Genomic DNA, 56,906 nt, shown 5'->3' with positions numbered 1-56,906 from the left:
CGCTCTCCTCGGTGACCCAGACCGTGCCGTCAGGATCCATGGCCACACTGGCGTGGCGACGGGACACAGTGCTCTGGGTCCTGAAGGCACCGGCCGAAGCAGGCGCCCAGTCGCTGTCCCTGCCGAGCCTCAACGGGGCACCGGGCAGGACGGGCAACGACAGGGCCAGCGTGTCGAAACCCAGGACCGCCCGGGCTCCGGACGGCGCTGTCCGGCCGCTTCGGACCTTGGCCAGGCAGCGCGGACAGTGCGAGGTCCCCGACGGCACGAGGGCCGCGCAGCCGGGGCAACGCACGCCGGGGTCGCCGGCGAGATCCGGGAGCGGCGGAAGCGGCCCGTTCGAGCCGTGGGCCGGGACGGACTCCCACTCACTGTCCGGAGCGGACTCCTGCTCCCCGTCCGGAACGGATTCCCACTCGCCGCCGGGAACGGGTTCCCACTCACTGTCCGGAACGGATTCCCACTCGCCGCCAGGAACGGGATCCCACTCGCTGCGAAAGCCCTCGTGTCCGCCGTCCCGGTCTTCGCCGTCCTCACCTGAGCCCCGGGCCGGCGTGGTCACCGCCGGCCCGGCACGAAGCCGGGGGACTGATCGGTACTGATCTCCACCCGGCCGTCGTCCCGCTCGTGGACCTCCCGCACCGTCACGGTGCAGCCCTCGCCGATCGCCGGATCGGCGAACAGGGCGCGGGCCAGCGGGTTGATCAGGTGCGTCTCCAGCGTCATCCCGATGCCCCGGCCGCCGGTCCGCGCGTCGTGCGTGCAGAATCCGGTCAGCTGCGCCCTTGCGCTCGACGTGAGTTCGAGGGCGATGCGGTGCTCGGCCAGCAGCTGGCGCCGGATGTTGTCGATCTGCAGTCTCATGATCTGTTCGGCGACGCCGAGGGAGATGAAGTCGAAGACCACCACATTGCCGCCGAGCCGGTTCATCAGTTCGGGCCGGCCGATGACGTGCTCGAAGTGACGCTTCACGTTCAGCCGCACGGTCCGGGCCAGCTCCCGGTACGGGGTTCCCGGCTGGACGATCCACTCCCCTTCCCCGGTCTGCGGGTCGGTGCGCTGCACTCCCAGATTGGAGGTGAAGATCAGCACGCACTCGCTGAAGTACGTGGTGACGCCCTGCCCGTCGGTGAGCCTGCCGTCCTCCAGCACCTGAAGGAACTTGTCGAGCACGCCCTTGTCGGCCTTCTCGATCTCGTCGAACAGGATCACCCGGAACGGATTGCCGCGCACCGCGGTCGTCAGCTCCCCACCCGCCTCGTAGCCCACGTATCCGGGCGGTGCCCCCACCAGGCGGTCCGCCGAGTGCGACGAGGAGAACTCGCTCATGTCGAAACGCAGATAGGCCTGGTCGCTGTCGAACAGCACCGAGGCCACGGCCTTGGCCAGTTCGGTCTTGCCGGTGCCGGTGGGGCCTGCGAAGAACAGCACTCCGCGCGGACTGTGCCCGGGGTTGGTCGCCTGGGAGCCCGAGAGCCCCATCGCGGCGCGCTTGAGGATATCCAGGGTCATGGAGACGGCCGCCTCCTGACCGAGCACCCGGGCCGGCACTGTGCGTTCGCCCGCGATGATCCGCTGCCGGATCTCGTCGCGCCGCCACGGGTTCTTCTCCACCCCGAGCCGGTACATCCTTACCGCGTCGGGCATCGAACCGAACGGTATCCCCCGGGCGAGGGCCAGGTCGAGGGACTGCCGCATGGCCAGCAGCGGCAGCCCGGCCGCGGCCCGCGCGAAGGCATCCACCGGATCCTTCCCCGCCACCTCGGCACCGGGTCGGTGCCCGTCGTCCCCGCCCACCGGATCCGGCCGTCTCCCGGCCGGTCCGGTGTGCCGGTCGCGCAGGAGAGCGGCCATCCGCAGGCGTTCGTCGGCATCCGGGTCGGGCACCGCGATGGTACGGATGCGTTCGCTCCCCGAGACCAGCCAGTTCGGCAGATCACGTTCACCCTCGGTGAGCCAGATGACGGGGTTGAAAAGAGGGGGAGAGCCGCGGCTCCCGGAGGGCGACAGCACGCCCGGTGGCAACGGGAGCGGAGCAGCCTGCTCGGCGAGCTTGAGGCAGGCGACGAAGAAGTCGCGCTCGGACTCGGTGAGCCGGGTGACGTCGGTGGTGAGCCGGGCGGCGTGGTCGACGAGCAGGGCGACCCGCAGGGGCTCGCGGGGCCGGCCGCTGCTGCCGTGACCCGCGCGCCGGTGCTCGGCCCACCCCGTGACGATGCCGTGGAACATCGGTTCCAGTTCCATGAGAACCGGCGGCCGGTGCCGGTCCCGGCCGCCGGACTGCTGGGTGAGGTGAAGCAGTTCCTCCACCATCAGCCGCTCGGGACCCGTGACGACGCGGAAGCCCCGGATCTGGTCGTAGCGGATCAGCGCCTGGTATCCCAGCCTGCGCAGGGCGTTCCACACGACCTCGACCAAGGGGTGATGGGCGTCCCTGGACCGGTGACGCACCAGGTGGAGGTCCTGGATGTTGCCGTGCAGGACATACTGGGAGTGCACGCTCAGTGTGCCCGTCAGCTCCTCGACGAACCGCGGCACCGCGCGTTCCGGCTCTCGCTCCCCCATACCGTCCCGGACTTTGGTCAGCCGGGCTCCGTCGCCCGGGCGCTGCGTACGGTCATCGTGGGACCGGGTGTCCTCGGTACCGATGGTGCTCACACTCTTTCCTCCGCATCCTTCGTCGGGTTCATCGGGTTCATCGGGTTCATCGGGTTCATCGGGTCAGCGGTCGTCGGTGGCGGCGGTGCGGTGCCTGAGTCGTTCCTGGTCCCGGCGCCTCGGTTTTCCGCGCCCGTCTCCGGACGTTCCCGTCCGCTCACCGGCAGCGTGCTCGTCCAGGACGAGCACGTCCTCCTCCCCCCGTATGCCGGGTACGGTGCCGTGTTCCTCGAAGGCGAAGTCCAGGACGACGCCGAGTCGCCGCATGATGTCCCGCAGCCCGTCGAGGTGGTCACCGGCCTGGCGGCACCGTTCGTCGTCGCGGGCGAGCGCGGCGTCGTCGCGCGCACCGGGCCGCGCGTGACGCATGGTGACCACCCGTGCGTGTTCGCCGTCCAGGGCGAACCGCAGCCAGTGTCCGTCGGCCCAGCCGGGCGGCGTCCAGTCGAAGCGGACGGGCCGTCCGTCCGGGCGGGGTGTGGTGGCCCGCCGGCCGTCGGACCGTTCCGTCCCGAGCACGGCCGTCCGCAGCATCCGCTCGACGTACCGGCGCTCCAGCTCCGCCAGCCGCTCCGTCACCCGGTCGTCCACCCGCTGCTGCTCATGAGGTTCCAGCCGGCGGCCCTCATCGAGCATCCGGCGCAACAGCGCGGTCTCGGCCGGGACCGACGGCAGTGGGTCCGCACCCTGCGGGGCCGTGGTCTCCAGGAAGTGAAGCTGCGCGGCGGCCCGTTCCTCGGCGTCGCGGCGAGCCCGGACCGCACGGTTGGTGTCGGCCACGAAGCGGCGGGCCTCGCGCAGGTGCGTACGGGCCTTGGCCGGACGGGTCGTGACGGCGGCGAGCGCGTGCCGCACCGCGGCGGTGGCCGGGGCAGCGTCGTCGGTGGTGGCGGCCACGTCGAGCCGGGCGAGCAGTTCGGCTCCGATCCGCACGGCGTCCTCGTGCCGCAGTTCGCCGGCGGCGGGCGGCCGGGGCAGGGCCTCGTGCCGGCGGCGTGGGAAGGCGGGGTCCGCCTCATGCGCGGCGTCCGGCCAAGACCGGTGATCGTGCAGCACCGCCTCGCGCCGGGAACGCAGTTCGCGCTGCCAGGCGTCGTCGCCGTCGTCGGCGAAGACGTTGCGGCTCCCGCGCAGCGTCCAGACGGCATGCGCTGCCTCGGCATAACGTATCCGCTCGTCCATGACGGCCAGTTGCTCACGCAGGCCGGCCAACGGCGTACCCACCGGGCTGAGGGGGCCGGGGAGGTCCGGCAGGGGCGGCGCGGGAGTGCCGGGCGGAGCCGCCCGTGCGGCCCGCCGCACCCGCGCGAGCAGCGCCGACCGCCGTGCGTTGGCCCGCGTGGCGGCGAACGCGGCGGCCTCCCACTGCTGGGCCGCGGCGGCTGATGTCTCCTGCTGACGTTCGAGGCACTTCTGCTCCTCGGCGGCCCGTACGGCCGCCGCCGCGAGTACCTGGGTGGTGACGAGGACGGCTCGTCCGGCCAGCAGCGCTCCGCTGAGCGCTTCCAGAGCGACAGTCGCCGGGGCGAGGAGTTCATGCAGGCCGTGGGCCGCCGCGTCGACCACAAGTCCCCCGGCCTGCTGGAGCAGGTCCGCTGCTCCTGGCATCTGGGTGACACCGGCATGCGGGACGACGCCGCTGACCGACCGGGCGGTCGGCGCGTAGTCCACCATGGGCATCACCTCGCTGATCGCGGGCAGGGCGATCCCTGAACTCATCGGACTCCCCCTCGGGGCATCGGCGGACGGCGCGTCAGGTACCCGTTCTCCTCATCGGCGGGCGGGGTACCCCGCGGACGGCCGGTTCGGCGCGCTGCCCGTCCGGCGCGCAGCCGGCCCAGCTCCAGGCGCCAGGCGATCATGCGGCGGACCGTCCAGACCACGAGCGCCACCACGACGCCGGCCGGCCAGGCCCACGGTGCGACGGTGACGGCGTAGACCCCCAGGGCCGCCGCCGCGCCCAGCACCGCCGCCGACGGCAGCAGGGTGCGCAGGCCGTGGGACCGGGCGAACCGGGCGGGCCGCTCCGACGTGGCGATCAGCCGGCCGGCGAGCGACCGCCGGGGATGGTAGGCGGGCGGGCCAATGAACGCCGCAGCGGACAGTTCCACCGCGAACACCACGGCGGCGGCGGGCAGGGCCTGTCCCCAAGCGAGCACGACCGCCCGTGGGGAGGCCCACCCGGCCACATCGGCGAGGCCGATCAGGAACCCCCACGGCACGGTGGCCAGCGTGGCGCCCAGCAGCGCCCAGCCGAACGTCGGCGGGCGCTCCAGCCGGCGCAGCCAGAAGGCGGTGGCGTCCTGGTCGTCCGAGAGCAGCCGGGCGGCCTCCGCTTCGGCCAGCTCTCCGTGGCGTGCCGCGGCCTCGTCGATGGCGACGTCGGCCAGCAGCCGCGCGGCGATCAGCCGCAGGGTGTCCTGCGGATCGGCGACGAGCCGGGCGTGCCAGTCGAGGGGCACGGCCAGGGCGGCACGCATCGCAGCGGCCTCCCGCGTCAGTTCCGCGGCGACCCGGCCCGGCTCGCGGGCCAGGCGCAGCAGCGCGGCGTCGACGGCGTCCGTGTGGCGCAGCCGGGCGCGCGCGGCACCACGGTCACGGGGCCCGGCCTGCGACATGATCTCGTGGGTGAGCGGCCGCCAGGCGTCACGGTGGGCGGACCACCGGCGGTGGACCTCGTCGAGTCCCGCACCGCCGGGACGTTCTGCGAGCAGGGGCAGCAGTTCGTACCGGAGAAGATCGCTCAGTACCGCGTCGGCTTCGGCGTCACCGTCGGCGACGGCCTGGGCGAGTCGCCGGATGCCCAGGGGGTCGAGGGGCACTCCGTGGTGGGAGACGTCCAGCCGTGGGCCGAGCCAGTTGATCAGCCGTGTGGTGGTCCGGGCGTCCGGAGGTTCGGCGAGTTCCGTGCGGAGGGCGTCGAGTTGTTCGCTCTCCTCGGAGCTGCGGCTGGGTGATTCGATGAACTGACCCAACCAGCACACCAGTTCGGCCCGCTGGTTTCGGCGGGCCAGCAGTCGTGCGGCGGCAACGCGGTTGACCTCCAGGAGGCGGGCCAGCTCCTCGGGCCCGGTGACCTCCCGGCCCATGAAGGGGAAGGGCCGCAGCGTGCTCCTGGGCGGCAGGTCGTGCGACGGGGCCCCGGACGTACGGGGCGCGACAGGCGGGGATTCGCCGCGTAGCCAGGATGCCACCTGCTCGCCGCCCCAGCGGTTCTCCGGGGCGCGGGTGAGGAGTCCTCGGCAGAGCATCAGCAGACGGGGTTCGGTCACCAGGGGCAGTTCGGGGTCGTGGGTGGCCACCTCGGTCAGCACCTCCTCGTCGCCCCGGAAGTCGATGGGATGACTGCCGCCGGCCAGCTCGGCGACGACCATGCCCAACGACCACCAGTCGACAGCCGGTGTCACGGCCTGCCGGTGCGGGGCGGCCTCAGGCGCGAGGTAGAGCGGTTTACCCACCCAGCCGCGCCTGTGCGGCCGGTCGTGCCAGGGCTCGTACACCGACGCGCCGAAGTCGATCAGCACCAGTTCGGGGCGGTCTTCGTTCTGGATCCGCACCATGATGTTGTCGGGGGTGACGTCGCGGTGCACGATGTCGCGCGCGTGCACGGCGACCAGCGCCTCGTGGAGCTGTTCCACGACAGCCCGGACGAAGGCGGTCGACAGTGGTCCGGGCCGGTCGGCGTGGTAGCGGGCGAGGTCGGTCTCGCCGTAGGAGAGGGCCAGTTCGTAGGGATGACCGTCGGCCGTGCCGCACTCCAGCAGCCCGGCGACGGGCCCGGCCGGACGGTCGGCAAGGACGCGGCGGACGCCGGGGTCGGGGCCGAACCGGTGGTGGTACCACTTCAGCACGAGCGGAACGTCGGGGGACGCGTGCCGGGCTTCGCGATCCTTGACTCTCATCACCACCGCCTGTGACGGCCGGCGGACGCTGCTCAGTACCTGCGTGACATCGAAACGTCCACTCAGTGCGGCCGGCACCCGGTCCAGCCCTCTGCGGGTCTCCGCGTCGCGGGGATCGCGGTAGCCGGTCCCGGTCTCGTCGATGTCCATTTCCGTGGGCGGCGTAGCGCTCATGTGACATTGCCTTCCGATGGCAGGACGAGCATGGCGGCGGCTGCCGCACCCTCGGCCAAGGATGATGTGGATGCCCGCGGTCCGCCGCGGACACGTGCGCGGGCGGACAGGGGCTCATCCCGGCCACACCCGGTGAACGGCCGGTCAGGATTGCCGACAGACCCTCCCACGGCCGAGAGGGCGGGCCTATCCTGTCGGCCATGTACCCGGAGAATCAGCCCTCTTCCTCCGTCCCGGAGCCCTCCGGACCCACGTCCCCGGAGATACCGACCGCCCCCGGGACGGGGCAGCCGGGTGAGCCCTCTCCCGCCGGTGGGCAGCCGGTTCCGCCGTTGCCCGGTGCCGAGCGGCTGGCTGCGGAACTGCGGGCCCTTCGCCGCCCGGGTCTGTCCGGCCTGCGCACCCTGCGGCCCGAGGGCCTGATCAGGGTGGCCGTCGCCTCGGGCCTGTGCAGGGGTTCCGACGACGAGTCCGCCGGAGTGGAAGCGCTGTTGCGGGCCGGAGTGCGGCACCTCGGCGGACACGCCCTGTCCGCCGACGGCACGCGGGGCGATCCTCTCGCCAGGGCGGCAGCCCACACCTTCGGGCTGCTCCCGGACCGCCGGGGTGTTTCGGCCCAGGACCGGCGCAAGGCCGCGGCAGCCGTCTACGGCGTCACCTCCGAACGCTTCCGCAAGAGCCAGGAACCCGCGGTCGTCGCCCAACTGGCCCTCGCGGTGGTCGCGGTGGCCCGTGCGTCCGTGGATGGCCTGCCGCCGCCCCCCGCCGGGCCGGCCGCAGGAGAGGGAGGCACGCTGCCCGCGAGGGCTGGGGACCAGGTGCCCGATCCGCCGACCCGGCTGACCGGGCCGCCCCTGCCCGCGGCCGTCGTCCAACGCGTCATCGTGCATGTCGCGTCCATCGAACTCCTGCGCGACATCGACATCCTGGTGTCCTCGGAGAACATCTACCTGGAGATGTCCAAGACGTTCCGCTCCACCGTGTCCGGTTCGTTGCGCCGGGCCGCCGCGATACGCGACGCGGCGGGCGAGACGGTCGACGACGTCCTCGTCCGGGAACTGGTCGAGTGGATGCGAGCCCACGGCCGGGTCGGGCTCCCGGTGCGTCCGGGCACGGTCGTCCCCACCTCCCCGGGCGCTCTCGCCGAGCGTGGCGTGCGCCGCATCCACCATGCGGCCGTCGCTTCCCCGGCGAGCGACGGCCGCGGCTACAGGGTCGATCCACATGTCCTGGCGGAGGCCATCGCTGCCAGCTTCCGGCTGGCCCGCGCGGAACGCGACACGTACGATCCGCCGCTCTCCTCCATCTGCTTCCCCCTGCTCGGCGCAGGGCACGGACTGCCCCCCGAGAAGGCGGCGCGCTGGCTGTGCTGGGCCGTCCACGAGGAGTTGCGCCGCGACCCGTCCTGGACGGTGCATCTGGTCGCCCAGCGCCCCGAACTGGCGAAGTTGCTCACGGCCGCCAGCTCGGCTCCCTGAGTCGTATCCCACGCTCCCTCAACCACCTTTCGGAGTAGGAGAGCTCTCCGCGCCGCGGCACTCCCAGCAGCCGTACCGCGGGAGGACCGGCCCGTCCGCCGGACACCGGCAGGGCTTCCATGACGACCTGCAGCGCCGGCCCTTGCGCTTCCCGGTCCAGATGCGGTGTGTAACGGGCCCGTCCGAGGCCGGTTCGTGGCGTCAGCCGCTGGTTCGCCGAGCCCCGCCATACCAGCCCGGTCGGTTCGGCGATCCGGAATCGCCCGGTCACCACGGCATCCGCGTGTGCCAGGGCGGCCTGCCGGGCAGCATTCAGCTCGGACTGTTCGTAGCCGGTGTAGACCAGCAGATCGGCGGGGTGCCCGTCGCCGCTCGCGCCCGGGTGTGTCTGTGCGGCACGCAGTCGGGCGGCGCCCCGTAGCAGTTCCGACAGTGCCTCGGGCTGGGCGAGGGGCTCACCACCGCTCACCGTCAGGCCGTCGGCACGGTCGGCGAGCGCGGTCCGCCACAGTTCCAGCAGCGCCTCCACAGACATGGATTCACCGCCCTCCCTTTCCCAGGTGTGCCGCGACATGCAGCCGTGGCATGCCAGCGGGCAGCCCTGCAGCCAGATGCCCAGCCGCCGGCCCGGCCCGAGTGTCTCCAGCGGAAAGTGCGTCCCGCTGACTCTGATCCGCATGCGTCCTCCTCCGCTCCCCGGCCGGCACTCGTCCGGCGCCGTTCGTCGGGGCCGCCGCGAGCTCCGGACACGTCGTCACATGCCGTCGAGAACGAGTATTGAGGAAACAGCCAATAGGCGACACGTTTATTCCGGTGGTTCTTCGGGCGTTCCCGGGCACGGTCCGGCTGCTTTCCGGTTCAATTCCGGATGCATTCCGGGCCATAGCCGCCGCATCGAATATGTGGGCGAAAAGTCAGGAATCTCCCCATGAACAGTCGGCTAGGCTCCGTTTCCTCGATTCGGCTCCGGGCTTGTTCCCGCAACGCACCGTGGTGCGGGATAAACAGCCGGAGCACGCCCGAACAGAAACAGGACGGTCGCCGAAAGGCGACTGCAGGGGGAAGGGGAATTCCGCCATGCGAATCGACACGAACCGGTTCAGCAGTTCGGCCCGGTACGTCTGGCTCAGCCGGATCACGGCATTCCACGACAGACGCCAGGGCCTCAAGGATGCCCCCGACCTGCGGCGCGCGCTCGCATCACTGCCGCACCCGGACGCTCTGCCGCCGGGGACCACTGACCAGTACCCGGAATTGCTGACCCCCTATGTGCAGGGGATACGGGCGAACGTCTCGCGCGGGACCGACCAGCTGCGTGCGCGGCTGCTGCACGACGAACGCGCCCTGTGCGCACGGATACACGGCGAGGCCGTGCGGGTGGTCACCCAATATGACGTGAGGCAGGTCCCCGCTCCGGCGGCCCTGGCCCGCTACGGCGAGCTCATCGGTGTGTGGCGGACCTCAGCAGGGGTGTGCCGGATCCGGGCCACCGTTCTGACTCATGAGGCGAACCAACGCCTCGCCCGTTACTGGGAGGCCGTCCTGACGAACCTACGGCCGATCCCGGAGGAACAGCCGCGCACGGTGAGCCACCCGTGGTGGCTGCCCGGCAGCATCGCGCTGGACGAGACCTGGCAGCACACCGATGACTGGCTCAGGGCGGACGGCGGGCCGTGGTCCGCGCCGGCATCCGGCCGGGCCGACCACCCTGTGACCCGAGCCCTCGCCATCCTCGACGCACAGCCCGTGCGAGGGGCCGATGGCCAGGCCCCGCCCGGAGCGGCGACGGCGGGCACGGGACGGGGACACGGATGACCCTCCCCACACCGAAGGCCTCTTCATCGCGTGCCGTGGAACGGCCGGTGGTCGTCGGCGGCGTCCAGAACACCGTGATCCACCGCACGAACACGGAGAGAGCCATGAACGTGCCCCCATCGCCCGGTCGTCCGCACACCACGAAGCCGCCACACCGGCCGGGCCTTGCCCGGTGGGCCGTCCCCGCCCTGGCAGTCGCCGCGGGCCTGGCGGCCGTCACGGGGTGCTCCTCCGCCGTGGCCGACGATCTCCGTACGCCCTGCGGACTGGTCGTCGACGGTTCCGGCTCCGGGGCGGCCGGGGACCGGGGCTTCGACGCCGAGGCCAAACTGAAGTCCACGCTGGTCCGGTTCCTGACCGAACGGCACTGCGGCACGCTGGCGTTCGCACCGGTCACCCGATCGTCGCAGACCTCGACCTGCCGGGTCGGGGACGTCGATCTCGACCCGCCGGCGGACGAGACCACCGACCGCGACAGCATGCGCAAGTCGTCGCGGATCCTGGCGCTCAAGGGCGCACTCACCATGCTGAAGTGCGCCCGTACCCAAGGGGGTTCCGATGTGCTCGGCGCTCTCGCACGGATCGGTGACGCTGTGCGGCCGGGCAACGGGACGCCAAGTCTGCTGGTGGTGAGCGACTTCGAGCAGGCCGACGTGGAGTTCACGCTCAGGGTGCGCGAGATCGCGACGGAGCAGAGCCGTGAACGGGTCATCGACACCCTGCTCGAAGACAGGGGTGTACCGGGAATTTCCGGGATGAACGTCTACCCCGTCGGCTACGGCATGCGTCACAACGCCAAACCGGGTGAGTACCGGCCGTTCGACGCGTTCTGGTCCGAGATCCTGAGCGAGAGGGCGAAGTCGCATGTCCACGACGACTATCGGAAGTGACCCCGGGGAGCCGCGCCGCAGGCGGGCGAGGATCGGTAGGCCGCTGCGTGCCGGCGCCGGACGCCAGCGCGCGGACCGGCGCGTCACGGATCCGGAAGCGGGCCCCAGGCGCCGTCCGCTGGTCCTGACGGACAGGCAGCAGCGACGCCTTATCGCCCAGGCCCGCAGGCGCGGCGCCCGGGCGAGCGTCGGCAAAGGGCCGTCCGTCGTACGCGGCCGAACCGTCCGGCGCGGAGCGCTCGACCCCTGGGTGCTCAACGGCGAAGGCCGTGTGCCCTACTTCGCCGAGCTCGCCTCCGTACGCGACGTGCTTCAGGAACAGTTGCTGGAGCAGGCCGCCGACGCGGAGGAGGAGGCTCTCCTGCAGGACGCGCGCGCCGGGTCGGATGTGGAGAGGGCCGAGGCGGAGATCCGTTTGCAGGATGCCCTGTTGCGGGAGGCGGACGAACAGGTCCGCGCGTCCTGGAGTCAGCTGAACCGGCTGGCGGTCCGAGCGGTGCGGTGGGAGCGGTTCCGTGACAGCGTCCGGGAGCGCGTCGAACTCCGCTGGATCCAGGCCCGGTTCCCTGACCCGGATCCCGCCGGAAACAGCGCTGGGGTGTCGGGGGCGGACGAGCCATCGCCGGGGCCAGGGGCCGGGGGTAAACCCATCCGTGTGAACGAGCGGGAGCCCGCGACCGGGCCCGCCCCGGTGCCCGAAGACGGTCTCGCCGAGGAGGACTGGCAGTCGCTCGATCCCGACGGGGCTCCGTCCGGTGTCCAGCCGTCCACCGGCCCGGACTTCACCCCGGGAGAGGTACCGGAGCCGCAGCCCCTCGGCGGCTTGGTCCCGCCGCCCGACCCAGGCTGGGAAGGCATGCCCGCACGGCCGGGCATGCGCCCCTGGATGAACTGGGGAATGCTCCTTGCCATCGCGGCGGTCGAGATACCGATCTACTGGATCGCCTTCCAGCCCTTCCACGGCACCGGCAGCACGGGCAGCGACTTCCTGTCCGGCACACTCGCGATCTCCACCGCCGTGCTGATGGTGCTTCTGCCGCACCTGGCCGGACGCACCCTGCGTGGCCGCGCGGCCACCGGCACCGTCAAAGCCGCCGCTCTTCCGGCGCTGGCCCTGCTGGGGATATGGGGATTCTCCGGCTGGGCTCTGGGCGACCTGCGGGCCAAACTGGTGCTCAAGCACCCCGATCCCATCGATGTTCCCCCGGGCCTGGACGGATTCAGCGATGCGGAGGACCTCACCGCGCGGCCAACGCTGCTGGACAGTCTCCATCTGGCCCCGCAGACCATCACCTGGATGTTCGTGGCCCTGCTTCTCCTGTCCGGAGGCATCGGCTTTCTGCTGGGGCTGCTCGGGGAACACCCCTACCTGGACGCGTATCGCGCGGCCCTGGAACGCCGGTCCGGCAGAGTCAGGCAGCGGGAGGAGGTCCGGGCCGCCGCAGACCGCGCCCGTTCGCTCTCCCGGACTGCGCGGGAGCGCTCGGCACAGCGCAGGGAGGCGGTGGACGCCCGGGTCCGAGCCACGGACGAACTGTACGAGGCAGCGGCCAACGCGTTCCTGGAGGGGCTGATGGAGCGGTCGCGCGATCCCGCGGTGACCGAATCGGCGATGAGACTCTCCGCCACCTGGCCCCTGCTTCCGCGCCGGCCACGACCACCGGCCCGCCGGGGCGGGTGATCAGCCGAACGGCACTGCGGGTCGGCGGAGCCGTCCTTGATCCGCGCCCGCTCTTCAGGGCGCTGGAGAACGATTCGGTCATGGCGTTGCCGAAGGGGCCCGACTCCGGAGAGCCGGAGCCCAACTGACCTGCACTTTCACCAGATCAACGGCTACGGTCTGTCCCATAGGCACTAGAAGAGCTGTTTGGCGTTGTCGCCGAAGGTCCAGTTCTTGGAACCGTCCCAGTTCAGCGACCAGTCCATCAGGCCCTTCAGGCTGCCGCCGTAGTGGCTCCAGGCCTGGGAGACGAGCCCCGGCGCCATGTAGCCGCCGCCCGCACCCGGCTGGGCGGGCAGCCCCGGGACCTGCTTGTCGTAGGGCACCTTGACGGTGGTGCCCTGGATGACCAGTCCCTTGTCGAGACAGTCCGTCTGCGCGGTGAAGCCCTGGACGGTGCCCGCCTCGTACGAGTCGCCGGAGCAGCCGTACATGCTGCCGTTGTAGTACTGCATGTTCAGCCACCAGAGCCGGCCGTTGTCCGCGTACTTCTTCACGATGGGCAGGTACGCGCCCCAGATCGACCCGTACGTGACGCTGCCGCCGGTGACGTAGGCCGTCTCCGGGGCCATCGTCAGGCCGAAGTTGGAGGGCATCCGGGCCAGTACGCCGTCGATGATGCGGATCAGGTTGGCCTGCGAGGCCGACAGCTGGTTGATGTTGCCGCTGCCGCTCAGGCCTGTCTCGATGTCGATGTCGATGCCGTCGAAGTTGTACTTCTTGAGGATCGGCACCACCGTCTCGACGAAGCGGTCGGCCACCGCGCTGGAGCTGAGGTCGATTCCGGCCGCCGCGCCGCCGATGGACATCAGGGTGGTGAGTCCGGACGCCTTCGCCTGGCACATCTCGGCCGGGGTCGGGACCTTGACGGTCGAGTCCATCCCGTCCTCCCACAGGACGGTGCCGTCGGAGCGGATCACCGGGAAGGCCGCGTTGATCACGTTGTAGCCGTGCTGTGTGATGCGGCTGTCGGTGACGGGGATCCAGCCCAGTGGCGGGTGCACACCGTTGGACGCGCCGTCCCAGTTCTCCCAGTACCCCTGGAGCACCTTGCCCGCGGGCTTCGACTTGACGGCGCAGGTGTCGTCCTGCGCGGAGCTCGGTGTCGCCGCGACCAGCATCTGTACGACGCATGCCGCCGCGATGCCGACGCCCAGCAGACGTGATGTCCGACCGAACATTTCCGGTTCCCTTCGTGGGGTGGAGACCAGAGAAGCCGAAAGTGCCATGATCCTGACAAGTCAGAGGTCCTCGCACCCCGGCCGCCACAACGCGGCACACGCTAAAGTGGTCCAGACCTTCCGTCAATAGGTCTGGACCATATGCGCGACCGCGCCGGACTCACCCGGTGACGGGCTCCGCTACGTCGCCCGCGCCGTCCGGCCACGGCAGCTGGATCGCCGTCTGCGGCTCCTGCGGCATCGACGGCACCGGATTCCCGGGCGGGTCGTCCGGCTCCGCAGGGGTACCGGTCGGCTCGTCGGGCAGCGGGGCCGGAGGCTCGGTGGCATCGCCCGAGGGCGGGTCGCTCGGACAGCGCGGCGCCGCCCGGCCGTCCTCGGGGACCCCCGAGGGGCTCGCGGTCACGGCGGCCTCCTCGCCGGGCGGGGTCGGGACACCCGGGGTGGGGCAGTCCGTCGGCGCGGGCGTCGGCTCCCCGGGCGGCACCCTGGGCAGCGGCCCGGTGATGTCGGCGTCCGGGCCGTACGGCGGCGGCACCTCGGGCCTACGGTCGCGGGCACCCTCGTCCCCGGTGCGCCGCTCGATCCAGGCGTCGTTCACGACGTCCACGATCACCAGGCCCGAGAGCTCTCGCTCGGCCGGCCCGACCGCGACGATGCGCGCCGGGTCGTAGCCGGTCCACTCCCCCGCCCGGCCGTCCGGCGCGCGGGCACGGTCCGGCGCGGTCAGCGGGTTCCCGCAGGCGCACCTCACCCTCGGCAGCCCGTAGCCGTCGGCCAGCACGGCGGTGCCGGCCTGGAGCACGGTCTGGAACGTGGTCGCGGCGCCTCCGTCGAAGCCGTGGCCGGCGACCCGGGTGTCGGCGCGCAGCAGGACCGGGGTCAGCCCGCGCAGGAAGCCGGCGATCCCGGCCGCGGTGGTACCCGCCGCGTGCGCGAAGGCCGCCCCCTTGGCCCGGTCGGCGGCGAGCAGGCTGATCTGCTTCCCGACATCGCAGGAGGCCACGGACCGGACGGCGCCGTAGAGCCCGGGGGTGTCGCCGGTGAGCTCGCGGACAGCCCCGCCGCCGGAGCCCGGGGACCGCGGCGGAGCGGTCTCCGAAGGCGTCGGCGCCGCGCCGGACTTCCAGGCCGTCGACGCGGTGAACGGGTCGGGACCCCGTGCCCAGGCCGGCTGCAGCAGCACGGCCTGGACGTCGGCGGTCCCCTTGGTGCCGTTGCTGCTGCCGTGGGTGCCCTGCGCACAGCCCGCGGCGAGGAGGATCCCGGCGGACAGCGTGGCGCCCGCGGTGCGGCGCAGGCGTATGGGTGAGCGCACGAAGTGGTCTCCTGCCGGTTCACCGGTCCCGAGTGGTCCCCTCATGTCTGCCGCAGTTGGCCCTGCCCCGCAAGCCGGAGGCGCACGACGGCCGCGTCTGCGACGCAGAGCCGGAACCCTCTCCTTGAACACGTTCAAGAAAGCATCTAGAGTCAGCGGCGACAGCATTTGAACATGTTCAACAGGGGGTGGGTCATGTCTGTTCTGGTCGGCCTGATCGTGATGCTCGGCATGCTGGTGATCGTCCCGGCCGGGCTGCGACTGGCGGACGTACCGGAGCTCGACCGGATCCGCCGGCTGTGGCCGGCCTTCGCCGCGCCCGGAGCGGTCTCCCTCTGGCTGCCGCGCGGCCCGGCGGCCACGGCCCTCGCCCTCGCCTACGCGCTCGGGGCCGTGCTCCTCGCGCTGCACGCCCTGCCCCGGCTGGTCAGCCGCCGCGCGCCGCTTCGGTCCCCGCGCACGGCACCGGCAGAGATCGCGTTGCTCACCGCCCTGGTGACACCCGCGATCGCGGCCTCCGCGCTGGTCGCGGAGCGCTCCGGCAGTGCGCTGTTCGGATTCGGCCCCGGCATTCTGGCGCTGACGGTGCCGCACTTCCACTTCGCCGGGTTCGCCGCCGCGCTGGTCTCCGGACTGCTCTGCCGGCTCGTCGACAGCCCGGCGGGCCGGTTCGCGGCACTGAGCGTGCCGCTGGGCACCCTGCTCGTCCTGATCGGCTACTTCGTCGGCGAGTGGGCCGAACTCGCCGGCGCGGTGGTGCTGACGGCCGGAATGTGGACCGTCGCCCTGCTGACCTGGCGGCGGGTCCGCACGAGCCGCGACCGGGCCACCCGGCTGCTGCTCGGCGCCTCGGCCGGCGTGCTCGCGGTGACCATGGCGCTGGCGCTCAGCTGGGCACTGGGCGAGGCCACCGGACTGCCCCACCCCACCCTGACCTGGATGGCCGCCACCCACGGCGTGGGCAACGCGCTGGGCTTCGCGCTCTGCTCGGTGCTCGCCTGGAAGCGGCTCCGCGACCGCACCGATCACGAAGGACGCACCGCATGAGCACCCTGACCTATCCGGAGGCGGGCGCCACCAGTCTCGGCCCGCTCCCCGACGGCTACCACCACCTGCACCACCGCGAGCGGGTCGGCCGCGGCCGGGCGGACTTCGAGACGGCGGGCGCCGCGGTCACCGGATTCCTGCTGCACCGCGCCTCCGGGGTCCGGGTCACGGCATCGGCGGCGCGCGCCGAACCCGGCGCGTCCGTTCGGGTGGCGCTCGGCCTCGGGCCGGTCCGGCTCTCCGCGCCCTGCCGGGTCATCTGGACCGAATACGGGCCGCAGCGCACCGGATTCGCCTACGGGACGCTGATCCGGCACCCCGAGTGCGGCGAGGAGTCCTTCGTGGTCGACCTGGCCGACGACGGGACGGTGTCGTTCACCGTGATGGCCTTCAGCCGGCCGGCCCGCTGGTACACCCGGCTCGCCGGTCCCCTCGTACCGGTGGCCCAGCGGTGGTACGCGCGCAGGCTCGGCCGCACCCTGCGCCGGATCGTCACGGAGGCGCGCCAGAACCGGAACTGACGCGCCGGGAGGCCCCGCGGGGCCGATACTGGGGGCGATGGAGTGGTTCACCGCAGACGGGTACTGGCTCGGCCGGCTGATCTTTCAGCGCGCGCTCGCCGTCATCTATCTGACCGCGTTCCTCACCGCCGCGCTCCAGTTCCGGGCGCTGATCGGTGAACGCGGCATGCTGCCCGTCCCCGGACTGCTGCGGCGCACCGACTGGCGCACCGCCCCGGGGCTCTTCCGCCTCCATTACTCCGACCGCTTCTTCGCCCTGGTCTCCTGGACCGGCTGCGCGCTCTCCGTCGCCCTGATCGCCGGCGTGGACGGCCTGCTGCCGCTGTGGGCGGCGATGGTGATGTGGGCGCTGCCCTGGGCGCTGTACCTGTCGATCGTCCAGGTCGGGGACACCTGGTACGGCTTCGGCTGGGAGTCCCTGCTGCTGGAGACCGGCTTCCTCGCCGTCTTCCTCGGCAACGCGCGCACCGCCCCGCCGGTCCTCGTCCTGTGGCTGCTGCGGTGGGTGCTGTTCCGGGTGGAGTTCGGCGCCGGAATGATCAAGATTCGTGGCGACGCGTGCTGGCGCAGGCTGACGTGTCTCGACTTCCACCACGAGACCCAGCCGATGCCCGGACCGCTGAGCTGGTTCTTCCACCATCTGCCCCGGCCGCTGCACCGGGCCGAGGCGGCGGCCAACCACGTGACCCAGCTGCTGGTCCCGGTGCTGCTGTTCACCCCGCAGCCGGTGGCGGGCGCGGCGGCGGGCCTGATGGTCCTCACCCAGCTGTGGCTGGTGCTGTCGGGGAACTTCGCGTGGCTCAACTGGCTGACGATCGCGCTCGCCCTGTCGGCCGTCGACTGGTCCCCGGTCGCCGAGCCGCCCGCCCAATCGGCCGCGCCCCTCTGGTACGAGGTGGTGGTCATCGCCGTCACCGCCCTTGTGCTGGCGCTCAGTTACCGCCCGGCCCGCAATCTGGTCTCGCGCCGGCAGGTGATGAACCGCTCCTTCGACCCGCTGCACCTGGTCAACACCTACGGCGCGTTCGGCAGCATCAGCCGGGTCCGGCTGGAGGTGGTGGTCGAGGGGACCAACGAGCGGACCGTGGGCGCGGAGACGGTCTGGCGGGAGTACGGATTCCGCGGGAAGCCCGGCGATCTACGGCGGCTGCCGCGCCAGTTCGCCCCGTACCATCTGCGGCTCGACTGGATGATGTGGTTCGCCGCGCTCTCGCCCGCGTACGCCCGCCCCTGGTTCGGGGCCTTCGTCCAGCGGCTGCTGGAGAACGACCGGGACACGCTGCGGCTGCTGCGGCACAACCCGTTCCCCGGTGCGCCGCCGGAGCACGTCCGCGCCAGGGTGTACCGCTACCGGTACACGACCTGGCGCGAACTGCGGACCACGGGGAACTGGTGGCATCGCACCTATGTGCGGGAGTTCATGCGCCCGGTGCCGCGCCCCGGACCGGTCAGCCCCTCCAGTCGATCTTGAAGACCCAGGCGTGCTCGCCTGTCCTGCGGGCCGCCGCCGGCACGTCGATCACCAGCGAGTCACCGCTGGTGCGCCAGCTCAGCGGCCGGTCGTGGCCGAGCAGCGTGATCCGGTCACCGCCCCGGACCGGCACCGGCGCCCGGACCGTCAGGGTCGCGCCCGGCCGGACCAGCGAGTGGATGTAGAACGCCTTGTCCGGCCGGAGGGTGAACCGCAGCTCCTCGCCCAGCTGCGGCATCCGCGCCCAGTAGGTGGTGTCGTAGATCGCCTCTCCGTTGGTCTTCAGCCACTGCCCCGTCTCGCGCAGCCTGCGCTGCATGATCGCGGGGATCGTGCCGTCGGACTTCGGCCCGATGTCGAGCAGGAAGTTGCCGTTCTTGGAGACGATGTCGACGAGCGAGTGCACGATCTCCTCGGCCGTCATGTACTTCTCGTCCGGGGTCTGCGCGTTGTAGCCGTAGCTGAACGGGTCGAGGCCCCGGCTGGACTCCCATTTGGCGGTGACGATCTGGTCGTACGTCGTGTACTCGGGTGTGGTGAAGTCGTGCGAGCCGATTCCGGAGCGGTCGTTGACCGTGACGTCGACCGGCCGGGCCCGGTTCTTGGCGTGGTTGAAGTACTCGGCGAGCACCCGGTGGCTGTCGTTGTCGCCGCCGATGTCGCACCAGATGATCTCGGGGTCGTACCCCTCGATCAGCTCCAGCATCTGCGGGCCCTGGAACTCGGTGACGTAGTCCTTGCCCGGGGTGTGGCCGGTGTACGGGACGGGCTCCAGGGTGTACGGATTGCGCGGGGCGTGGCCCATCCACGGGTGGTCGGGGTTGAACCACTCGGGCATGGAGAAGTACAGCCCGCGGTGGAGTTCGGGGGCGTAGCGCCGTGAGGCGTCGAAGAGTTCCCTGATCACATCCCGCTTCGGACCCATCTTCACCGAGTTGCGGTCGGAGAGCTTGGTGTCCCAGAGGGCGAAGCCCTCGTGGTGCTTCGAGGTGAGGACGTGGTACTGCGCGCCTGCGTCCCGGAACAGTTCCACCCAGGCGCGGGGGTCGAAGCGCTCGGCGCGGAACTGCGGGATGAAGTCGTCGTAGGCGAAGGACTCGCCGTAGGTGTCGCGGTGGTGGGCGTAGGTGGGGTTGTCCGGGTCCTGCATCTGGTTCCAGTACCACTCGGCGTACTGCGTGCCGACCGGTGCCCAGGCCGGGACCGAGTAGACGCCCCAGTGGATGAAGATGCCGAACTTCGCGTCCTGGTACCAGTAGGGCGCCTGGTGGGTGGAGAGGGAGGCGTCCGTGGGGGTGTAGTCGGGGACGCCGAGGGTGAGCGAGCGCCGGACCGTCGCCGCCTGCTGCCCCCGGCCGCGGGCGACGACGCTGCCGTCCCGGGCGGTGCCTGCGGCGGTGCCCGGTCTGTTGCGGATGCCGATGCGGACGCGGGCCTGCTCGCCGGGGGCGAGCCGGGTGACGCGGGCGGGTGCGACGGTGCGCGCGCCGGGTACGTCGACCGAGAGGCTGAGTCCGTCGGCGGCGAGGATGCCCACGGTGCCCGCGTTGACGACGGTGGCCTCGACGCTCTGGGCGCCGTGGTCCAGGAGCGATGTGGTGGAGTGCGCGTCGCGTACGGCCAGGGCCCGTCCCTCGGCCGCCGGTTGGAGGGAGAGGGCGAAGACGTGCAGGGCGGACTTGTTCTCCTCGGCGGGCCGGGTGGTGGGAAGGGTCAGCGCGACGGCCTGCCTCGCCGGGTCGAGCGGGATCTCGGACACGGCGATGGAGACCGGGTGCGGGTCCTTGGTGCCGTCGGGGGCGTAGCGGTAGGCGGAGGTCAGGTCGCCGCTGCCGGAGTACCAGTCGGGTCCGGCGAGGGCCGGCTGCGATGTGGTGCCGTCGGCGTAGTGCACCGTGGCCTTGCCCGACGTGGCTCCGTAGCTGCATGCGGTGAGCAGCAGGCCGGAGAGGTAGCGGCCTGGCGGGAGGTCGACGCGCTGGCCGAGGGCGACGACGTTGTTCTTCGCCCCGGCCCCGGCGGCCGGGAAGCGGAAGAGGGTTCCGGCTATCTCCCTTTCCCCTGCCGGGAGTTCCTCGCCGGGGAAGGTGTAGCCGGAGCCGTCGAAGCTGCCGCCTGGGTTCTCGGCGGTGTCGATGCCGTCGTTGTCGAACCAGTCGTCGAGGGGGACGGGGACGGCCGGGGGCACGGTCCCCCAGTCACCGCCGTGCGGGGTCTCGGGGGCGGTCCCGGTTCGCGGGGCCGCTTCGGCGGTGGCGGGGGTGAGCAGGGCGGCGCCGACTGCCGCCCCTGCCGTCATTCCGAGTACGTGGCGCCTGGGAAGTTCGGTCATGACGTCCGATGATTGAAGCACGACGTGAACCTGTCAATGCAATCTTCCAGACAGAACGAAACTTCTCTCCCACATCCATCGGATGACTCCCGGGAGAAAGCGGGGTGGACCGGGCATCCGGCACCCGCCCCGCCTCCCGCCGGCTACCGCTCCTGCTCGCGGGCCCTCAGCAGGGTTTTGATCTGCTTGACGAGTTCGTCGTCGCTGGTCAACGGCTTGCTGGAGACCAGACCACCGAGGCGCTCGGCGGTCTGGAAGTCGTACGCCCGCTCCTGCTCCTCGCCGGGCACCTCGCCGTACTCCTCCTTGGCACGGAAACCGACGGTCAGGTCCACGGCCTTGGCGATGATCCAGGTCAGGATGAAGGAGAAGGCGATCACGGCGACGATCGCTACGAGCTGCTTGCCCAGCAGCCCCCAGCCGCCCCCGTAGAAGAGGCCCTTCTTGCCGCTGATGCGTGCGGTGGCGAACAGGCCGACCATGATCAGGCCGATCAGTCCGCCGACACCGTGCACTCCCACCACGTCGAGCGTGTCGTCCACGTTGAAACGGAACTTCAGGGTGATCGCGAACGCGCAGACCGCGCCGACGACGAGGCCGGTGATGACCGCGCCCAGCGTGTCGATCTCACCGCAGGCCGGGGTGATGGCGACCATGCCCGCCACGGCGGACGAGACGACGCCCATCGTGGTGACCCTGCCGGTGCGCCACTTCTCCACCAGCGGCCATGTGACCATCGCGCCCGCGGCACCGAGCTGGGTGTTGATGAAGGCCGCGGCGGCGGTGCCCTGGTCGCTGAGTGCCGAGCCGGAGTTGAAGCCGAACCAGCCGAACCAGAGCAGCCCGACCCCGATGACAACAAGCGGAATGTTGTTGGGGCGCTCCTCGCGGCGCGCGAAGTCGCGCGGCGCACGCAGCACGAGCGCCACGGCCAGGCCCGCCACACCGGAGTTCAGCTCCACCGGCAGGCCGCCGGCGAAGTCGAGGGCGCCGAGGTGCCTGACGATCCAGCCGTCCGAGTCGAACACCCAGTGCGCGATGGGGATGTAGACGATGAGCAGCCACAGCACGACGAAGACGAGCCAGCCCCGCATCGTGGCACGGTCCGCGATCGAACCACTGATCAGCGCCACCGTGATGATGGCGAAGCCCATCTGGAAGGTGCTGTAGACGTAAGTGGGGATCCTCCCGGACAGCGTGGTGAGTTCGATGTCGTGCATGAACACGTGGTCGAGATTGCCGATCACCCCCGCGCCACCCACATCCGGGCCGAACGCCAGCGTGTATCCGATGACCCACCAGAGGAGCGTGCCGAAGGCGAGCGCGGCGAAGCTCATCTTGATCATCACCAGCACGTGCTTGGTGCGCACCATGCCGCCGTAGAAGAACGCGAGACCCGGCGTCATCAGCAGCACCATGGCGGTGGAGGCGAGCAGCCAGGCGGTGTCACCGGAGTCGTACGCGGGTGGCATCGGCGCGGGAGCGGTGTTCATCGGCGGGCACCTCGTGGGTCTCGTGGGGGCGGAGAGGCTACGGCTTGCGCAGGTCGGGGGCCGGATGACCGGTGAGCAGCCGGCGCACGGACTGCCAGAGAGCCTGCTGGGCCGCGGCGACCCGGATCGGGCTGTCGTCCAGCAACCTCACCCAGGCGCCGCAGTCGCGGGGCAGGACGCTCACCCCGTACAGGACGCCGAGCGGGGCCAGCGCACCGTGCAGGGCGTCGGCCACCTCGGCGGCGGGGGCGCGGCCGGTGACGACGAAGAGCGAGGCGACGTGGTCGTGGCCGGCGAACACCCCGGGGCCGAGGACTCCCGCACCGTCCGGCCCGGGGGCCAGGCGCAGGGTGTCCAGGGCGAGCAGGGTGCCGTCCGGCCGGCTGACCCGCAGGTCGGTGGCGAGCACCCGGTAGGCGTGGCGTTCGCCCCGGGCGAGCCGTCCGGCGGTGAGGGTGTCCCCCAGCACGACGGTGGCGCCGCTCGCGACCGTGACCTCGGTGCGCTGGTAGAAGCGCGCGTCCCGGAACGGGATCAGCGGGTCCGGCAGGTACTCGACGTAACTCCCCGCCTCCGCCGTCAGGTGCACCCGCTGGCTCGCGTAGTCGTGCTCCATCCGGAAGATCTTGGTGGCGGCCTGGGTGGTCAGATGGACCTGGGTGTCCGGGCCGCAGCGGAAGTCCGTACGGTAGCGGTCCGCCTGGGCGTAGCCGCCGCCGGTCGCCATCAGGTAGACGTAGCTCATGCCCGGCAGCGCGGGGTCGATCCACAGCGGCCGCATGATCTGCAGCGGTGTCTTCTGGTAGCGCTCGACGAGTTCGGTGCGCCCGCCCCGTACCGCGAAGGCCAGGTCGAGGATGCCGACCTTGGCCGGGGACCCGGGCGCGAGCGTGTCGGGCACGGAGGCCAGGGCCGCTACGTCCGGGGGGACCCGGACCGCGGCGTAGTACTCCTCGGCCAGCCGGTCGGCCGGTGGCCGGTGCGGGGCCGGCCTCATCTCAGATCAGCGCCTTGCGGCGCGATTCGAGGTAGACCGCGATGTCGTCGATGCCGACGCCGGTCAGGCAGTCGGTGAGGACGACGGGGCGGTTGTCCCGGACCCGGTGGGCGTCGGACTCCATGACGTTGATGTCCGTGCGCACGTACTTGGCGATATCGATCTTGTTGATGACGAGCAGGTCGCACTCGGTGATGCCGGGGCCGCGCTTGCGGGGCATCTTCTCGCCCTCGGCGGTGTCCAGCACGAAGAGGAAGAGGTCCACGAGCGCCGGGCTGAAGGTCAGCGTGAGGTTGTCGCCGCCGGACTCGTAGAGCAGCGTGTCGGTGTCCGGGAAGCGCTCCAGCATCTCGGCGCCCGCCGCCAGGTTCATCGTGGGGTCGTCACGTACGGCGGTGTGCGGGCAGGCGCCCGTCTCGACGCCGACGACCCGTTCCGGTTCCAGGACGCCGGCCAGGGTGCGGCGGACGTGCTGGGCGTCCTCCTGGGTGTAGATGTCGTTGGTGATGACGGCGGGGCGGTGGCCGCGCTCGATCAGGACCGGCACCAGCGCCTCGATGAGCGCCGTCTTGCCGGATCCGACGGGTCCGCCGATGCCGACCCGCAGTACGTTGTCGTCCATGGTGCTCCCTGGTGTGTGACGGGGTGGGTGTCAGCTCGCGAAGAGCCGGGCCTCGGCGCGCTCATGACGGCCCGACATGATGTCCGAGGCGAAGACGGTGGCGCCGACGTCGTCGAGTTCGCGCCGCAGCGCCGCCTCCACGGCCGCTTCGATGACGGGCGCCGCCCCCCGCAGGAGGGTCTGCGCCGAGCGGTGGTCGGTCAGCCGCAGCCGCAGGGCCGCGCCCGCGAAGCTGACGCAGAAGGCGAACAGGTCGGCGGCGACGGCGTGGCGGACCGGGACCCCGGTCGCGGCGTGGATGACGCCCGCGGCCACCGCCTGGGTGCCGGGGGCCTCCCGGCGCACCACCCGGCCGAAGTAGTCGGAGATCTCCGGACGGTCGAAGACCTCCTGGCCCAGGTCGAGCAGCTGGCGTCCGGTCCGGGTGGCGGCCTGTCGCATCTCGCGGCCCAGCTTGGCCGCGAAGAGGTGCTCGTCGATCCGGACGACGGCCGCCGGGTCGCCCGCCGCGGTGGCGCGGTGGGCGAGGGCGAGCGCCGTGGCGTCCGCAGGGCCGACGCCGTGCAGCAGCAGGTCGTGGAGGAGCCTCGGCACGGTGGCGGGGTCGACGGCCCCGGCCTGGGCGAAGCCCTCCAGGCTGTGCGACAGCGTGTAGAAGCCGCTCGGGAACGCGGAGTCGGTCAGCTGGAGGCTGACCAGCAGCGGTCCGAGACCGGTGGCGCCCGCGGTCACGGCGGTGGCGGCCGCGGTCATGGCAGGCGGGGGGTCGGCCGCGCTGTCGCCCTCGTTGCGGTACATCTGCCCTAGACCAGGAAGTAGAGATGGTTGAGGGGCAGCGTTTCGGCCGGATCGATGGTGGCGACCTTGCCGTTGAGCGTGACCTTGAACGTCTCCGGGTCGACCTGGATGTCCGGCAGGGCGTCGTTGCGGACCATGTTGTGCTTGCCGATGGTGCGGGTGCGCCGGACCGGCAGGACCTTGCGTTCCAGGCCGAGTTCGGCGGGGACACCGGCGGCGATGCCCGCCTGGGACATGAAGGTGACGTGGGTGGCCTGCAGCGCCTTGCCGTACTGGCCGAACATCGGCCGGTAGATGACCGGTTGCGGGGTGGGCAGCGAGGCGTTGGGGTCGCCCATCTGGGCCCAGGAGACGATGCCGCCCTTGATCACCATCTTGGGCTTGGCCGCGAAGGAGTGGATGGGCCACAGCACGATGTCGGCGATCTTGCCCTTCTCGATCGATCCGACGTGCTCGGCGATGCCGGAGGCGATAGCCGGGTTGATGGTGATCTTGGCGAGGTAGCGCAGCACCCGCTGGTTGTCGTTGCGCGCCGAGTCGCCCTCCATCCTGCCGAGCTTGTCCTTGCAGTGGTGCGCGGTCTGGAAGGCCCGGGTGACGGACTCCCCGACCCGGCCCATGGCCTGGGAGTCGGAGGAGAACATGCTGATCACGCCGAGGTCGTGCAGTACGGACTCGGCGGCGATTGTCTCGGCCCTCACCCGGCTGTCCGCGAAGGACACGTCCTCGGGGATGTCGTGGCTGAGGTGGTGGCAGACCATGACCATGTCCAGGAGCTCGTCCACCGAGTTCTTGGTGTAGGGCAGGGTCGGGTTGGTCGAGGACGGCAGGATGTTCGGCTCGCCTGCGACCCGCATGATGTCGGGGGCGTGGCCGCCGCCCGCGCCCTCGCTGTGGAAGGTGTGGATGGCCCGCCCGTCGATCGCGGAGCGGGTGTCCTCGAAGAAGCCGCTCTCGTTCAGGCTGTCGGTGTGGATGGAGACCTGGACGTCGTGCGCGTCCGCGACGTTCAGGGCGTTGTCGATGACGGCCGGGGTGGCGCCCCAGTCCTCGTGCACCTTGAGGCCGCAGGCACCCGCCACGATCTGCTCGTTGAGCGCTTCCGGCAGGCTGCCGTTGCCCTTGCCCATGATGCCGAGGTTGACCGGGAAGCCCTCGGCGGCCTGGAGGAACCTGGCGATGTTGAACGGGCCGGGGGTGCAGGTGGTGCCGTTGGTGCCGTCCGTCGGTCCGGTGCCGCCGCCGATGAGGGTGGTGATGCCGTTGGTGAGCGCCTGTTCGGCCTGTTGCGGGGCGATCAGGTGGACGTGGGTGTCGATGGCGCCCGCGGTGGCGATGAGGTGCTCCCCCGCGATGGCCTCGGTGCCCGCGCCGATGACCAGGTTCGGATCGACGTTGTTCTGGGTCTGCGGATTGCCGGACTTGCCGATGCCGACGATGAAGCCGTCCTTGATGCCGATGTCGCACTTGACCACACCGACCATCGGGTCGATGACCACGACGTTGGTGATGACGGTGTCGAGCGCGCCCTGGGCGGCGGTGATCTGCGGGTCGGAGGCCATGCCGTCCCGCATCGTCTTGCCGCCGCCGTAGAGGACCTCGTCGCCGTACTGGCCCTCGCTGTAGTCCTTCTCGACCTCGACGACGAGGTTGGTGTCGGCCAGGTGGAAGCGGTCTCCGACCGTCGGGCCGAACATGTCGGTGTACTGCTTGCGTGGCAGGATGGGCATCAGCGCGAACCCTTCTTCTTTTCCTTGGCGGACTTGGCGGACTTGGCGGGCTTGGCGGGCTCGGCGGCGGATTTACCGGCGGGCTTGGCGGCGGGCCTGCCTGCCCCGGTGCTCCTGGCGGCGGTGCCCTGCGCGCCCTGGAAGCCCTGCTCGATGGCCTTGCGGACGGCTTCGACCCGGGCGGGGTGGGAGGCGAGGCTGCCGTTGAGCAGCCCGCTGAAGCCGATCAGCCGGCCGGTCCCCCCGTACGCGCACAGCTCGACCTCGCGCGAGCCGCCGGGCTCGAAGCGCACGGAGGTGCCGGCGGGGATGTTGAGGTGCATGCCGAGCGTCTCCTGGCGGTCGAACGACAGCGCCGAGTTGACCTCGAAGAAGTGGTAGTGCGAGCCGATCTGCACGGCACGGTCACCGGTGTTGCTCACGGTGACCTTCAGCGTGCGGCGGCCCGCGTTGATCTCGATGGGGTCCTTGCCGTAGAGGTACTTCTGACGGAACGTCATGCGATGCTCCTGATGACTTGGCCCGCTCCATCGGCGGACGGGTGCTGATGCGGGTTCGGATGGCCGGGTCCGTGATGGTGGTGACCGTGGCCGTGGTCGTGTCCCGCGCCCGGTGGGTGGGTGTGGGAGTGGCCGTGGTTCTCGGCGGCGGCCAGCCCGGCCGCGATGCCGTCGTCGCCGTGTTCGCGCCGGCGCCGCCGGGCGTCGGCCACCCGCTCGGCCAGCACCCGCCGCAGCGCGGACGCGGACACGAGGGGACCGGCGCCATCCGCCACCGGGCCGGTCGGCTCGGGCACCTCGGGCGGCGCGAACCCGGCCGGAAGCAGCGCCACCCGCTCCGCGCCGAGCAGCCGGCATCGCCGGACGCCCTCGGCCGGGTCCGGGTCCCCGCCGGTGAACGCCACCTCGACCAGGGCGTGCCGCCCGTAGCGGCGTACGAGTGCGGCGATCCGGTACAGCTCCGCGTCCTCGAACGGGTCGCCGGACGGGGCCGTGACCAGCAGGGCGGAGTCCTCCGGTACTCGTCCCGCCGCCGCGCGCAGCCAGCCGACGAGGTGCTGTGCGGTGCCGAACGGCTCGGTGAGCACGATGGGCGTCAGGTCGCCGCCAGCAACGGCTCGCAGGGTCCGGGCGGTGTCCGCGACGAGTTCGGGGTCCCGGCCGAGCGTCATCGGGACGACCGCCGTCTCCTCACCCCGGCGCCGGTGCGCGGAGATGCTCCGGAACAGCTCGCGCCCGCTCGGAACGACGCTCACTTCGGGGTCCACGAGTCCCTCCAGCGCACGCCCGTAGCCGGCTTCGTGGCCGCACACGGCGATGACGGCGCACCGCTCGGCCACCGGGGTCAGCCCCCGATCGGGTCGTGGCAGGACACCAGCTTCGTACCGTCCATGAAGGACGCCTCGACCTGCAGCAGGCCGAGCATCTCCCGTACGCCGGGCATGGTGTCCGGCTCGCCCAGGACATGGCGGCCCAGCTCCATGCAGTCCGCGACGCTCCTTCCGTCGCGCGCGGCTTCGAGGATCGCCTCGGTGATCAGCGCGACCGACTCGCTGTAGTTGAGCTTGAGGCCGCGTCCCTGGCGTTTGCGGGCCAGGTCGGCGACCACGTACACCAGCAGTTTGTCGATCTCGCGAGGGGCGAGGTTCATCGTCGGTACCTTCCTCGGGTTGTACGGGCTGAGGGCTCGGGGGCCGGGACGGTCAACCGCTCCGGCGGAGCCGGGGCAGCAGCGGCACGGCGGCCATCAGCGCCCAGGTCGTGAGAATGAACGGCCAGGTGAAGGTGTGGCCGCCGAAGGTCTTGAAGATGGACGTCAGCGACGCCGTGAGCCCGGTACTGACGGCCGCGCCGAAGAGCGCGTACGCACCGTTCCAGACCGTGTTCGCCATGAACACCGCGCCGAGGGCGATGGCCACGAGCACCGCGTTGTATCCGTAGATGCCGTTGGCGATCAGCGCCGTCGGGGCGCCGAGCACCCACGCGGCGACGATGCCGACCACGCTGCCGCCCGCCGCGTAGAGCACGACGCGCAGGCCGGCCAAGGCGAGGCCGACGAGCATGATCAGCCCGACGTACCAGCTGTCGATCAGGAAGACCTGCGAGATGTTGTTGAAGAACGCGTGCCACAGGGCGGTCCAGGTCCACCCGGTCTCGCCGGTGGTGGTGCTGGCCACGGAGGCGGGGTCGCCGTGCCAGACCCGTGCGAACGAGGGGGCGCCGACCACCATCACTCCGGAGACCAGGCAGAAGGGCGCGGTGAGCGGGGTGAGCCCGTAGGGCGCGAGGAGGGTGCCCAGGGCTGCCATCAGAACGGTGCACATGACGGCGCCGACGACGGTCAGCACATAGGTGGCGAGATGGTTGCCCAGCGAGGAGACGAGGGCGATGCCCGTGAGGCAGCCCGCGTACCCCTGGAGTCCGAGCGCGATCCCCGACCGGTCGACGGCGAGGGCGTAGGCGGTCGCGGTGGCGATCAGGGTGCCGAGCGTGGCGTACAGGCCGTTCTGCCAGCCGGACACCCACAGCGCGACGAGGATCGCCACACCGGTCAGGAGTCCGGCCTGGAGATCGACCTGCCCGAACCCCCGCAGGGAGGCCAGTACGTACGCGGACGGCTGACGGCTCTCCAGCCGCCGGACGATTTCCGGCTCGGCGAGGGGCAAGGCTGACTCCAACGGCTCGACGGCGAGGAGGCCTCCGCCCCGACGGGCCGGGAGCGCATCCCTACATATGCCATCAAGACACAGAGTGTTCGGATAATCGCGCTGCGGGGTCCCCGGTTGACCCACCCGGGTACGGGCCCGGCCTCGCTGGCGCGCTACGCCTCCGACGGCCCCGACCGCTCCATAGATTCGCGGAATGTCATCCAGGATGAGGCTGCACCTGCACAGCCACCCCGACCATCACCCGGGGGTGCAGCTGTCGGTGGTGGCCGCCGTCGCGGCAGGCGGCGCCGCCGGAGCCGTCGCCCGGTACGGTGCCGAGCGCCTCTGGCCCACCGGCGCCTCGGCCTTCCCGTGGACGGTTCTGCTGGTCAACACGGTCGGCTGCTTCCTGATGGGTGTTCTGATGGTCACCCTTAAGCTGCGCTTCCCCGGCGCGCCCCGGCTGATCAGTCCACTGCTCGGCACCGGCGTGCTCGGCGGGTTCACCTCGTTCTCGCACTACACGGACAACGTCCGGCAGCTGTTCGAGAACCATCAGCCCGGGTACGCGGTCGGCTGCCTGGTGCTGACGGTGGTGGCCGCGCTGGCCGCTGTGACGGCGGGCGCGTTCGCCGCCCACTTCGCCGTCGGGCGCTCCTACGCCACGGAGAACGGCGCGTCATGACCGACTGGCTGCTCGTCATCGCCGGCGGAATCATGGGCGCGCCGCTGCGCTACTACCTCGGGGTCGACGCGAAGTTCCGCCTGCACAGCGTCTTCCCGTGGGGCACCTTCGCCGCCAACGCCGGCGCCGCCCTGTTCCTCGGCTTCGTCGCCGAGGCGGTGGCCGGCGGGGAGCTGGGCGCCCGGCTCAATCTGCTGCTCGCCACCGGGTTCTGCGGGGCCCTGTCGACCTGGTCGACGTTCTCCTACGAACTGCTGACCCTGAACTCCGCCCGCCGGCTCACTCTGGCGGCGGGCTATCTGCTGCTCACCGTGGGCGCGGGGGTCGGCCTCTCGTTCGCCGGGGCCGCCGTGGCCCGCGCGATCTTCTGAACGGGGACGCCCGCCACACGACCGAGCTCCGGCCCCGTCCCTTCTCGGGGCGCGGACCGGAGCTCGGCGGTGAAACGGTCAGTCGATGCCGGGCAGGATGTGCGGTTCGGCGAGATCGTCCTCGTAGCCGGCCAGCCGGATCGGTGCGGACCTGGCCCAGACCTCGATGTTGCGGAGCTTCTCGGGCCGGCGGGCCCGCTCTCCGGGCCGGTCGGCCGGTCGCTTCTCGTACTTCGTCAGTTCCGGTGTCGTCACCGCGCACTCCTTTGTGTCGCGTAACCCCGGGCGTCGCCGACGCTCCGGCTCCAATACCGGCACGTCGACCGCCCATGAGGGCAGGGGCAGGATCAGCTTCGGTCGCGGTGGCGCCGGGTACGGGGCGGGACGGCGGCCCGGTTGACAGGCCTGTCCCAGGACGGCCGGGGAATCTTCGTGGATCCCTCGGTGGCGTCCGTTCCCCTCAGAGTAACCAAATGAGCGCCCGTACGCTCGATGGAACGTGTGCCCTGGGTCACTTTCAGCCACCGAGCACGGAAAAGACCCGGCCCGGGAGGGTTCCCGGACCGGGTCCGCATCTGTATGGAGGGGCGCTGCCGCGGGCCGCTACCAGTTCGCCGGTGCGTAGTCCTTGAGGAAGCAGCCGTACAGCGGCTCGCCCCCTTCGCCGCGCACGATCGGGTCGTAGACGCGGGCGGCGCCGTCGACCAGGTCGAGCGGGGCGTGGAACCCCTCCTCGGCCAGGCGCATCTTGTCGGGGTGCGGCCGCTCGTCGGTGATCCAGCCGGTGTCGACGGCGGTCATCAGGATGCCGTCCTTCTCGAACATCTCCTGGGCGCTGGTGCGGGTGAGCATGTTCAGCGCTGCCTTGGCCATGTTGGTGTGCGGGTGCCCCGCCCCCTTGTAACCGCGGCCGAACACGCCCTCCATCGCGGAGACGTTGACCACATAGGAGTGGGCCGACGCCGTCGCCGCCATGGCCGGGCGGAGCCGGCTGATCAGGATGAACGGTGCGGTCGAGTTGCAGAGCTGGACCTCAAGGAGCTCGATCGGCTCGACCTCGTCGACTGTCTGGATCCAGCTGTTGCTGTGGTGCAGGTCCGGGACGAGCCCGCCCGCGTCGATCGCGGTACCGGCGGCGATGCGTTCGAGCGAGGCGGATCCGGTGACCAGCGCGAGCTCGGTGACGTCCTGCGCGCTCAGCCCCTCCTTGCGGGCGGCGGGCAGCGCGGCGACGCGGTCGACGGTGCCGCTGCCAAAGGTGCCGATCACCTCGGCGGCGGGGAGTTCGCCCGCGGGCAGCGGGGCGGACTCGGCACCGAGCAGCTCGCTGTACGCCTGCGGTGAGCGGCGCACCGTCTGGGCGGCGTTGTTGATCAGGATGTCCAGCGGGCCCTCGGCGGCGACGGATTCGGCGAGCGCGACGACCTGGGCGGGGTCACGGAGATCGATGCCGACGATCTTCAGCCGGTGGATCCACTCGTCGCTGTCCTCCATCGCCTTGAAGCGGCGGATGGCGTCGTTGGGGAAACGGGTGGTGATCGTGGTGTGCGCACCGTCACGCAGCAGCCGCAGCGCGATGTACATGCCGATCTTGGCGCGGCCGCCGGTGAGCAGCGCCCGGCGCCCGGTCAGGTCGGTGCGCGCGTCGCGGCGGGCACGGTTCTCCCGGGCGCACGACTGGCAGAGCTGGTGGTAGAAGGCGTCCACCTCGACGTACCGCGTCTTGCAGATGTAGCAGGACCTGGGGCGCTGGAGGACGCCCGCGATCTCCGCGCCGGCGGAGGAGGACGGCAGGACGCCCTGCGTCTCGTCGTCGATGCGGTCGGCCGAGCCGGTCGCGGTGGCCTCGGTGACGGCCTTGTCGTGCGCGGTCTTGGCGGCCCGGCGCTCCTGGCGGCGGCGCTGCTTCACGGTCCGGTAGACGCCGGCGGTGGCGCGGCGCACCGCGATGGCGTCCGGGTGGTCGACCTCGATGGTGTCCAGTTCGTCGAGCACCCCCAGGCAGACGGCCAGCCGCTGCGGGTCGATCCCGGGACCGAACTCCTCGCTGCCGGGCGCGAGATCCTCGGTACCGGGCACGAGCTCGGGGCCGTCCTCTGTCACCGTCATTGCCGTTCCTCTGTTGCTTGTGCCGCCGGATTCTCCCGGCGGACCGTGGCGCGCCGCCGAGCCGGACTCACGAGGACAGGCATCCACGGGACTGAAGGTCCGGCCGCGGGCTTCCGCGCGAAGCCGCCGCACTGCGGGCCGAACGCCCCACCCAAGTTTGCCATGCTCCGGCGGCTGCTCCATTCGAGTGCGTCAGCCGGGTTCGCCCGACGGCGCGGCGGAGGGCTTCGTGCCGCTTCCGCCCGTGTCCTCCCGGGCGCTCAGCGGCGCGGCGATGTCCTCGAGGGACCGGCCCTCCGCCGCTACGGCGAAGAAGCAGGCCACCAGCCCGGCCGCGATCATGAGCACGGCCCCGACGCAGAAGGCCAGCGCGGTGTCGGCCGGCACACCGCTCTCCGTGAGCTCGGCGAAGACCAGGGGTCCGGAGATGCCGCCTGCGGCGGTGCCGATGGCGTAGAAGAAGGCGATCGCCATCGCGCGGGTCTCCATCGGGAAGATCTCGCTGACGGTCAGGTAGGCGGAGCTGGCGCCGGCGGACGCGAAGAACAGCACGACACACCAGCACGCGGTCATGGTGACGGCCGAGAGCCACCCACTGTTGAAGAACCACGCGGTGACCAGGAGCAGGACACCGGACAGGAGGTACGTCCCGGCGATCATGGGTTTGCGGCCGACGGTGTCGAAGAACCTGCTGAGCAGAAGCGGTCCGAGGAAGTTGCAGGCGGCGATGACGGCGAAGTAGTAGCCGGTCGCGCCGCTTGACACGTCGAAGAACGTGACGAGGATCGAGCCGAAGCCGAAGGTGACGGCGTTGTAGAGGAACGCCTGCCCGATGAAGAGCGAGAAGCCCAGCACGGCCCGTTTCGGGTAGGACCGGAAGACGGTCCTGGCGATCAGCCCGAAGCCGATCCCGCCCCGCTGCTCGACGGTGATGCTTGTCCCGGCTTCCGGAAGCCTTCGTCCCGTCTCTGACTCCACCTCGCGTTCCACCTCGGCCACGAGCGTCTCCGCGTCCTCGTCACGGCCGTGGATGAACATCCAGCGGGGGCTCTCCGGCACGTGGCGGCGCACGAGGAGGATGACGAGTCCGAGGACGACGCCCAAGGCGAAGGTGAGACGCCAGCCGACGTCCTTCGGGAAGACGGACGTGTTCAGGGCGAGCACGGAGAGCAGCGATCCGGCCACCGCGCCGAGCCAGAAGCTGCCGTTGATGATGAGGTCGACACGTCCCCGGTACTTGCTCGGAATGAGTTCGTCGATGGCCGAGTTGATCGCCGCGTACTCCCCTCCGATCCCGAAGCCGGTGAGGAACCGGAAGAGGAAGAACCACCAGACCGAGAAGGAGACCGCGGTGAGTGCCGTCGCCAGGAGGTAGACGGCGAGCGTGATCAGGAAGAGCTTCTTCCTGCCGTAGCGGTCGGTGAGCCACCCGAAGACCAGCGCACCCGAGCACGCCCCCGCCACGTACATGGCCGCGGCGATCCCGGTGACCTGGCCGGCACTGATGGGCAGACCGCTGCCGTCCTCGGAGAGCCGGCTCGCGATGTTCCCGACGACCGTGACCTCCAGGCCGTCCAGGATCCAGACGGTCCCGAGCCCGATCACGATCATCCAGTGCCACCTGGACCAGGGGAGCCTGTCCAGTCTCGCCGGAATCCTGGTCGTGACAGTGGCGGTCGCCGGGCCTGTGGGATCGCTGTTCGCCATGGCATCTCCCTGTATCGGATACAAGACAGTGCCCACGAATGCGGGCCGGCAACATCCCGGATCCAACAGGCACCGAGACAAAAATGGGCATACCGGCCACTCGCGATCGCTGCCGCCACGACGGCGAAAAAAGAATCGCACCCATTCGGCATGGCCTCACCGATGCGGGGCACACGAGGTCTGACGCACTTGGCGATCAGGAGGGGCGACAACATGGCGGCCACGACGGAGCAGACCGGCAGAGTTCTCGATGCCGCACGCTCGTTCTCGGAGCAGACCGGCATCCCTACGGAGCCCGGCACTGCGGAGCTGCCGTGGATCGAGGACACCGGAAAGGTGGCTCCGAAGGACGCCCGCGCGCTGTCGAAGCTGTTCCTCGACCGGCTCCAGGTCCTGGAAGAGGGCACCCACGAGTACCAGTACGCCCGCAACACCCTCATCGAGATGAACCTCTCCCTGGTGCGGTACGCCGCCGCGCGGTTCCGCAACCGCGGTGGCGACGACACCGAGGACATCATCCAGGTGGGCACCATCGGGCTGATCAAGGCGATCGACCGGTTCGACCTCTCGCGCGAAGTCGAGTTCGCCACCTTCGCGGTCCCGTACATCGTCGGGGAGATCAAGCGCTTCTTCCGGGACACGACCTGGGCGGTGCACGTGCCGAGGCGGCTCCAGGAACTCCGCGTCGACCTGGCGAAGGCGAAGGAGGAGCTCTCGGCGAAGCTCGACCGCGACCCGACCGTCAAGGAGCTCGCCGACTTCATCGACCTCCCCGAGGAAGAGATCATCGAGGGGCTCGTCGCGGCCAACGGCTATTCGGCGGGGTCCCTGGACTCCCCCTCGGCCGAGACCGATTCCGGGAGCGACCAGCGGTCGTTCGCCGAGATGATCGGCGAGGCCGACCCGGGGATGGCGACCGTCGAGAACCTCCACACACTGGCACCGCTGCTGGAACAGCTCGACGAGCGTGAGCGCAGCATCGTGCGGATGCGCTTCGGCCAGGAGATGACGCAGTCCCAGATCGGTGCCGAGCTCGGCGTCTCGCAGATGCACGTCTCACGGCTGCTCGCCCGCATCGTCAAGCAGTTGCGCGCCGGGATGTCCGTCGAGGCCTGACCCCCGCGGGTGGGAGTGCCGCGTCCCGGCAACGCCCGTTCCGCCGCCTCACAGCAGCACAATGGCGCCTGCCCGCACAAGGGCAGGCGCCATTCACATATGCTGCCTGGCGACGGCGGGCGGCCCGCTCGATCACGACGAGAGGGTGAGGCGTGGCTGAGACGCGTACTGGCTCCCACGCGCGGCATCCGGTCAGCGCGATGCTCCCGGCACAGACCGGAGCGAAGCCGGACGGCCGGGGCTCCGTGTGGGATGTCAACGCTGCCATCCTGCTGGTCGAGGACGACGCGGGTGACGCCCTCCTCGTCGAGGAGATGCTGGCCGACGGCGAGCTGGACTCCGCACTCACCTGGTGCAAGACCCTGACGGAGGCCCTGGCCTTTCTGCGCGGGCACGGGACGCCCGTGTGTGTCCTGCTGGACCTGCACCTTCCCGATGTGACCGGGCTGAGTGCCGTCACCCAGATCGTGGAGACCACTCCGGACGCCGCGATCGTGGTGCTGACCGGTCTTGCCGAGGCCGAGGCCGGACTCGACGCGGTGGCCACCGGTGCGCAGGACTACCTGGTCAAGGGCCGGCTCGACCCGCAGGCTCTGTCCCGCGCCGTCCGCTACGCCCTCCAGCGCAAGCAGGTCGAGCGGGCGGCGGCGGCTCTGCGCGCCAACCAGCAGATGGCTCAGGAGAACGCCCGCCTGGAGCGCGGGCTGCTGCCCGTACCGCTCCTGAACGACGACGGTTTCGAGGCAGTCGCCCGGTACGAGCCCGGCCGCGCCCACGGCCTGCTCAGCGGTGACTTCTACGATGTGGTCCAGACGTCCGACGGCACGGTGCACGCCGTGATCGGCGATGTGTCGGGGCACGGCGCGGCGGAGGCCGCGCTGGGCGTGTGCCTGCGGGTGGCCTGGCGCACGGCGGTGCTGTGCCGCACCGACCAGCTGGAACAGATCGCGCTGCTCGAGGAGATCCTCGTCGCGGAGCGGTCCGACCCGCATGTCTTCGCGACCGTCACCTCACTCGTCTTCCCGCCCGGCGGGGACCACGTCCGGATCGTACGGGCGGGACACCCGGGGCTCCTGCTGCGCGACGGCACGGACATCGAGTGGGTGGAGCCCGAGGGCGGCATCGCACTCGGGCTGCTGCCCGGCCACGGCCAGTGGATCTCCACCGACCTGCCGCTGGCGCCCGGCGCCGGTCTCGTACTCTTCAGCGACGGCCTGTTCGAGGGACGCACCGGACCGGACACCCGGCTGGGCGAGGACGGACTGCTCGCGATGGCCCGGAGCCGGGCCGCACTGCCCGCCCGCCCGTTCGTCGACGCGCTGGTCGACGGCGCCGCCGACGCGGCGGCCCCCCATGGCGGCCTCGCCGACGACGTGGCCGTGCTGCACCTCGCCTGGAACAGGACACCTCATGGCCAGTGACTCACCGACCGACGCCCCGCTGCTGCCGGGACGGCTGGCCCGGCTGTCGGTCCAGAACTGGGTCCATCTGATCCTGGCCTGCTTCGTCGTGGTCGTGTGCGGCTGCCTGGTAGTCGGCGGACTCGTGCTGGCCCGGATATCCGACCGGACCACCGAACTGGTGGACCGCATCCAGCCCGCCCGCTCCGCCTCGTTCCAGCTGCAGAACGCGCTGCTCGACCAGGAGACCGGGGTCCGCGGCTACGCCCTCAGCGGCGACCCCACCTTCCTCGAGCCCTATGCCTCGGGCCAGCGCGACGAACGGCTGCGGCTGGCCCGGGTCCGCTCGGCGATGGGCGACGCCGACCCGTACGCCCGTGATCTGGACCGGATCGCCGCGGCGTCCGAGCAGTGGCGCAGGGACCATGCCGAACCGCTGATCGCCGCCGTCCGCCGCGACGGCCGGGAGAACAGCTCGTCCGCCAGGACCGCCGGGAGCAAGACCGCCTTCGACACGCTGCGCCGGCTCTACACCGTGCAGCAGTCCCATCTCGACACCGCCCGCGACCACGCCCGCGACCAGCTCAACGACGCACGCGTCACCCGCGACCGGACGCTGATCGCGCTCGTGGCCTGCTTCGTGCTGTGCGTGATCGCGCTCAGCCTGCTGCTGCACCGGGTGGTGGGACGGCCGCTCCACTCGCTGGCCGAGGCCTCCAGACGCGTACAGTCCGGCTCCTTCCGCCGCCGGATCGAGGTGCGCGGCCCCTCCGACGTACGCGCGGTCGCCGGCGCCGTCGAGGACATGCGGTGCCGCCTGGTCGAGGAGCTCGACGCCGCCAACGAGAAGGAGGAGCTGCTGGCCCAGCAGACGGAGGAGCTCCGCCGCTCCAACTCCGAGCTGGAGCAGTTCGCGTACGTCGCCTCGCACGACCTCCAGGAGCCGCTGCGGAAGGTCGCGTCCTTCTGCCAGCTCCTGGAGAAGCGCTACGGGACGGAGCTGGACGCACGCGGCAAGCAGTACATCGACTTCGCGGTGGACGGCGCCAAGCGCATGCAGGTGCTCATCAACGACCTGCTGACCTTCTCCCGTGTGGGCCGGGTCCACGACAGCTGGCGCAGCGTCGACCTGGACCGCTCGCTGGACCGGGCGCTCGCCAATCTGACCCTGATCATCGAGGAGTCCGAGGCCACGGTCGTACGCGAGGACACACTGCCCGAGGTGAACGGCGACGGCACGACCCTCGCCATGATCTGGCAGAACCTGATCGGGAACGCGGTGAAATTCCGCCGCCCGGACGAGCCGTGTCTGATCACGGTCGGCTGTGTGCGGGAGGACGACGTCTGGCACTTCACCGTGACGGACAACGGGATCGGGATCGCGCCCGAGTTCGCCGAGAAGGTCTTCGTCATCTTCCAGCGTCTGCACGCCCGTGACGAGTACGACGGCACGGGGATCGGACTCGCCCTCTGCCGCAAGATCATCGAGTTCCACGGCGGCCGGATCTGGCTGGATCCCGAACCCCGCCAAGGGACCCGCATCCACTTCAGCCTGCCCGTCGCGGACGACGGCCCCACCGCCGACGAGACCGCCCCGCCCGCCGAGATCCACGGAGATGCCGCGTGACCCATCCCGCACAGCCCATCGAGGTCCTGCTCGTCGAGGACGACCCCGGTGACGAGCTGATGACACGTGAGGCGTTCGAGGACAACAAGATCCGCAACACCCTCCACGTGGTCCGCGACGGCCAGGAGGCGCTGGACTTCCTCTACCGCAGGGGAGAGCACGGCGAGGCCCCGCGCCCCGACCTGATCCTGCTCGACCTGAACCTGCCCAAGTACGACGGGCGCCAGGTGCTGGAGCAGATCAAGCAGGACCCGGAACTCTCCCTCATTCCAGTGGTCGTGCTGACGACGTCCTCCGCCGAGGAGGACATCCTGCGCAGCTACAAACTGCACGCCAACGCCTACGTCACCAAGCCGGTCGACCTCGATCAGTTCATCGCGGCGGTCCGCCAGATCGACGAGTTCTTCGTGACCGTGGTCCGGCTCCCCGGACGTGCGTAAGATCTGCTGGCATAGGCCGGGAGTGGGATCTCCCGGCGCGGGTACACGAGCAACGAGAAGCGAGGCCCTCACGGCCTCCCCCCGCTGCGCCCTGGCTGGAGCACATGAACGAACAGGCCATCTCCCGGCCGGACGACTCCCCGAGGAGCCGTCCGCCCACGGAGGCACTGCACGCCGCCGAGGTGTTCGACGGCGAGCCGGGGTGCATTTCGCTGGCGCGAGGCCTGGCCGACCGATTTCTCGCGCGGCTCGTCTCCGAGTGGATGGCCGTGCTCGGGCCGCACACCCGCAACGATCTGATGCTGGCCGTGAGCGAGCTGGTCACCAACGCCGACCGCTACAGCCACGGCCCCTATCTGCTGGAGCTGGAGGGCACCGCGGAGCGGATCAGCGTGACGGTGTACGACAGCAGCAGCGCGCTCCCGGTCTTCTACTCCCCGGACCCGAGCCGGCTGGGCGGCCACGGCATGGAGATCGTGGTGGCCCTGTGCGACCGGCTGACGGCCGAGCGGGTGCCCGTCGGCAAGCGCATCCGCGCCGAGTTCACGCTCAGCAGCTGATCAGGGCCGCCCCCGCGGTCTCCGGCCCCCGCCGTCTCCCGCCCAGAGGCGGTCAGCCGTCCGCGTCGTGCCTGCCGAACCAGTCGATGCAGACGACCAGCGCGTCGTCGAGCGGTTCCGACTCGCGGTAGTCCGCGAGTTCACGCAGTACGGCGCCCGGCACCGAGGCGGCGGGCAGCAGCCGGGTCGCGAGGACCGCCCGGGCGAGGCCTCGCTCCACATAGGCCTCCCCGAGGGGCGAGACGGTGTCGTACACCCCGTCGCTGACGAGCAGCAGCCGGTCGCCGGGGCTCAGCTGGACGTGCTGGACGTCGTACCGCGACTCCTCGAACATGCCGAGCGGCAACTGCGCGTCCAGCTCGACGCGGGCGACCTTCCTGCCGCGCAGCCGCCACAGCTGCGGGGAGCCGGCGTCCACCGCGCCGACCGTTCCGGTGGCGAGGTCGAAGCGGAGCAGCAGGGTCGACACGTGGGCGCTGCCGCGGTGCTGGTCGTAGAGCGCCTGGTCCGCGAGTGCCGCCTGGTCCGCGATGCCGATGCCGGCCCTTCGGGCGTTGCGGAGCGCGTTCACGGCGAGGTTGGTGAGCAGGGAGGCCTGGATGCCCTCGCCCATGCCGTTGGTCACGGAGACGGTCAGCTGGTCGCCGTCCGCCGCCCAGTCGAAGTTGTCGCCGTGGATGGCGTACGCCGGCTCCAGCTGGGCACCGATGGCGTACTCGGGCGCGGTGAACGCCCGTGCGGGCAGCAGCTGCCACTGCATCTCGGCGGCCAGGGTGAGCCGCGTGACGCGGCGGGCAGCCTGGTACAGGTCGGTGTCCCGTTCGGCGACGACGATCTCGTGGCCCAGCAGGTCGGCCACCTGGGCCAGCTCGTCCATGGTCCGCGGGGTCGAGGCTCCCGCCGGGAGGCGGACGGTGAGGATGCCGAGGCGCTCGCCGCGTACCGTCACGGGGAAGTGGTGGTCGACGGCGCCGCCGTGGCCGGCCGGCTCCTCGTGCGGGCGCTGGCTGCCGAACGCCCGGCCCTGCGCGCTGTTGTGCATCGACAGGGTGCGTTCGCGCCCCGGTGCGGAGCCGACCGGCTTGAGTACCGTCATGCCGTAGTCCGCCAGCAGCAGCTCCACGGACCGGGCGTCGTACGCCGCGGCGAGTGCCGCGCGCACCGTCTCGACCAGGGCATGCGGTGCGGCCGCGCGTACGGCTCTCTCGATTTCGGTGCGGACGTTCACGGTCTTGCGCTCATTCCTCGTCGGGTCGCGGAGCCTGGGCCGGGCTGACAGAAGCACGTTCCGGATGACAGAGTGGACGGATGCGACACCGTACCGATCCTCCTCAGGGCCTTGAGCGGGTCTCCGAGGACGTGTGTGCCGCATCGGAACTGCTGGAGGTGCTCTGGGGCCGGGGCCAGGAGGCCGCGCCTCCGGGCACGGTCTCGCCCTCGCAGCTGCGGGCCCTGCTCGTCATCGAGAAGCAGGAGGGCAGCAACCTCCGCTCGCTCGGTGAGGCGCTCGGCTCGCGGGCTCCGTCGGTGAGCCGGCTCTGCGACCGGATGGAGGCCATGGGCCTGGTCCAGCGTGACCCGAGCCCGGTCAGCCGCCGCGAGGTCGAGCTGCGGCTGACCGGGCGGGGCCGCGCCCTGCTGGAGGAGTACCGGGCGATCCGTACGCGTGAGCTCTCCGCCGTACTGGAGCGGATGCAGCCCGCCGACGTGGCGGCGCTCGCCGGCGGGCTGGCCGCCTTCCGTTCGGCGGCGGCGCAACGGCTCACCGCCGGCCGGCTCCGGGACGATATCGCGGACAGCGCCTAGCTTCATCGAGCCCCTGCTTCCGCGTTTCTGAGGTACTCCCCGAGGGGAAGCGTTCATTGATCGTTCGGGTACAGATTGTTGCCCCATGAAGAATGTTGTCAAATGGCAACTATTACTTCTATCGTTGGACCTTCACCCGCCGCGAGCAGGGACGGACATGCACCGGACCGTCCGCGTCAACCGGCGTTCTCCCCCGCCGTCCAGTGCGTCATGAGGTGACCGTGCTTCCATCCCCCAGTGCCGGCAGAGCCATGAGAATCGTCCCACGCCAGGACCGGGGAGCGCTGGTCCTCGGCGTGACCGGTGACCTCGACATCGACAACGTCGCCCCGCTGGGCGCAGCGCTGGAGAGCGCGGCAGCGGCCGGGGACGGTCCCGTCGTCGTCGACCTCTCGGACGTGAGTTTCGCGGACTCGACGACGGTGAACGTGCTGCTCCAGGGGCAGACCCTGCTGGGCCCCCGGCTGCGGCTCGCGGAGCCGTCCCCCTTCATGGAGCGGCTCATCGGGGTGCTGGGCCTGGACAGCGCGCTGCCGGTCTTCCCGACCGTCGCCGAGGCGATCGGCCCTCCGCTCCCCCTCTGAACCGCGAAACCCGGGCGCCCGTCCCCCTGTCGTGCAGGGGGAAGGGCGCCCGGGTCGCGTGGGCCGGCCGGGTCAGCCGAGCGCGGGCGGGGCATCCTCGGGGGAGGTGCCCCAGGCCGACGGTTCGGCGCCCACCGTGAAGGAGAGCGAGCGGGCCGAGCGGATGTCGTCCGTGGTCAGGTAGGTGCGCGTCTGCTTCGCGCCGTCGAGCCGGGCCGACTGGATGTAGCGGTCGGTGTCCGAGGCGCCGGGTGCGCTGACGGTGAGCGCGCCGCGGGGGTAGTACTTCCGGTCGAGCTTGATGTCGACGCGCTCGAACGCGGGCGTGGACAGGCCCCAGGTGTCGGTGCCGGGCTGGACCGGGAAGACCCCGATCGAGGACAGCACCATCCAGGCGGACATGGTGCCCAGGTCGTCATTGCCCGTCATGCCGGTCGGGCCGTTGGTGAAGAGCGTCAGGGCCGCGTGGACCACGTCGGTCGTCTTCCACGGCTGACCGGTGGAGAGATAGGTGTACGGGGCGATGAGGTCGGGCTCGTTCTGCGGGTTGTACTTGTCGGCGTTGTAGTACGCGTACGGGCCGTTGACCCAGACCTCACGGGCGGTCTTCGCGGGGTCGGCCAGCAGCTTGTCGTAGGCGAAGAAGGAGTCGAGGCGCTGGTTGGCGGCGTCCTTGCCGCCGATCAGGCCGACCATGCCGGGGATGTCCTGCGGCACCATCCACTGGTACTGCCAGGACGTCCCCTCGTGGAAGCCCTCGCTCTCGGCCGGATCGACGGGACCGGTGAAGGCTCCGGCGGCGTCGCGGGCGCGGAAGAAGCCGGTCGACGGGTCGAAGATCTTCCGGTAGTTCTGCGCGCGGGCCTCGTAGCGGGCGGCGTCGGCCTTGTGGCCGAGGTCCTGGGCCATCTCGGCGAGCATGCCGTCGGACAGCGCGTACTCCAGGGTCGCCGAGGCGCCGTGGTCGTAGTCCGAGTCGCCGGGCTTGGCGTGCGGACGGTCCTTGACGTACGGGGCGAAGCCGTCCTTGAGGTACTCGGCGTTGGCCTCCCGGCCGACCGGCGCGGAGTCCGTGGGCGGCACACCGTCCGCGTTCTTCTTCAGGGCGCGGTACGCCTGCTCCTCGTAGCCCTTCAGCAGGCCCTGCTGGTAGGCGTTGGTGAGGAAGGGGGTGACCGGGTCGCCGGTCATGATGTTCGTCTCGACCGTGCCGTAGCCCCACTTGGGCAGCCAGCCGCTCTCGGCGTCGATCCGCAGGACGGAGATGGCCATGTCGCGGGACTCGCGCGGGGCGAGCAGCGAAAGGAGCTGGGCCTGGGTGCGGTAGGTGTCCCAGAGCGACCAGTTCTGGTAGTACGTGAAGCCCTTGGCCCTGTGCTTCTTCTGGTCCCAGCCCGTGTAGCGGCCGTCGACGTCGCTGCCGATGTTGGGCGCCAGGAAGGACCGGTAGAGGGAGGAGTAGAAGGTGCGGCGCAGCTCGTCGCCGCCGCCCTGGGCCTTCACGCCTTCGAGGCGGTCCTCCCAGTCGCGCTGGGCGGCGCGCTCGACGTGGTCGAAGCTGCGGCCGCCCTCGGCGCGGAGGTTGAGCGCGGCCCCCTTGGCGTCGACGTAGCTCAGCGCGGTGGTGGCCTCGACGGTCCGGTCCTTGCTGGTGTCGAAGCGCAGCCAGGCGCCGTTGCGGGCGTCGGTGGCGGAGGACTTCTTCGAGCCCTCGGTGACGGTGTCGCCGCTCCAGGTGCCGGAGGTGGTGAACGGCCGGTCGAAGTGGGTGACGGTGTAGACCGTGTACGGCTTGGTGTCCTGGCAGAAGCCGCTGCCGGTGATCGCGGTGCGCACGGTCCGGCTGTCCAGGATCTCGACCTCGGAGGACAGCGTCTTGTGCAGCGACTGCCCGGCGTTGAGCAGGACGTTGGCCTTGTCGGTGGCCGGGAAGGTGTAGCGCTGGACCCCGGTCCGCTTGGATGCGGTCAGCTCGGCGTCGATGCCGGTCTTGAGGCCGACCCTGTAGTAGCCGGGGCTCGCCTTCTCGTCGTCGTGGCTGAACTCGGCCGCGTACTTGCCGTAGTCGGTCTCGGTGACGTCGCCGGTGGTGGGCAGGGTCGGCAGGTCCCCGCCGAGTCCGCAGCCGACGCCGGAGAGGTGGACGGCGGAGAAGCCCCGGATGTGGTTCTCGCCGTAGTCGTAACCGGTGTTGTGGCCGGTGTCCGGGGAGAGCTGCACCATGCCGAAGGGCACGGAGGCGCCGGGGTAGGTGTTGCCCTCGTTCTGGGTGCCGATGAACGGGTTGACCAGATCGGTCAGCCGGCCGTCGCGCGGCGCGGCCTCAGCCGTGGCCCCCGTGGTGAGGACACCGCCCAGGAGCGCGGCGGCCGCGAGTGCGGCCGCCGGGCCGCGCAGTCGCGGCCGTGGGGTCCGGTGCATGGGAATACTCCTTCGGACAACGTTGTCAGAGCGCGATCATTCTTGGTTCCCCGTCAGCCCCCGTCAAGGGGGCGGACGGGCCCGCTCCGGTCCGCCCCGCGAGGGACGGACCGGAGCGGGCCTCAGGGTCTTTCGTTTGGATCAGGCCGGATCAGGGAGCGGTGTCCGGTGCGTGCGGCTGCAAGGCGAAGGAGGGAGTGAATGCGGAGCATTGGCGACCGACGACAACGCCGCAGATGTGCGTGCCGGACACCGCGAGCCCGGCATGATCCAAACGAGAGGCCCTAGCGGTCAACCGGCGGGGCATCCCGCCACGTCGGGCTGCGAGGCGTCGCGGATCAACGCCTGCTGGGCGTCGTGGACCCGCTTCACGTCCGGCTTGACGACCCTGCGGTCGTAGGTGAGCAGGCCGTTCAACTCGCCTTCCACGTCGGAGATCTGCGTGTACACCGCGCCGTTGCTGCCCTTGCAGGCCAGCGCGTGGACCTCGTCGAGCTTGGCGAGGTAGTCGTCGGTGTAGGTGGCCGGGTCGACCGCGATGTACGACTGCTGCACGGCCCAGGCGTGGCCGGGTACCGCGAGACCGAGTCCGCCGTACTCACCGCTGATCAGGGCGCGTTGACCGTCCGGCTTCGGCAGGGCCGGGCTCGGGTAGCCGTGTTCGTCGATGATGTCCCCGGTGCCGCCGTCGACGCCCAGGTTGATGCCGGACATGCTGTTGACCAGGCGCGTCGGGTCCCAGGACTTGGCCTGGTCGGCGATGCGGGCCTCGTCGTACTGGCCCCAGCCCTCGTTGAAGGTGACCCACATGACGACGGACGGGTGGCTGGAGTGTTCGTCGATCATCTCCTTCATCTCGCGCTCGTACTCGGTGCGGGCGGCGGCCGACGGGTTGACGGTGTTCATCGCCGGCATGTCCTGCCAGACCATCAGACCCAGCTTGTCCGCCCAGTAGAACCAGCGGTCGGGCTCGACCTTGATGTGCTTGCGCACCGAGTTGAAGCCCATCGCCTTGTGCATCTTGAGGTCGTACGCGAGTGCCTCGTCGGTGGGCGCGGTGTGCAGCCCGTCCGGCCAGAACCCCTGGTCGAGGGTGGCCATCAGGAAGACCGGCTTGCCGTTGAGGACGGTGCGCGGGGTGCCGTTCACCTTCTCTACGGAGATGGACCGCATCCCGAAGTAGCTGCCGACCCGGTCCGAGCCGACGGTGACCTTGAGCTGGTAGAGGTGCGGGTCGTCGGCGGACCACAGGTGAGCGTGCGGGACGCGCACCTTGAGCGCCGATCCGGTGCGGCCGGTGGCGGTGCCCACCTTGCGCTTGCCGTCGTACACGGTCGCGGTGACCGGGACGCCGTCCCGTACGCCGCGCGCCTCGACGGTGACGTTCCCGCCCGGGACGTCCGGGGTGACCTTCAGCGAGTCCGCGTGGTCGGCGGCGACCGGCTCCATCCAGACGGTCTGCCAGATGCCGGACGACGGGGTGTACCAGATGCCGCTCGGGTCCAGGCGCTGCTTGCCCATCGGCGGGTTCTCGCCGTCCTTGGCATCGGTCGGGTCGTAGACGCCGACGATCAGCTCCTGGGTGCTGCCGGGCTTCAGCGCGTCGGTGACGTCCGCGCTGAACTTGTCGTAGCCGCCCTTGTGTTCGGTGACCTTGTGCCCGTTGACGTACACCTCGGCCTGCCAGTCCACAGCGCCGAAGTTCAGCTGGAGGCGCTTGCCGGAGCCGACCTTCCAGTTCTTCGGGACGGTGAAGGTCCGGCGGTACCACATCCGGTCCTCATGCCGTTCGATCCCCGAGAGCTGGGACTCGACCGGGTACGGGACGAGGATCTTCTCGCCGAGCTTCCTGCCGACCGGGGCCTGCTCCCCCGCCTTCGCCGCGGCGAACTCCCAGGAGCCGTTGAGGTTCTGCCAGTTGTCGCGGGTGAGCTGGGGGCGCGGGTACTCGGGGAGGGCGTTCTTCGGCCCCACCTCGTCGGCCCACTTCGTACTCAGCTCGTGCGTGGAGTGGTTCGGCCCGCTGGACCAGAAGGCGCCGACCTGCCTACCGTCCTCGCCGGCCAGCGCGCCGTCGCCGTCGTAGCGGATGTCGGCCAGGCCGGTGGCGTTGCCGGCCTTGTTGCCGACGACCGGCTCCTTGAGGGCGACGGTCAGGCTGCGCGGGTCCTTCGGGTCGGCCCTGACGGCGCCGAGCGGCCACTCGGCGCCGCCGATCACCGCGTCCAGGTGGTTGACCAGGCCGGCCGGGAGCTTCCCGAGCTTCTGCGCGAAGTCCAGCTTGAGGGTGCGGCCGTCGGCGAGCACGGTCGCGGCGATCGCTCCGTCGTACGCGAAGTCGTCGGGCAGCCGGAAGGCGGACTGCGGCACCGGCACCTTGGTGCCGCCGGGCTCGGTCCACTTCAGGTGGAGGTTGGAGCCGCCCTCGTGCTCGAAGTACTCGACCTTGAAGTCGTAGGCGGTCCCCGCGGTCAACTCGACCGGCTCGGAGGTCTGTTCCTTCTCCCAGTCGTCGACCCAGTGGTCGATGACCGGCTTGCCGTCGATCCAGAGACGGAAGCCGTTGTCCCCGATCATGGAGAAGGTGGTGGCGCCGGACTTCTCCGGCACGATCTTCCCGGTCCACCGGATGCTGGCGTCGTCGGACTGCCCGGTGGCCGAGGACAGCCGCGATTCCAGGGTCGGGAAGTCGATGCCCGGGTCGAACCCGGTGGCCTTCAGCTCACCGAAGTCGAAGGCACCCGGGGCGGACTGGGTGTAGTACTCCCCCTTGAGCCCATGCACGTCGGCCGGGCTCCCGGGGTCCTGGTCCGCCGCCGAGGCGGCGGGTACGGCGGACAGTCCCGCGGCGCCGACGACGGCGGCGAGCAGCAGGACAAGCTTCTTTCTGATGCGCACGGATCCTCCTTGTGAGGAAGGGTGGCGGCTCGTTGCAACAGGATGTACAACGTTGGAAGGAATGGCAGTTGGCATGACAGCACGACGGATACGGCCCTGTCCAGGTGCATGACAATCCGTAGTCCGGAGGGAGCGGGACAGCCGGAACCGGCAGCAGACCGGCGCGGCACGGGGCAGGACGCACCCCCGCCGCGCCGCACTTCGGCACGCCCGTGACCAGGGGCTCGGCGGGCCGGGCACTCTCAGCGCCGGGCCGAGGCATGTCCCGGGACGACGCCGAGCGGCCACGCCCGCCGAAGCCGCCGCGCGCTTCTCCTTCGCGCTGCCGGCCTCCCGGGCGCGCCGTCGAAGACGCGGACACCGCGTCCGGCGACGAGGTGGTCCGCAGCGCGAAGAACGCGCTCACCGAGGCCGCTTCCGGTAGGCCGCTTCCGGCTCGTCCATCGTGCTGCCGGCCCCCGCTCCCGGCCACCTGTCGTGACGCCGCGGACACCAGGAGTGCCACCGCTCGCGGTCCACCGCACCCGTACGGGATGATCGTTCTGACGTCGGCCGCCGGGGGGACTACCGTCGGGAGGAGGACACCGTAACCACTGCCGTACTACCAAAGCAGTACGCCGGATCGCCGTCTCAAGGACGACGACGCGGCGGCTTTGAAGGGCCATCGTGGTGTACATGAGTTCCCTCGCGCTGTCCGTGCTGCTGTCACTGGTCTCCGCGGTCGCATATGCGGCCGGCGCGATCGTCCAGGAGCGCGTCGCCACGGCCTCCGACGGCCGCTCGCTCGCTCCGCTGCGTGACCGTGTCTGGTGGGCCGCGGTGGCGCTGAACGGCGTGGGAGCGCTTCTGCACGTGGTGGCGCTGGCCTACGGTCCGCTCAGCCTCGTGCAGCCGCTGGGCGCCCTCACCATCGTCTTCGCGCTGCCGATGGCCGCTCTCTTCGTCGGCCGCAGGGCCGGGGCCACGGCCTGGCGCGGCGCGGTCATGGCGACCGTCGGGCTGGCCGGCCTGCTCGCCCTCACCGGAAGCTCCGACGCGCACACCCTGGGCGGCCCGCAGCAGCTGATGCTCGGCACGGTGACGTTCGGCGCGGTGGCGGCGCTCGTCCTGGTCTCGAAGGCGATGCGCCGGCCGGTGATGCGGAGTGTGGTGCTGGCCGGGGCCGCCGGTGTGGCCTTCGGTATCGCCTCGGTGTTCACGAAGACCGTAGCCATGGAGTGGACCTCGGGCTCGGTGGGGACCGGGCTGCCGGCCCTGCTGGTGATCGCCGCCCTCGCCGCGACCGGCCTGCTGCTGTCCCAGGCCGCGTACCGGGGAGCGGGCCTGACCGCCCCGCTCGCCACGGTCACCGTGGTGAACCCGGTGGTCGCCGCGGCCGTCGGCATCACGCTGTTCGGTGAGACGTTCCGCTACGGCACCCCGGGCACCGTGCTCGCCCTGGGCTGCGGGGTCGTCGCGGCCGGCGGGCTGATCCTGCTCACCACGGAACGCATGGGCGCCGAGCGCCGGCGGGGCCAGGAGGCGGCGGCCGGCGGGGCACGGGAGGACGGCGACAGCGCGGACGAGGTGCCGGGCGCCTCCGCCCCGCCCGCCGTGTCCCCCGCGCCCGAAGCCGGTTCCACTCCCGTCCCCGGCGCCGGGGCCGGGGATTTCGGCGGGCCCGCCGGCTCGCCGGCCCCGGCGGGCGCTTCACGGCGACAGGCCGGGGCGCCGCAGGCCGCGGTGACGTTCCCCGATCCCCCGGACCCCGCGGCCCCGGAAACGTTTCACGGCCGGCTGTCGCGGCCTGTACGGATCCCGCCGGAGCGCCGGTCGGTGCAGGTCGAGTTCACCCCGGGCCCACGGCCGCCGCACACCGGCGCCGCCGGGCGCGGCGGATCATCGCCCGCCGGGTCCACCGCCTCGCCGCCCGCTGCCGGCGCCACAGCCGTGACGGCCGATGACGACGGACAGGGCAGGAGTGTTCAGACCTTGACGCCGCCCGCCCTGAGGTAGGCCAGCGGATCGATGTCGGAGCCGTACTCGGGGCCGGTGCGGACCTCGAAGTGCAGGTGCGGACCCGTCACGTTGCCGGTGGCGCCGGAGCGGGCGATGCGCTGGCCCTCACCGACACGCTGACCGGCGCGCACATGGAGCGCCGACAGGTGCGCGTACTGGCTGTACTTGCCGTCGCTGTGCCGGATGACGACCTGGTACCCGTACGCCCCTCCCCAGCCCGCCGTGACGACCGTGCCCGCGGACATCGCCTTGACCGAGGTGCCGGTGGGCACGGGGAAGTCGACGCCGGTGTGGTACCCGCTCGACCAGGAACCGGCCTGCCGGTACTGGGTGCCGGTACGGGCTTCGACCGGGGCGGTGATCCCGGCGTGCTTCGCGGTGTGCCCGGCGGTCTTGTGAGTCTCCGCCTTCTTCGGCGCGGGCCTGGCCTGCTGCTTGGTCTGGGCCGCCGGCCTGGGGTGCGACGGCTTGGCCGTCTGCTCGGGGTGTGCCCGCTTCGCCGGCTGCTTCGGATGCGCCTGCTTCGGCGCGGGCTGCGCCGTACGCTTCGGCGCGGCGGGGCGGGCCGCCGGTTTCGCCTCCGCCTTCGGGGCGCTCTTCGTGCTCGCCCTCGGGGTCCCGGCCAGGTCGAGGCTGAGGCGCTGTCCGGGGAAGATCAGGTCCGGGTCGTCGCCGACGACCTTACGGTTCGCCGAGTACAGCCGCTGCCAGGCGCCGAGGTCGCGGTCGGCCGCGATCCCGGAGAGCGAGTCGCCGCTCGCCACGGTGTACGAGTCGCGCTTGCCCGGCACGGACGTCGGCGTGGCCGCCGGGGCCTGCTTCGGCCGGGCCTTGGCCGGCGTCGAGGTCCTGGCCTCCGTGGCCGCCCGCTTCGGCGCCGCGACCTTGGCCGTGTGCTCGCTCTGCGGGCTGATGTCGGGAGAGTCCCCGCCCCGCGCCAGTCCCGCCCGCGCGGAGCAGACCGGCCAGGCGCCCGGACCCTGCCCCTTCAGGACCTTCTCCGCGATGGCGATCTGCTGGTCCCTGCCGGCGAGGTCGGCGCGTGGCGCGTACTCCGCGCCGCCGTACGCGTCCCAGGTCGACCGGGTGAACTGCAGCCCGCCGAAATAGCCGTTACCGGTGTTGATGTGCCAGTTGCCGGTGGACTCGCACGCGGCCACCTTCTCCCACACATCGCCTGACGCGGCACCCGCCGATGCGGCCGTGATCAGCGGGAGTGCTAGTCCCGCACCGCCCGCCGTGACCAGCACCGAGGCACGGTTGATGCGGCTCGGCTGGTATCTGCGGTGCCGTCCGTTCGCGGCCATGACTTGGCTCCCCCACTGACAGTAGGACACGTCGCAAGCGGTCAACTTATGTGCTGACAGCGGGTGATGACAAGAGCGCGACCGGTTACGCGCTTCAACACCCGCGCAACCGTTCCCCATTGACACGGTCGACGTCAGCCAGCGACGCTGACCCAGGCACGATGGGAGAGCGCTCTCCGGCTACCGGGAGCGCTGGGGTGAAGGGACATGGCCGTCATGACGGACGAAGAGATCGACCGGCTGCTGGAGAAGCTCGACGCCACGCAGAAGGTGCGCCTGCTGACCGGCGGGAGTACCTGGCGCACCCGCCCCGAACCTGCTGTCGGACTGCGCGCCCTCACCCTCTCCGACGGACCCGCCGGGGTGCGCGGCGAGACGTGGGACGAGCGCGAGACCTCGCTCGTGCTCCCCTCGCCGACCGCGATGGCGGCCTCCTGGGACGAGCGCCTGCTCACGGATCTCGGCGCGCTGCTCGCCACCGAGGCCCGCCGCAAGGGTGTGGACGTGGTCCTCGCCCCGACCCTGAACCTGCACCGCTCCCCGCTCGGCGGGCGGCACTTCGAGTGCTTCTCCGAGGACCCGCTGCTGACCGGGCGGACCGGGGCCGCGCTCATCAGGGGAATCCAGTCCGGCGGGGTCTCCGCGACCGCCAAGCACTTCGTCGCCAACGACGCCGAGACGGACCGGCTGACCGTCGATGTGCGCGTGGACGAGCAGACCCTGCACGAGGTCTACCTCGCTCCCTTCGAGGCCGCGGTGGAGGCCGGGGTCTGGACCGTGATGTCCGCGTACAACAAGGTCGGCGGCGTGACCATGTCCGCCTCGCCGCTGCTGGAGAACCCGCTCAAGAGCGACTGGGGGTTCGACGGGACGGTCGTCTCGGACTGGGGAGGCGTGCGCACCCTCCTGGACACCGCTCGCTCCGCGCAGGACCTGGTGATGCCCGGCCCCGACGGCCCCTGGGCGACCGGACTGCTCGCCGCCCTGGAGCAGGGCCTGGTCCCCGCCGACGTGGTCGACGACAAGGTGCGGCGGCTGCTTCGGCTGGCGCGGCGGGTGGGTGCGCTCGGCTCGCCCCGGCCCGCCCGGCGGCCCGCGGTGGCGCCCGCCGCCCGGCGCGCGCTGCTGCGCCGCGCCGTCGCCGCCGGTTCGGTACTGCTCCGCAACGACGGGCGGCTCCTCCCGCTCGACCCGGCCGGGCTGCGCTCGGTCGCGGTGATCGGCACGCACGCCACGCAGGTACGGATCCAGGGCGGCGGCAGCGCGGAGGTCTTCCCCGACTCGGTGGTGACTCCGCTCGCCGGGATCCAGGAGGCCCTGGGCGGGGACGCGAGGGTGACCTGCCGGCCGGGACTGCCGCCGTCGCCACTGCCCCGCCCCCTCACCCGGGACTGGTCGCGCGACCCCCGGTCCGGGGAACCCGGCGTACTCGTACGGCTGCTGGACGCGGACGGGGCCGAACTCCACGCCGAGCACCGGCTGTCCGGCCGGATCGTGGAGCCATCCGTCACGGTCGAGGGCGCCTCGGCCGTGGAGATCCGGGCCCTGGTCAGGCCGCCCGTGGGCGGGGTGTGGACCTGGGCGGTGGGCGGCTGGGGCGCCATCACCCTGTCCGTCGGCGGCCGGGAGGTGCTGGCCGGGACCTTCCCGCTGGACAGCGACGATCCGACCCGCGTCCATGTCGCGCCGCCCGAGCACCGCGCGCGGGCCGAACTCGCGGCGGGCCAGGAGGTGGAGGTGGTGGCGCGGCGCTCGCTCGCGCCGCACTCCGGAGTCGCGACGATCCTCTCCGCCGCCCCGCCCGCCGGGGACGCGTCCGCCGCGCTGGCCGAGGCCGTGGCCGCCGCGCGGGCGGCGGAGGTCGCCGTGGTGGTTGTGGGCACCACCGAGCAGAGCGAGTCGGAGGGGCACGACCGCGAGAGCCTCACCCTGCCGGAGGGGCAGGACGCGCTCGTCCGGGCCGTGGTGCGGGCCAACCCCCGCACGGTGGTCGTGGTCAACTCGGGCGGCCCGGTCGCCCTTCCCTGGCACACCCGGGTGCCCGCGCTGCTGCTCACCTGGTTCCCCGGACAGGAGGCCGGGAGCGGGCTGGCGGACGTGCTGTTCGGCCTGGCGGAGCCGGGCGGCCGGCTGCCGACCACCTGGGGCGCCGCCCAGGACGACGTACCGGTGCTCGACACCCGGCCCGCCCCCGACGGGCAACTGCGCTACGAGGAGGGCCTGCACCTCGGCCACCGCGCCTGGCTGCGCGCCGGCACCGCGCCCGCCTACTGGTTCGGCCACGGACTGGGCTACACCGACTGGGAGTACGAGGAGCTTGCGGCCCCGGCCGGGGTCCGGGCCGGGGAACCCTTCGACGTGCGGGTACGGGTGCGCAACTCGGGCCGGCGGACCGGCCGCGAGACGGTGCAGGTCTATCTCGCCAGGAGCGGGTCCGCGGTCGAGCGGCCGGTGCGCCGGCTGATCGGATACGCGGCCGTCCGGGCGCGGCCCGGCGAGAGCGTGGTGGCGGTGGTGCGGGTGCCCGGGCGGGCCCTGGCGCACTGGTCGGCCGAGCGGCACGGGTGGGAGACGGAGGCCGGTGAGTTCACGCTGCTGGCCGGCCGCTCGGCGGGCGAACTGCCGCTCACGGCGACGCTGACGGCGGCCGGGGCCACGCTCTCGCCCGGCTCCGGCTTTCCCGAGGCAACCCACCGCGATGGAGAGCGCTCTCCGTCGGTGCTATAAATGCGCTCATGACGGATGATCTGCGCTCGGCCGGCACACCCACCCTGGAGGACGTGGCGAGGGCGGCCGGGGTCTCCCGCGCCACCGTCTCCCGGGTGATCAACGGAGTACGCAATGTCGATCCGGTGATCCAGGAGGCCGTACGCCGGGCGGTCGCCAGCACCGGATACGCGCCCAACCGCGCGGCACGCTCGCTGGTGACCCGGCGTACCGACGCCATCGCGCTGGTGGTCTCGGGCGCCGGCGTGGAGAGCGAACCGGCCGACGGGGCGCGCCCGTCCGGAGCCGGGGGCGCGGAGTCCGGCGAGCCCGACAGCGGCTCCGCCTTCACCGCGCAGGTCTTCGCGGACCCGTTCTTCGGCCGGGTGGTGACCGGAGTGGTGAACTATCTGCGGCCGCGCGGCATGCACCCGGTGCTGATGTTCGCCGAGACGTCACGGGCCAGGGAGGACGTGGTCTCCTTCCTCCGCCAGGGCAGCGCCGACGGCGCCCTGGTCGTGTCGACGCACGCGGAGGACCCGCTGCCGGCGCTGCTGACGGACGCGGGGCTGCCCGCGGTGCTGTACGCCCGGCCGGCCCGCCCGATCCGGATCAGCTACGTCGACCTGGCCCACCAGGACGGCGCGCGGCTGGCGGCCGAGCATCTGCTGTCGCGGGGGTGCCGCCGCATCGCGACCATCACCGGGCCGCTGGACGTGCCCGCCGGGCAGGAGCGGCTGGCGGGCTTCCGCGACACGATGGCTGGGCTCGGACACCCGTACATCCCGATCGCCGAGGGCCAGTTCACCCAGGAGAGCGGCGAGGCGGCGATGGAGCGGCTGCTGGTCGAGCATCCGGATGTGGACGCGGTGTTCGCGGCCAACGACCTGATGGCGGTGGGCGCCTGCCACGTCCTGCGGGAACACGGGAAACGGGTACCGGAGGACGTCGCGGTGATCGGGTTCGACGACAGCAGCGCGGCGTCGGCCTGCCGTCCCCCGCTGACCACGATCCGCCAGCCGGTCGAGGCGATGGCCGCCGAGATGGCCCGGCTGCTGATCGAACGGCTGGCGAAGCCGGACGGCGCGACGACCTCCGTGATCTTCGAACCGGCACTGGTGGTGCGGGGCTCGGCGTAATCCCGCGCGAGGATCTCCGTGACCTCGAATCCGCGCGGGGACCCTGTGACGTTCGCGCACCGTACTGCGGGGTTGCGCGGCCGTGTCCGCCGCGGAAAGGATCGGGCGGTCGCCGCGCGGGGCCCTGCGGTCGCCGCACCACCTGATCGGGGTTCGCTGTGAGTCTGACCGACCGGATACTCCCTCTCGCGGGCGTCGCCCTCGGGGCGCTCATGTCGTACGTGGTGAGCAGCCTCAACGAGCGGACGAGGTGGCGCAGGCAGCAGGCCGTGCGGTGGGACGAACGCCGGCTGACGGCCTACGCGGAGTACGCCCACGCCGTCAAGGAGCTGGCGGCCGGGTACCGGACGCTGGCCGTCGCCCGCGGCCTGACGCCGGGGCCGGTGGCGGAGCCGGCTCCCGGGGCACTGACCGAACTCGGCGCGCTGGAGTCGCGCAGGTCGGCGCTGTCCGAGACACTCGCGCTGCTCGGTGACACCGAGGCGAACACCGCCTCCAAGACGCTGGACCACTGCGTATGGCGGCTGGAGTGCCTGGCCCGCGGTATCCCCACCGAGGCCGAACAGGACTGGGACCACGCGTATCTGGAGTTCCGCCAGGCACGGGACCGCTACGTCGCGCACGCACGGGCCGATCTCGGCGTCCCCGGGGCCGTGGCCCGGGAGGTGGCCTGGCCGGCCGCGTGGCGTCCCACGAGCCGGCCACCGTCCTCGCGGTGAACGGTGCCGGGCGGACGGCCGTGCACGTCCGCGCCCCCTCGCGCCGCGCCGCACCGCTCGTCCACCCCCGCCACCTCAGCCCGCCGCGTCCGAAGCCGTCTGCGGGTACTCCCTCTTGCGTACCGCGTCCGCGGCGGTCCGGAACCCCGGAGCCGGGGTGCTGGGCCGGGGCTCAGGGGCCGGGCGGCTGCCGCCCCTGGCGAGGAAGTCGGCCAGCGGGAGCGTCGCGGCGCCGACCGTGACCGCGTCCGGGCCGAGTCGGCCCATCTCGATCGTGGTGCGGGCCGCGGCGTGCCGGAGCGCGTACTCCTGGGCGTAGCGGCGGATGTCCGGCAGCAGGTGCGGTCCGATCAGCAGGCCCGCCCAGCCGCCGAGCAGGATGCGCTCGGGCAGGAAGAGGTTGATCAGGTCCCCGAGTGCCGCGCCCAGGCATTCGGCCGTCTCGTCCAGCAGTGACACGGCCAGTGGGTCCGGCTCACCGCCCGGCCCGGGGTAGGCCGCGGCCAGCAGCGCGGCGAGCGCGGTCTCGTCGTCGGCGTCGGCGGCGAGCGGGCCCCCCGCCTCGTGCCAGCGCTCGCGCATCGCCTCGGCGCCCGCGTACGCCTCCAGGCAGCCGATGGAGCCGCACCGGCAGCGGCGTCCGCGCAGCTGAACGGTGGTATGGCCCCATTCGAGGGCCATGCTGCTGCGGTCCTCGTCGAGCAGGTCGCCGTGGTTCACGCAGGCTCCGACGCCGGAGCCGATGAGCGCGATGGCCGAGGCCCCCGCACCCCGGCCGCCGCCGAACCACATCTCGGCCTGGCCCAGCGTCTTGGCGCCGTTGTCGATGAAGAACGGCACCTCCGGCGGGACCCGGACGGCTTCGCGGAGCAGCCGCTCGAAGGGGACGGCGCTCCAGTCGATCGTCTGACCGTGGACGACCGAGCCCACATCACCGACGGCGCCGTCCGGAGCATCCCGCTCTATGATCCCCGGCACGCCGATCCCGATGCCGAGCAGTCGGCGCGGGTCGGCCCCGGCGTCCCGCAGCACGTCGGCGACGCCGCTGCGGACGTGGCCGACGATGCGGCTGACGTCGTAGCCGTGCTGGGCCAGCAGCCGTTCGGTGCGGGCGAGTTCGGTGAGGGAGAGGTCGAAGAGCTCCACCCTTATCCGGGTCTCCCCGATGTCGATGCCGATCAGGAGCCCGCCCGTAGGCGCGACGCGCAGCAGCGTACGGGGGCGGCCGCCGTCGGAGTCGACGACCCCGGCCTCCTCCAGGAGGCCCTCGGCGTCGAGTTCCGTAACAACGTTGCTGATGGAACCCGAGCTCAGCCCGGTGGCAGGACCGAGCTCCTGGCGGCTCAGCGGGCCGTCGAAATACAACCGTTGCAACACTCTTGCCCGGTTGCCCCGTCGCAGGTCACGCACGGTCCGTCTGTTGCGCTCAGCCATGTGGCTCCTTCCCTTCCCGCAACATACCGTGACCGCGGGACTTGACGCGACCTTCTCTCACCTCTTACATCACGTCATAAATTAAGTCATGAAAACCATTCGGTTCTCGAACACGGCCTTCCTCCCCGGAAAGGGGACATCCGGCGCGCGCAACGTCGGAGGCGGTTCGCCCGACAGGGGCGGCAGCAACGACTCGCCGAAGACGTTCACCCGCTGGGCGCCCGTCCGGGCCTTCGGGCATCGAGGGCGGCAGGATGCCGGTCATTCCAGGCCGGAGACGCTCGAGCACCCGACCGGCATCAAGGTCGGGCCGACGGCCGCACTCCGGGCCGGTCCGACTCCACGGAACCCTCGGCCGCCTGCGCGTCCGGCCGGAGCCGGCGCACCCGGCCAGCGCCGGTGCGCCCACGGCAGATCACTGGAGAGCGGGGCCGCCCGGCCCCCGTCCGGCCTGTGCGGGACGGCCCTGAAGCGACCATGAAACGGCTATGAGTCCGCGGTGGTCACGGATTGCCGTGACCACCGCGGACTTCCTCACCGCACCGACAGCGGGGATGGGACGGTGCGGGCGGCCCTACGGGATCAGCAGCCCTGCTCAGGCGCGGAACCCGATTGGGAGAGCGCTCTCCCAATCACGAACAGTGTTGCCCCGCCGCTCGGGGGGTGTCAAGACGAACGAGCAGGCCGCAGGAGTTCGTCGCTGCTTCAGGAGCTCCCGCAGCGACGGGAGGGGTTGCCGGCAACCGTGGAGGGGCTGGGTTCGACACCGGCGGCCGGTCAGTACCGTGGCCGTGGACGAGAGGCTCCAAAACCGGCGTCGGGCATCCGGCTCGCGGAAGCGCTCGCCCGCCACTTCCAAGGAGGAGACGTACATGAAGACGTACATGCCTCTTGATGACCAGGGCACTTGGGCTCTGCTCCGACAACTCGATGACCCGCAGCACATGGAGTTCCCGCGCGGCCACGACCACGCCACCGCCAGAACCCGGTTCGAACAGCTCGCAGCCCGTCTGGACACGCGGTTCCAATGCGCCTGCAGCGTCGACCGCGAGGTACAGGACGCCAGCCACCACGGAACGGTCGTG

At 71.4% G+C, this 56,906-nt stretch carries 46 protein-coding genes (2 of these 46 only partly in view); 21 read left to right on the top strand and 25 right to left on the bottom strand.

Going from position 1 to position 56,906, the window contains the following annotated elements:
• The 4 genes from ACGFU6_RS06605 to ACGFU6_RS06590 all read right to left on the bottom strand — a co-directional run.
• On the bottom strand, positions 1 to 268 hold the 5' portion of the coding sequence (locus ACGFU6_RS06605; RefSeq protein WP_393609056.1) for an FHA domain-containing protein. Its footprint begins 140 nt before the window's first position; only the first 268 of its 408 coding nucleotides appear in the window; the start codon lies at positions 266 to 268; the stop codon falls past the left edge of the window.
• Between the two features lie 290 nt (positions 269 to 558).
• On the bottom strand, positions 559 to 2,658 hold the full coding sequence (locus tag ACGFU6_RS06600) for an AAA family ATPase (RefSeq protein ID WP_393608528.1): 2,100 nt from the start codon (positions 2,656 to 2,658) through the stop codon (positions 559 to 561).
• A gap of 63 nt (positions 2,659 to 2,721) precedes the next feature.
• Positions 2,722 to 4,377, bottom strand: coding sequence for a hypothetical protein (locus ACGFU6_RS06595; protein ID WP_393608526.1), 1,656 nt, complete (start codon positions 4,375 to 4,377; stop codon positions 2,722 to 2,724).
• Positions 4,374 to 6,734 carry a protein kinase gene (locus tag ACGFU6_RS06590; RefSeq protein ID WP_393608524.1) on the bottom strand — a complete coding sequence of 787 codons (2,361 nt, stop codon included), beginning with the start codon at positions 6,732 to 6,734 and terminating at the stop codon, positions 4,374 to 4,376. Before ACGFU6_RS06590 ends, ACGFU6_RS06595 begins: the two co-directional genes overlap by 4 nt.
• A gap of 200 nt (positions 6,735 to 6,934) precedes the next feature.
• On the opposite strand from ACGFU6_RS06590, the gene ACGFU6_RS06585 reads away from it, so the two are divergent.
• Positions 6,935 to 8,212 (top strand): macro domain-containing protein, encoded by a 1,278-nt coding sequence (locus ACGFU6_RS06585; RefSeq protein WP_393608522.1) that lies wholly within the window; start codon positions 6,935 to 6,937, stop codon positions 8,210 to 8,212.
• Here ACGFU6_RS06585 and ACGFU6_RS06580 read toward each other — a convergent pair.
• Entirely contained in the window at positions 8,187 to 8,891 is a 705-nt protein-coding gene (locus tag ACGFU6_RS06580; protein WP_393608520.1) for a 4Fe-4S single cluster domain-containing protein, read from the bottom strand. The two genes, ACGFU6_RS06585 and ACGFU6_RS06580, sit on opposite strands and share 26 nt — an antisense overlap.
• 398 nt (positions 8,892 to 9,289) lie before the next feature.
• Here ACGFU6_RS06580 and ACGFU6_RS06575 point away from each other — a divergent pair, with 398 nt between their 5' ends.
• From ACGFU6_RS06575 to ACGFU6_RS06565, 3 genes are all read left to right on the top strand, one after another.
• Positions 9,290 to 10,027 (top strand): hypothetical protein, encoded by a 738-nt coding sequence (locus ACGFU6_RS06575; RefSeq protein WP_393608519.1) that lies wholly within the window; start codon positions 9,290 to 9,292, stop codon positions 10,025 to 10,027.
• A gap of 104 nt (positions 10,028 to 10,131) precedes the next feature.
• Complete coding sequence (locus ACGFU6_RS06570; protein WP_393608518.1) at positions 10,132 to 10,917, top strand: hypothetical protein; 786 nt, start codon at positions 10,132 to 10,134, stop codon at positions 10,915 to 10,917.
• Entirely contained in the window at positions 10,892 to 12,598 is a 1,707-nt protein-coding gene (locus ACGFU6_RS06565) for a hypothetical protein (protein ID WP_393608516.1), read from the top strand. The genes ACGFU6_RS06570 and ACGFU6_RS06565 overlap by 26 nt, the downstream gene beginning before the upstream one ends.
• Positions 12,599 to 12,771: 173 nt before the next feature.
• Here the strand turns inward: ACGFU6_RS06565 and ACGFU6_RS06560 are convergent, their stop codons facing one another.
• Positions 12,772 to 13,818, bottom strand: coding sequence for a chitinase (locus tag ACGFU6_RS06560; protein WP_393608514.1), 1,047 nt, complete (start codon positions 13,816 to 13,818; stop codon positions 12,772 to 12,774).
• A 160-nt stretch (positions 13,819 to 13,978) separates the two neighbouring features.
• Positions 13,979 to 15,136 (bottom strand): DUF6777 domain-containing protein, encoded by a 1,158-nt coding sequence (locus ACGFU6_RS06555; RefSeq protein WP_393608512.1) that lies wholly within the window; start codon positions 15,134 to 15,136, stop codon positions 13,979 to 13,981.
• A gap of 195 nt (positions 15,137 to 15,331) precedes the next feature.
• On the opposite strand from ACGFU6_RS06555, the gene ACGFU6_RS06550 reads away from it, so the two are divergent.
• Genes ACGFU6_RS06550 through ACGFU6_RS06540 form a run of 3 tightly spaced genes read left to right on the top strand, consistent with a single transcriptional unit; the run spans position 15,332 to position 18,175 of the window.
• Positions 15,332 to 16,183, top strand: a complete 852-nt coding sequence (locus tag ACGFU6_RS06550) for a YndJ family protein (RefSeq protein WP_393608511.1) — start codon at positions 15,332 to 15,334, stop codon at positions 16,181 to 16,183.
• Positions 16,180 to 16,704, top strand: coding sequence for a DUF1990 family protein (locus ACGFU6_RS06545; RefSeq protein WP_393608509.1), 525 nt, complete (start codon positions 16,180 to 16,182; stop codon positions 16,702 to 16,704). Before ACGFU6_RS06550 ends, ACGFU6_RS06545 begins: the two co-directional genes overlap by 4 nt.
• 37 nt (positions 16,705 to 16,741) lie before the next feature.
• Positions 16,742 to 18,175, top strand: a complete 1,434-nt coding sequence (locus ACGFU6_RS06540; protein ID WP_393608508.1) for a lipase maturation factor family protein — start codon at positions 16,742 to 16,744, stop codon at positions 18,173 to 18,175.
• On the opposite strand, the gene ACGFU6_RS06535 is transcribed toward ACGFU6_RS06540, so the two are convergent.
• From ACGFU6_RS06535 to ACGFU6_RS06490, 10 genes are all read right to left on the bottom strand, one after another.
• On the bottom strand, positions 18,153 to 20,507 hold the full coding sequence (locus ACGFU6_RS06535; RefSeq protein WP_393608507.1) for an alpha-L-fucosidase: 2,355 nt from the start codon (positions 20,505 to 20,507) through the stop codon (positions 18,153 to 18,155). The genes ACGFU6_RS06540 and ACGFU6_RS06535 overlap by 23 nt on opposite strands.
• Before the next feature lie 143 nt (positions 20,508 to 20,650).
• Positions 20,651 to 22,000 (bottom strand): ammonium transporter, encoded by a 1,350-nt coding sequence (locus ACGFU6_RS06530; RefSeq protein WP_393608505.1) that lies wholly within the window; start codon positions 21,998 to 22,000, stop codon positions 20,651 to 20,653.
• Between the two features lie 37 nt (positions 22,001 to 22,037).
• Positions 22,038 to 22,997 carry an urease accessory protein UreD gene (locus ACGFU6_RS06525; RefSeq protein WP_393608503.1) on the bottom strand — a complete coding sequence of 320 codons (960 nt, stop codon included), beginning with the start codon at positions 22,995 to 22,997 and terminating at the stop codon, positions 22,038 to 22,040.
• 1 nt (position 22,998) lies between these two features.
• A complete protein-coding gene (gene ureG / locus ACGFU6_RS06520; RefSeq protein WP_393608501.1) occupies positions 22,999 to 23,619 on the bottom strand; it encodes an urease accessory protein UreG in 621 nt (206 codons plus the stop codon).
• 30 nt (positions 23,620 to 23,649) lie between these two features.
• Entirely contained in the window at positions 23,650 to 24,417 is a 768-nt protein-coding gene (locus ACGFU6_RS06515; RefSeq protein ID WP_393608500.1) for an urease accessory protein UreF, read from the bottom strand.
• 5 nt (positions 24,418 to 24,422) lie between these two features.
• On the bottom strand, positions 24,423 to 26,147 hold the full coding sequence (gene ureC, locus ACGFU6_RS06510; RefSeq protein WP_393608498.1) for an urease subunit alpha: 1,725 nt from the start codon (positions 26,145 to 26,147) through the stop codon (positions 24,423 to 24,425).
• Entirely contained in the window at positions 26,147 to 26,647 is a 501-nt protein-coding gene (locus ACGFU6_RS06505) for an urease subunit beta (RefSeq protein WP_393608496.1), read from the bottom strand. Before ACGFU6_RS06505 ends, ureC begins: the two co-directional genes overlap by 1 nt.
• Complete coding sequence (locus ACGFU6_RS06500) at positions 26,644 to 27,486, bottom strand: sirohydrochlorin chelatase (protein ID WP_393608494.1); 843 nt, start codon at positions 27,484 to 27,486, stop codon at positions 26,644 to 26,646. Before ACGFU6_RS06500 ends, ACGFU6_RS06505 begins: the two co-directional genes overlap by 4 nt.
• Positions 27,487 to 27,491: 5 nt before the next feature.
• Complete coding sequence (locus ACGFU6_RS06495) at positions 27,492 to 27,797, bottom strand: urease subunit gamma (protein WP_393608493.1); 306 nt, start codon at positions 27,795 to 27,797, stop codon at positions 27,492 to 27,494.
• A 52-nt stretch (positions 27,798 to 27,849) separates the two neighbouring features.
• Positions 27,850 to 28,812 (bottom strand): urea transporter, encoded by a 963-nt coding sequence (locus ACGFU6_RS06490; protein WP_393608491.1) that lies wholly within the window; start codon positions 28,810 to 28,812, stop codon positions 27,850 to 27,852.
• Positions 28,813 to 29,008: 196 nt separating this feature from the next.
• Between ACGFU6_RS06490 and ACGFU6_RS06485 the strand changes: the two genes are divergently transcribed.
• Entirely contained in the window at positions 29,009 to 29,479 is a 471-nt protein-coding gene (locus ACGFU6_RS06485; RefSeq protein WP_393608490.1) for a fluoride efflux transporter FluC, read from the top strand.
• Entirely contained in the window at positions 29,476 to 29,850 is a 375-nt protein-coding gene (locus ACGFU6_RS06480; protein ID WP_393608489.1) for a fluoride efflux transporter FluC, read from the top strand. The genes ACGFU6_RS06485 and ACGFU6_RS06480 overlap by 4 nt, the downstream gene beginning before the upstream one ends.
• 78 nt (positions 29,851 to 29,928) lie before the next feature.
• Here ACGFU6_RS06480 and ACGFU6_RS06475 read toward each other — a convergent pair whose 3' ends face one another.
• From ACGFU6_RS06475 to ACGFU6_RS06465, 3 genes are all read right to left on the bottom strand, one after another.
• Positions 29,929 to 30,105: a hypothetical protein gene (locus tag ACGFU6_RS06475; RefSeq protein WP_185092617.1), complete on the bottom strand. Its 177-nt coding sequence runs from the start codon at positions 30,103 to 30,105 to the stop codon at positions 29,929 to 29,931.
• A gap of 348 nt (positions 30,106 to 30,453) precedes the next feature.
• A complete protein-coding gene (locus tag ACGFU6_RS06470; RefSeq protein WP_393608487.1) occupies positions 30,454 to 31,959 on the bottom strand; it encodes an SDR family NAD(P)-dependent oxidoreductase in 1,506 nt (501 codons plus the stop codon).
• A 192-nt stretch (positions 31,960 to 32,151) separates the two neighbouring features.
• On the bottom strand, positions 32,152 to 33,666 hold the full coding sequence (locus ACGFU6_RS06465) for an MFS transporter (protein WP_393608485.1): 1,515 nt from the start codon (positions 33,664 to 33,666) through the stop codon (positions 32,152 to 32,154).
• Between the two features lie 213 nt (positions 33,667 to 33,879).
• Between ACGFU6_RS06465 and ACGFU6_RS06460 the strand changes: the two genes are divergently transcribed.
• From ACGFU6_RS06460 to ACGFU6_RS06440, 5 genes are all read left to right on the top strand, one after another.
• Positions 33,880 to 34,782: an RNA polymerase sigma factor SigF gene (locus tag ACGFU6_RS06460; RefSeq protein ID WP_393608483.1), complete on the top strand. Its 903-nt coding sequence runs from the start codon at positions 33,880 to 33,882 to the stop codon at positions 34,780 to 34,782.
• Between the two features lie 200 nt (positions 34,783 to 34,982).
• On the top strand, positions 34,983 to 36,203 hold the full coding sequence (locus ACGFU6_RS06455) for a PP2C family protein-serine/threonine phosphatase (protein WP_393609055.1): 1,221 nt from the start codon (positions 34,983 to 34,985) through the stop codon (positions 36,201 to 36,203).
• Positions 36,193 to 37,809, top strand: coding sequence for a CHASE3 domain-containing protein (locus ACGFU6_RS06450; RefSeq protein WP_393608482.1), 1,617 nt, complete (start codon positions 36,193 to 36,195; stop codon positions 37,807 to 37,809). The genes ACGFU6_RS06455 and ACGFU6_RS06450 overlap by 11 nt, the downstream gene beginning before the upstream one ends.
• Positions 37,806 to 38,249, top strand: coding sequence for a response regulator (locus ACGFU6_RS06445; RefSeq protein WP_024492202.1), 444 nt, complete (start codon positions 37,806 to 37,808; stop codon positions 38,247 to 38,249). Before ACGFU6_RS06450 ends, ACGFU6_RS06445 begins: the two co-directional genes overlap by 4 nt.
• A 104-nt stretch (positions 38,250 to 38,353) precedes the next feature.
• Positions 38,354 to 38,809, top strand: a complete 456-nt coding sequence (locus ACGFU6_RS06440; protein ID WP_393608480.1) for an ATP-binding protein — start codon at positions 38,354 to 38,356, stop codon at positions 38,807 to 38,809.
• Positions 38,810 to 38,861: 52 nt separating this feature from the next.
• Here the strand turns inward: ACGFU6_RS06440 and ACGFU6_RS06435 are convergent, their stop codons facing one another.
• Positions 38,862 to 40,037 carry a PP2C family protein-serine/threonine phosphatase gene (locus tag ACGFU6_RS06435; RefSeq protein WP_393608479.1) on the bottom strand — a complete coding sequence of 392 codons (1,176 nt, stop codon included), beginning with the start codon at positions 40,035 to 40,037 and terminating at the stop codon, positions 38,862 to 38,864.
• 80 nt (positions 40,038 to 40,117) lie between these two features.
• Here ACGFU6_RS06435 and ACGFU6_RS06430 point away from each other — a divergent pair, with 80 nt between their 5' ends.
• Together ACGFU6_RS06430 and ACGFU6_RS06425 are read left to right on the top strand one after the other, a co-directional pair.
• Complete coding sequence (locus ACGFU6_RS06430) at positions 40,118 to 40,615, top strand: MarR family transcriptional regulator (protein ID WP_393608477.1); 498 nt, start codon at positions 40,118 to 40,120, stop codon at positions 40,613 to 40,615.
• Between the two features lie 251 nt (positions 40,616 to 40,866).
• Positions 40,867 to 41,199 (top strand): STAS domain-containing protein, encoded by a 333-nt coding sequence (locus ACGFU6_RS06425; RefSeq protein ID WP_393608476.1) that lies wholly within the window; start codon positions 40,867 to 40,869, stop codon positions 41,197 to 41,199.
• 72 nt (positions 41,200 to 41,271) lie between these two features.
• On the opposite strand, the gene ACGFU6_RS06420 is transcribed toward ACGFU6_RS06425, so the two are convergent.
• Together ACGFU6_RS06420 and ACGFU6_RS06415 are read right to left on the bottom strand one after the other, a co-directional pair.
• Positions 41,272 to 43,620, bottom strand: a complete 2,349-nt coding sequence (locus tag ACGFU6_RS06420) for a GH92 family glycosyl hydrolase (protein ID WP_393608475.1) — start codon at positions 43,618 to 43,620, stop codon at positions 41,272 to 41,274.
• A gap of 291 nt (positions 43,621 to 43,911) precedes the next feature.
• Positions 43,912 to 46,593, bottom strand: a complete 2,682-nt coding sequence (locus tag ACGFU6_RS06415) for a PA14 domain-containing protein (protein WP_393608473.1) — start codon at positions 46,591 to 46,593, stop codon at positions 43,912 to 43,914.
• A gap of 600 nt (positions 46,594 to 47,193) precedes the next feature.
• On the opposite strand from ACGFU6_RS06415, the gene ACGFU6_RS06410 reads away from it, so the two are divergent.
• A complete protein-coding gene (locus tag ACGFU6_RS06410; RefSeq protein WP_393608472.1) occupies positions 47,194 to 48,513 on the top strand; it encodes a DMT family transporter in 1,320 nt (439 codons plus the stop codon).
• Here ACGFU6_RS06410 and ACGFU6_RS06405 read toward each other — a convergent pair.
• Entirely contained in the window at positions 48,483 to 49,823 is a 1,341-nt protein-coding gene (locus ACGFU6_RS06405; RefSeq protein ID WP_393608471.1) for a transglycosylase family protein, read from the bottom strand. The two genes, ACGFU6_RS06410 and ACGFU6_RS06405, sit on opposite strands and share 31 nt — an antisense overlap.
• 216 nt (positions 49,824 to 50,039) lie before the next feature.
• On the opposite strand from ACGFU6_RS06405, the gene ACGFU6_RS06400 reads away from it, so the two are divergent.
• From ACGFU6_RS06400 to ACGFU6_RS06390, 3 genes are all read left to right on the top strand, one after another.
• The gene (locus tag ACGFU6_RS06400) at positions 50,040 to 52,550 is read left to right on the top strand and encodes a glycoside hydrolase family 3 C-terminal domain-containing protein (protein ID WP_393608470.1); all 2,511 of its coding nucleotides are present in this window, start codon (positions 50,040 to 50,042) and stop codon (positions 52,548 to 52,550) included.
• 8 nt (positions 52,551 to 52,558) lie between these two features.
• Positions 52,559 to 53,668, top strand: a complete 1,110-nt coding sequence (locus ACGFU6_RS06395; protein ID WP_393608469.1) for a LacI family DNA-binding transcriptional regulator — start codon at positions 52,559 to 52,561, stop codon at positions 53,666 to 53,668.
• A gap of 158 nt (positions 53,669 to 53,826) precedes the next feature.
• Positions 53,827 to 54,387, top strand: coding sequence for a hypothetical protein (locus ACGFU6_RS06390; RefSeq protein ID WP_393608467.1), 561 nt, complete (start codon positions 53,827 to 53,829; stop codon positions 54,385 to 54,387).
• 75 nt (positions 54,388 to 54,462) lie between these two features.
• Here ACGFU6_RS06390 and ACGFU6_RS06385 read toward each other — a convergent pair whose 3' ends face one another.
• The gene (locus tag ACGFU6_RS06385; RefSeq protein ID WP_393608466.1) at positions 54,463 to 55,821 is read right to left on the bottom strand and encodes an ROK family protein; all 1,359 of its coding nucleotides are present in this window, start codon (positions 55,819 to 55,821) and stop codon (positions 54,463 to 54,465) included.
• An 872-nt stretch (positions 55,822 to 56,693) separates the two neighbouring features.
• On the opposite strand from ACGFU6_RS06385, the gene ACGFU6_RS06380 reads away from it, so the two are divergent.
• Positions 56,694 to 56,906, top strand: partial view of a hypothetical protein gene (locus ACGFU6_RS06380; protein ID WP_393608464.1) — the 5' end (the start) only. It continues 294 nt past the right edge of the window; only the first 213 of its 507 coding nucleotides appear in the window; its start codon is at positions 56,694 to 56,696; the stop codon falls past the right edge of the window.

This window comes from Streptomyces sp. NPDC048462, from assembly GCF_043200175.1.
Classification (GTDB): Bacteria; Actinomycetota; Actinomycetes; order Streptomycetales; family Streptomycetaceae; genus Streptomyces.
Note: the sequence above shows the minus strand (reverse complement) of the source record. Positions and strands in the feature narration are given on the sequence as shown.

Excerpts from the sequence above, each read along its gene's own strand:
- ACGFU6_RS06595 (WP_393608526.1), bottom strand. The coding sequence starts at position 4,377 with ATGAGTTCAGGGATCGCCCTGCCCGCGATCAGCGAGGTGATGCCCATG.
- ACGFU6_RS06590 (WP_393608524.1), bottom strand. The coding sequence starts at position 6,734 with ATGAGCGCTACGCCGCCCACGGAAATGGACATCGACGAGACCGGGACC.
- ACGFU6_RS06585 (WP_393608522.1), top strand. The coding sequence starts at position 6,935 with ATGTACCCGGAGAATCAGCCCTCTTCCTCCGTCCCGGAGCCCTCCGGA.
- ACGFU6_RS06580 (WP_393608520.1), bottom strand. The coding sequence starts at position 8,891 with ATGCGGATCAGAGTCAGCGGGACGCACTTTCCGCTGGAGACACTCGGG.
- ACGFU6_RS06575 (WP_393608519.1), top strand. The coding sequence starts at position 9,290 with ATGCGAATCGACACGAACCGGTTCAGCAGTTCGGCCCGGTACGTCTGG.
- ACGFU6_RS06570 (WP_393608518.1), top strand. The coding sequence starts at position 10,132 with ATGAACGTGCCCCCATCGCCCGGTCGTCCGCACACCACGAAGCCGCCA.
- ACGFU6_RS06565 (WP_393608516.1), top strand. The coding sequence starts at position 10,892 with ATGTCCACGACGACTATCGGAAGTGACCCCGGGGAGCCGCGCCGCAGG.
- ACGFU6_RS06560 (WP_393608514.1), bottom strand. The coding sequence starts at position 13,818 with ATGTTCGGTCGGACATCACGTCTGCTGGGCGTCGGCATCGCGGCGGCA.
- ACGFU6_RS06550 (WP_393608511.1), top strand. The coding sequence starts at position 15,332 with ATGTCTGTTCTGGTCGGCCTGATCGTGATGCTCGGCATGCTGGTGATC.
- ACGFU6_RS06545 (WP_393608509.1), top strand. The coding sequence starts at position 16,180 with ATGAGCACCCTGACCTATCCGGAGGCGGGCGCCACCAGTCTCGGCCCG.
- ACGFU6_RS06540 (WP_393608508.1), top strand. The coding sequence starts at position 16,742 with ATGGAGTGGTTCACCGCAGACGGGTACTGGCTCGGCCGGCTGATCTTT.
- ACGFU6_RS06535 (WP_393608507.1), bottom strand. The coding sequence starts at position 20,507 with ATGACCGAACTTCCCAGGCGCCACGTACTCGGAATGACGGCAGGGGCG.
- ACGFU6_RS06530 (WP_393608505.1), bottom strand. The coding sequence starts at position 22,000 with ATGAACACCGCTCCCGCGCCGATGCCACCCGCGTACGACTCCGGTGAC.
- ACGFU6_RS06525 (WP_393608503.1), bottom strand. The coding sequence starts at position 22,997 with ATGAGGCCGGCCCCGCACCGGCCACCGGCCGACCGGCTGGCCGAGGAG.
- ureG (WP_393608501.1), bottom strand. The coding sequence starts at position 23,619 with ATGGACGACAACGTACTGCGGGTCGGCATCGGCGGACCCGTCGGATCC.
- ACGFU6_RS06515 (WP_393608500.1), bottom strand. The coding sequence starts at position 24,417 with ATGTACCGCAACGAGGGCGACAGCGCGGCCGACCCCCCGCCTGCCATG.
- ureC (WP_393608498.1), bottom strand. The coding sequence starts at position 26,147 with ATGCCCATCCTGCCACGCAAGCAGTACACCGACATGTTCGGCCCGACG.
- ACGFU6_RS06505 (WP_393608496.1), bottom strand. The coding sequence starts at position 26,647 with ATGACGTTCCGTCAGAAGTACCTCTACGGCAAGGACCCCATCGAGATC.
- ACGFU6_RS06495 (WP_393608493.1), bottom strand. The coding sequence starts at position 27,797 with ATGAACCTCGCCCCTCGCGAGATCGACAAACTGCTGGTGTACGTGGTC.
- ACGFU6_RS06485 (WP_393608490.1), top strand. The coding sequence starts at position 29,009 with ATGTCATCCAGGATGAGGCTGCACCTGCACAGCCACCCCGACCATCAC.
- ACGFU6_RS06480 (WP_393608489.1), top strand. The coding sequence starts at position 29,476 with ATGACCGACTGGCTGCTCGTCATCGCCGGCGGAATCATGGGCGCGCCG.
- ACGFU6_RS06470 (WP_393608487.1), bottom strand. The coding sequence starts at position 31,959 with ATGACGGTGACAGAGGACGGCCCCGAGCTCGTGCCCGGTACCGAGGAT.
- ACGFU6_RS06465 (WP_393608485.1), bottom strand. The coding sequence starts at position 33,666 with ATGGCGAACAGCGATCCCACAGGCCCGGCGACCGCCACTGTCACGACC.
- ACGFU6_RS06460 (WP_393608483.1), top strand. The coding sequence starts at position 33,880 with ATGGCGGCCACGACGGAGCAGACCGGCAGAGTTCTCGATGCCGCACGC.
- ACGFU6_RS06455 (WP_393609055.1), top strand. The coding sequence starts at position 34,983 with ATGCTCCCGGCACAGACCGGAGCGAAGCCGGACGGCCGGGGCTCCGTG.
- ACGFU6_RS06450 (WP_393608482.1), top strand. The coding sequence starts at position 36,193 with ATGGCCAGTGACTCACCGACCGACGCCCCGCTGCTGCCGGGACGGCTG.
- ACGFU6_RS06440 (WP_393608480.1), top strand. The coding sequence starts at position 38,354 with ATGAACGAACAGGCCATCTCCCGGCCGGACGACTCCCCGAGGAGCCGT.
- ACGFU6_RS06430 (WP_393608477.1), top strand. The coding sequence starts at position 40,118 with ATGCGACACCGTACCGATCCTCCTCAGGGCCTTGAGCGGGTCTCCGAG.
- ACGFU6_RS06425 (WP_393608476.1), top strand. The coding sequence starts at position 40,867 with ATGAGAATCGTCCCACGCCAGGACCGGGGAGCGCTGGTCCTCGGCGTG.
- ACGFU6_RS06420 (WP_393608475.1), bottom strand. The coding sequence starts at position 43,620 with ATGCACCGGACCCCACGGCCGCGACTGCGCGGCCCGGCGGCCGCACTC.
- ACGFU6_RS06415 (WP_393608473.1), bottom strand. The coding sequence starts at position 46,593 with ATGCCAACTGCCATTCCTTCCAACGTTGTACATCCTGTTGCAACGAGC.
- ACGFU6_RS06410 (WP_393608472.1), top strand. The coding sequence starts at position 47,194 with ATGAGTTCCCTCGCGCTGTCCGTGCTGCTGTCACTGGTCTCCGCGGTC.
- ACGFU6_RS06405 (WP_393608471.1), bottom strand. The coding sequence starts at position 49,823 with ATGGCCGCGAACGGACGGCACCGCAGATACCAGCCGAGCCGCATCAAC.
- ACGFU6_RS06400 (WP_393608470.1), top strand. The coding sequence starts at position 50,040 with ATGACGGACGAAGAGATCGACCGGCTGCTGGAGAAGCTCGACGCCACG.
- ACGFU6_RS06395 (WP_393608469.1), top strand. The coding sequence starts at position 52,559 with ATGACGGATGATCTGCGCTCGGCCGGCACACCCACCCTGGAGGACGTG.
- ACGFU6_RS06385 (WP_393608466.1), bottom strand. The coding sequence starts at position 55,821 with ATGGCTGAGCGCAACAGACGGACCGTGCGTGACCTGCGACGGGGCAAC.